The 57,671-nt window shown below is 35.7% G+C and carries 53 protein-coding genes, 1 tRNA gene and 3 rRNA genes (2 of these 57 cut by a window edge); 32 read left to right on the top strand and 25 right to left on the bottom strand.

Annotated elements, in window-relative coordinates; translation table 11 throughout:
- Positions 1-610: the 3' portion of an RluA family pseudouridine synthase gene (locus SUDEN_RS10880; RefSeq protein ID WP_011373708.1), read on the top strand. The gene continues 305 nt to the left of window position 1, outside the view; the window shows 610 of its 915 coding nt (coding positions 306-915); the start codon falls outside the window, past its left edge; its stop codon occupies positions 608-610.
- Between the two features lie 493 nt (positions 611-1,103).
- Here SUDEN_RS10880 and rlmN read toward each other — a convergent pair whose 3' ends face one another.
- The 3 genes from rlmN to hisF are packed head-to-tail and all read right to left on the bottom strand — an operon-like array spanning position 1,104 to position 3,484.
- A complete protein-coding gene (rlmN, locus tag SUDEN_RS10875) occupies positions 1,104-2,174 on the bottom strand; it encodes a 23S rRNA (adenine(2503)-C(2))-methyltransferase RlmN (RefSeq protein ID WP_011373707.1) in 1,071 nt (356 codons plus the stop codon).
- Positions 2,171-2,716 (bottom strand): purine-nucleoside phosphorylase, encoded by a 546-nt coding sequence (locus tag SUDEN_RS10870; RefSeq protein ID WP_011373706.1) that lies wholly within the window; start codon positions 2,714-2,716, stop codon positions 2,171-2,173. Before SUDEN_RS10870 ends, rlmN begins: the two co-directional genes overlap by 4 nt.
- Before the next feature lie 9 nt (positions 2,717-2,725).
- Positions 2,726-3,484: an imidazole glycerol phosphate synthase subunit HisF gene (hisF, locus tag SUDEN_RS10865; RefSeq protein ID WP_011373705.1), complete on the bottom strand. Its 759-nt coding sequence runs from the start codon at positions 3,482-3,484 to the stop codon at positions 2,726-2,728.
- Between the two features lie 199 nt (positions 3,485-3,683).
- Here hisF and rsmA point away from each other — a divergent pair, with 199 nt between their 5' ends.
- The 4 genes from rsmA to SUDEN_RS11230 all read left to right on the top strand — a co-directional run bounded on the left by rsmA (position 3,684) and on the right by SUDEN_RS11230 (position 9,043).
- The gene (rsmA, locus tag SUDEN_RS10860; protein ID WP_011373704.1) at positions 3,684-4,487 is read left to right on the top strand and encodes a 16S rRNA (adenine(1518)-N(6)/adenine(1519)-N(6))-dimethyltransferase RsmA; all 804 of its coding nucleotides are present in this window, start codon (positions 3,684-3,686) and stop codon (positions 4,485-4,487) included.
- Positions 4,459-6,402 (top strand): ribonuclease J, encoded by a 1,944-nt coding sequence (locus SUDEN_RS10855; RefSeq protein ID WP_011373703.1) that lies wholly within the window; start codon positions 4,459-4,461, stop codon positions 6,400-6,402. The genes rsmA and SUDEN_RS10855 overlap by 29 nt, the downstream gene beginning before the upstream one ends.
- 144 nt (positions 6,403-6,546) lie before the next feature.
- Entirely contained in the window at positions 6,547-8,280 is a 1,734-nt protein-coding gene (locus tag SUDEN_RS10850; RefSeq protein WP_011373702.1) for a putative bifunctional diguanylate cyclase/phosphodiesterase, read from the top strand.
- A 40-nt stretch (positions 8,281-8,320) separates the two neighbouring features.
- Positions 8,321-9,043 (top strand): PAS domain-containing protein, encoded by a 723-nt coding sequence (locus SUDEN_RS11230; protein WP_011373701.1) that lies wholly within the window; start codon positions 8,321-8,323, stop codon positions 9,041-9,043.
- Here the strand turns inward: SUDEN_RS11230 and SUDEN_RS11645 are convergent.
- Positions 9,017-9,121, bottom strand: coding sequence for a multicopper oxidase domain-containing protein (locus tag SUDEN_RS11645; protein WP_148153620.1), 105 nt, complete (start codon positions 9,119-9,121; stop codon positions 9,017-9,019). The two genes, SUDEN_RS11230 and SUDEN_RS11645, sit on opposite strands and share 27 nt — an antisense overlap.
- Positions 9,122-9,346: 225 nt before the next feature.
- On the opposite strand from SUDEN_RS11645, the gene folE reads away from it, so the two are divergent.
- Both folE and fliI read left to right on the top strand, forming a co-directional pair.
- Positions 9,347-9,931: a GTP cyclohydrolase I FolE gene (gene folE, locus SUDEN_RS10840; RefSeq protein WP_041672352.1), complete on the top strand. Its 585-nt coding sequence runs from the start codon at positions 9,347-9,349 to the stop codon at positions 9,929-9,931.
- A 27-nt stretch (positions 9,932-9,958) separates the two neighbouring features.
- Positions 9,959-11,269, top strand: a complete 1,311-nt coding sequence (gene fliI, locus SUDEN_RS10835) for a flagellar protein export ATPase FliI (RefSeq protein ID WP_011373699.1) — start codon at positions 9,959-9,961, stop codon at positions 11,267-11,269.
- Here the strand turns inward: fliI and SUDEN_RS10830 are convergent.
- The 5 genes from SUDEN_RS10830 to SUDEN_RS10810 form a co-directional block, all read right to left on the bottom strand.
- Positions 11,253-13,394, bottom strand: a complete 2,142-nt coding sequence (locus tag SUDEN_RS10830) for a WD40 repeat domain-containing protein (RefSeq protein WP_011373698.1) — start codon at positions 13,392-13,394, stop codon at positions 11,253-11,255. The genes fliI and SUDEN_RS10830 overlap by 17 nt on opposite strands.
- Positions 13,395-13,484: 90 nt before the next feature.
- Positions 13,485-14,456: an MBL fold metallo-hydrolase gene (locus SUDEN_RS10825; protein ID WP_011373697.1), complete on the bottom strand. Its 972-nt coding sequence runs from the start codon at positions 14,454-14,456 to the stop codon at positions 13,485-13,487.
- Positions 14,457-14,550: 94 nt separating this feature from the next.
- Entirely contained in the window at positions 14,551-16,026 is a 1,476-nt protein-coding gene (locus SUDEN_RS10820) for an NAD(P)/FAD-dependent oxidoreductase (RefSeq protein ID WP_011373696.1), read from the bottom strand.
- Positions 16,027-16,248: 222 nt separating this feature from the next.
- Complete coding sequence (gene recJ, locus SUDEN_RS10815; RefSeq protein WP_011373695.1) at positions 16,249-17,862, bottom strand: single-stranded-DNA-specific exonuclease RecJ; 1,614 nt, start codon at positions 17,860-17,862, stop codon at positions 16,249-16,251.
- A gap of 12 nt (positions 17,863-17,874) precedes the next feature.
- Positions 17,875-19,503: a CTP synthase gene (locus tag SUDEN_RS10810; protein ID WP_011373694.1), complete on the bottom strand. Its 1,629-nt coding sequence runs from the start codon at positions 19,501-19,503 to the stop codon at positions 17,875-17,877.
- Positions 19,504-19,658: 155 nt separating this feature from the next.
- Here SUDEN_RS10810 and SUDEN_RS10805 point away from each other — a divergent pair, with 155 nt between their 5' ends.
- The 5 genes from SUDEN_RS10805 to SUDEN_RS10785 all read left to right on the top strand — a co-directional run bounded on the left by SUDEN_RS10805 (position 19,659) and on the right by SUDEN_RS10785 (position 24,536).
- Positions 19,659-21,278, top strand: a complete 1,620-nt coding sequence (locus SUDEN_RS10805; protein ID WP_011373693.1) for a cation:proton antiporter — start codon at positions 19,659-19,661, stop codon at positions 21,276-21,278.
- 3 nt (positions 21,279-21,281) lie between these two features.
- Complete coding sequence (locus SUDEN_RS10800) at positions 21,282-22,112, top strand: HAD-IIB family hydrolase (RefSeq protein WP_011373692.1); 831 nt, start codon at positions 21,282-21,284, stop codon at positions 22,110-22,112.
- Entirely contained in the window at positions 22,102-23,382 is a 1,281-nt protein-coding gene (locus SUDEN_RS10795; protein ID WP_011373691.1) for a sugar MFS transporter, read from the top strand. Before SUDEN_RS10800 ends, SUDEN_RS10795 begins: the two co-directional genes overlap by 11 nt.
- A complete protein-coding gene (locus SUDEN_RS10790) occupies positions 23,369-24,205 on the top strand; it encodes a D-hexose-6-phosphate mutarotase (RefSeq protein ID WP_011373690.1) in 837 nt (278 codons plus the stop codon). The genes SUDEN_RS10795 and SUDEN_RS10790 overlap by 14 nt, the downstream gene beginning before the upstream one ends.
- Before the next feature lie 88 nt (positions 24,206-24,293).
- Positions 24,294-24,536, top strand: a complete 243-nt coding sequence (locus SUDEN_RS10785; protein ID WP_011373689.1) for a hypothetical protein — start codon at positions 24,294-24,296, stop codon at positions 24,534-24,536.
- Between the two features lie 13 nt (positions 24,537-24,549).
- On the opposite strand, the gene SUDEN_RS10780 is transcribed toward SUDEN_RS10785, so the two are convergent.
- Positions 24,550-25,536 carry a lytic murein transglycosylase gene (locus SUDEN_RS10780; protein ID WP_011373688.1) on the bottom strand — a complete coding sequence of 329 codons (987 nt, stop codon included), beginning with the start codon at positions 25,534-25,536 and terminating at the stop codon, positions 24,550-24,552.
- 72 nt (positions 25,537-25,608) lie between these two features.
- Here SUDEN_RS10780 and SUDEN_RS11380 point away from each other — a divergent pair, with 72 nt between their 5' ends.
- Complete coding sequence (locus SUDEN_RS11380; protein ID WP_169302055.1) at positions 25,609-25,755, top strand: hypothetical protein; 147 nt, start codon at positions 25,609-25,611, stop codon at positions 25,753-25,755.
- Here the strand turns inward: SUDEN_RS11380 and murU are convergent.
- From murU to secG, 8 genes are all read right to left on the bottom strand, one after another.
- On the bottom strand, positions 25,742-26,395 hold the full coding sequence (gene murU, locus SUDEN_RS10775; protein WP_238374813.1) for an N-acetylmuramate alpha-1-phosphate uridylyltransferase MurU: 654 nt from the start codon (positions 26,393-26,395) through the stop codon (positions 25,742-25,744). The two genes, SUDEN_RS11380 and murU, sit on opposite strands and share 14 nt — an antisense overlap.
- A 5-nt stretch (positions 26,396-26,400) precedes the next feature.
- A complete protein-coding gene (locus tag SUDEN_RS10770; protein ID WP_011373686.1) occupies positions 26,401-27,339 on the bottom strand; it encodes an aminoglycoside phosphotransferase family protein in 939 nt (312 codons plus the stop codon).
- The gene (locus tag SUDEN_RS10765) at positions 27,332-28,438 is read right to left on the bottom strand and encodes an anhydro-N-acetylmuramic acid kinase (RefSeq protein ID WP_011373685.1); all 1,107 of its coding nucleotides are present in this window, start codon (positions 28,436-28,438) and stop codon (positions 27,332-27,334) included. Before SUDEN_RS10765 ends, SUDEN_RS10770 begins: the two co-directional genes overlap by 8 nt.
- Positions 28,431-29,900, bottom strand: a complete 1,470-nt coding sequence (locus SUDEN_RS10760; protein ID WP_011373684.1) for a sodium:solute symporter — start codon at positions 29,898-29,900, stop codon at positions 28,431-28,433. Before SUDEN_RS10760 ends, SUDEN_RS10765 begins: the two co-directional genes overlap by 8 nt.
- Entirely contained in the window at positions 29,900-31,006 is a 1,107-nt protein-coding gene (locus SUDEN_RS10755) for a glycoside hydrolase family 3 N-terminal domain-containing protein (protein ID WP_041672351.1), read from the bottom strand. Before SUDEN_RS10755 ends, SUDEN_RS10760 begins: the two co-directional genes overlap by 1 nt.
- A 24-nt stretch (positions 31,007-31,030) precedes the next feature.
- On the bottom strand, positions 31,031-31,639 hold the full coding sequence (pyrE, locus tag SUDEN_RS10750; protein WP_011373682.1) for an orotate phosphoribosyltransferase: 609 nt from the start codon (positions 31,637-31,639) through the stop codon (positions 31,031-31,033).
- A 4-nt stretch (positions 31,640-31,643) separates the two neighbouring features.
- A complete protein-coding gene (gene frr, locus SUDEN_RS10745) occupies positions 31,644-32,201 on the bottom strand; it encodes a ribosome recycling factor (protein ID WP_011373681.1) in 558 nt (185 codons plus the stop codon).
- A gap of 93 nt (positions 32,202-32,294) precedes the next feature.
- On the bottom strand, positions 32,295-32,696 hold the full coding sequence (secG, locus tag SUDEN_RS10740; protein ID WP_011373680.1) for a preprotein translocase subunit SecG: 402 nt from the start codon (positions 32,694-32,696) through the stop codon (positions 32,295-32,297).
- Positions 32,697-32,804: 108 nt separating this feature from the next.
- Between secG and SUDEN_RS10735 the strand changes: the two genes are divergently transcribed.
- Genes SUDEN_RS10735 through SUDEN_RS10720 form a run of 4 tightly spaced genes read left to right on the top strand, consistent with a single transcriptional unit; the run spans position 32,805 to position 35,968 of the window.
- The gene (locus tag SUDEN_RS10735) at positions 32,805-33,719 is read left to right on the top strand and encodes a metal ABC transporter substrate-binding protein (protein ID WP_011373679.1); all 915 of its coding nucleotides are present in this window, start codon (positions 32,805-32,807) and stop codon (positions 33,717-33,719) included.
- Complete coding sequence (locus SUDEN_RS10730; RefSeq protein WP_011373678.1) at positions 33,716-34,480, top strand: metal ABC transporter ATP-binding protein; 765 nt, start codon at positions 33,716-33,718, stop codon at positions 34,478-34,480. The genes SUDEN_RS10735 and SUDEN_RS10730 overlap by 4 nt, the downstream gene beginning before the upstream one ends.
- A 1-nt stretch (position 34,481) precedes the next feature.
- Positions 34,482-35,279, top strand: coding sequence for a metal ABC transporter permease (locus SUDEN_RS10725; protein ID WP_011373677.1), 798 nt, complete (start codon positions 34,482-34,484; stop codon positions 35,277-35,279).
- Positions 35,276-35,968, top strand: coding sequence for a methyltransferase domain-containing protein (locus SUDEN_RS10720; RefSeq protein WP_011373676.1), 693 nt, complete (start codon positions 35,276-35,278; stop codon positions 35,966-35,968). Before SUDEN_RS10725 ends, SUDEN_RS10720 begins: the two co-directional genes overlap by 4 nt.
- On the opposite strand, the gene SUDEN_RS10715 is transcribed toward SUDEN_RS10720, so the two are convergent.
- Positions 35,950-36,396 (bottom strand): MOSC domain-containing protein, encoded by a 447-nt coding sequence (locus SUDEN_RS10715; protein WP_011373675.1) that lies wholly within the window; start codon positions 36,394-36,396, stop codon positions 35,950-35,952. The genes SUDEN_RS10720 and SUDEN_RS10715 overlap by 19 nt on opposite strands.
- Positions 36,397-36,677: 281 nt before the next feature.
- Between SUDEN_RS10715 and soxC the strand changes: the two genes are divergently transcribed.
- From soxC to SUDEN_RS10690, 5 genes are all read left to right on the top strand, one after another.
- Positions 36,678-38,015 carry a sulfite dehydrogenase gene (gene soxC, locus SUDEN_RS10710; RefSeq protein WP_011373674.1) on the top strand — a complete coding sequence of 446 codons (1,338 nt, stop codon included), beginning with the start codon at positions 36,678-36,680 and terminating at the stop codon, positions 38,013-38,015.
- 12 nt (positions 38,016-38,027) lie between these two features.
- Positions 38,028-39,176 carry a c-type cytochrome gene (locus tag SUDEN_RS10705; RefSeq protein WP_011373673.1) on the top strand — a complete coding sequence of 383 codons (1,149 nt, stop codon included), beginning with the start codon at positions 38,028-38,030 and terminating at the stop codon, positions 39,174-39,176.
- Between the two features lie 41 nt (positions 39,177-39,217).
- Positions 39,218-39,670 (top strand): thiosulfate oxidation carrier protein SoxY, encoded by a 453-nt coding sequence (soxY, locus tag SUDEN_RS10700; RefSeq protein WP_011373672.1) that lies wholly within the window; start codon positions 39,218-39,220, stop codon positions 39,668-39,670.
- A 53-nt stretch (positions 39,671-39,723) separates the two neighbouring features.
- Positions 39,724-40,017 (top strand): thiosulfate oxidation carrier complex protein SoxZ, encoded by a 294-nt coding sequence (soxZ, locus tag SUDEN_RS10695; RefSeq protein WP_011373671.1) that lies wholly within the window; start codon positions 39,724-39,726, stop codon positions 40,015-40,017.
- 113 nt (positions 40,018-40,130) lie between these two features.
- Positions 40,131-41,153: an MBL fold metallo-hydrolase gene (locus SUDEN_RS10690; RefSeq protein WP_011373670.1), complete on the top strand. Its 1,023-nt coding sequence runs from the start codon at positions 40,131-40,133 to the stop codon at positions 41,151-41,153.
- A 113-nt stretch (positions 41,154-41,266) separates the two neighbouring features.
- Here SUDEN_RS10690 and SUDEN_RS10685 read toward each other — a convergent pair whose 3' ends face one another.
- Together SUDEN_RS10685 and SUDEN_RS10680 are read right to left on the bottom strand one after the other, a co-directional pair.
- Positions 41,267-41,671: a hypothetical protein gene (locus SUDEN_RS10685; RefSeq protein WP_011373669.1), complete on the bottom strand. Its 405-nt coding sequence runs from the start codon at positions 41,669-41,671 to the stop codon at positions 41,267-41,269.
- Entirely contained in the window at positions 41,664-42,362 is a 699-nt protein-coding gene (locus SUDEN_RS10680) for a Bax inhibitor-1/YccA family protein (RefSeq protein WP_011373668.1), read from the bottom strand. Before SUDEN_RS10680 ends, SUDEN_RS10685 begins: the two co-directional genes overlap by 8 nt.
- A gap of 515 nt (positions 42,363-42,877) precedes the next feature.
- Here SUDEN_RS10680 and SUDEN_RS10675 point away from each other — a divergent pair.
- The 7 genes from SUDEN_RS10675 (at position 42,878) to SUDEN_RS10645 (ending at position 52,118) form a co-directional block, all read left to right on the top strand.
- Positions 42,878-44,399, top strand: a 16S ribosomal RNA gene (locus tag SUDEN_RS10675).
- A 121-nt stretch (positions 44,400-44,520) separates the two neighbouring features.
- A tRNA-Ile gene (locus tag SUDEN_RS10670) sits at positions 44,521-44,597 on the top strand.
- Between the two features lie 278 nt (positions 44,598-44,875).
- Positions 44,876-47,765, top strand: a 23S ribosomal RNA gene (locus tag SUDEN_RS10665).
- 180 nt (positions 47,766-47,945) lie between these two features.
- A 5S ribosomal RNA gene (gene rrf / locus SUDEN_RS10660) occupies positions 47,946-48,061 on the top strand.
- Together the 16S, 23S and 5S rRNA genes with 1 tRNA gene alongside form the textbook arrangement of a ribosomal RNA operon.
- An 831-nt stretch (positions 48,062-48,892) precedes the next feature.
- Positions 48,893-50,095, top strand: coding sequence for an OmpP1/FadL family transporter (locus tag SUDEN_RS10655; RefSeq protein ID WP_011373667.1), 1,203 nt, complete (start codon positions 48,893-48,895; stop codon positions 50,093-50,095).
- Between the two features lie 164 nt (positions 50,096-50,259).
- Entirely contained in the window at positions 50,260-51,273 is a 1,014-nt protein-coding gene (locus SUDEN_RS10650) for a hypothetical protein (RefSeq protein ID WP_011373666.1), read from the top strand.
- Entirely contained in the window at positions 51,270-52,118 is an 849-nt protein-coding gene (locus SUDEN_RS10645) for a hypothetical protein (protein ID WP_011373665.1), read from the top strand. Before SUDEN_RS10650 ends, SUDEN_RS10645 begins: the two co-directional genes overlap by 4 nt.
- Before the next feature lie 97 nt (positions 52,119-52,215).
- Here the strand turns inward: SUDEN_RS10645 and purM are convergent, their stop codons facing one another.
- The 3 genes from purM to SUDEN_RS10630 form a co-directional block, all read right to left on the bottom strand.
- The gene (gene purM, locus SUDEN_RS10640; protein WP_011373664.1) at positions 52,216-53,211 is read right to left on the bottom strand and encodes a phosphoribosylformylglycinamidine cyclo-ligase; all 996 of its coding nucleotides are present in this window, start codon (positions 53,209-53,211) and stop codon (positions 52,216-52,218) included.
- Between the two features lie 61 nt (positions 53,212-53,272).
- On the bottom strand, positions 53,273-53,455 hold the full coding sequence (locus tag SUDEN_RS10635) for a YgaP family membrane protein (protein WP_041672347.1): 183 nt from the start codon (positions 53,453-53,455) through the stop codon (positions 53,273-53,275).
- 116 nt (positions 53,456-53,571) lie between these two features.
- Positions 53,572-54,897 carry an FCSD flavin-binding domain-containing protein gene (locus SUDEN_RS10630; protein WP_011373663.1) on the bottom strand — a complete coding sequence of 442 codons (1,326 nt, stop codon included), beginning with the start codon at positions 54,895-54,897 and terminating at the stop codon, positions 53,572-53,574.
- 159 nt (positions 54,898-55,056) lie between these two features.
- Between SUDEN_RS10630 and SUDEN_RS10625 the strand changes: the two genes are divergently transcribed.
- The 3 genes from SUDEN_RS10625 to dapF are packed head-to-tail and all read left to right on the top strand — an operon-like array spanning position 55,057 to position 56,974.
- A complete protein-coding gene (locus SUDEN_RS10625) occupies positions 55,057-55,602 on the top strand; it encodes a spermidine synthase (RefSeq protein WP_011373662.1) in 546 nt (181 codons plus the stop codon).
- A complete protein-coding gene (coaE, locus tag SUDEN_RS10620) occupies positions 55,602-56,204 on the top strand; it encodes a dephospho-CoA kinase (RefSeq protein ID WP_011373661.1) in 603 nt (200 codons plus the stop codon). Before SUDEN_RS10625 ends, coaE begins: the two co-directional genes overlap by 1 nt.
- A complete protein-coding gene (dapF, locus tag SUDEN_RS10615) occupies positions 56,201-56,974 on the top strand; it encodes a diaminopimelate epimerase (RefSeq protein WP_011373660.1) in 774 nt (257 codons plus the stop codon). The genes coaE and dapF overlap by 4 nt, the downstream gene beginning before the upstream one ends.
- Here dapF and prfA read toward each other — a convergent pair.
- A protein-coding gene (prfA, locus tag SUDEN_RS10610) for a peptide chain release factor 1 (protein ID WP_011373659.1) crosses the window boundary here: on the bottom strand, positions 56,971-57,671 show its 3' portion. Its footprint extends 367 nt past the window's final position; only the last 701 of its 1,068 coding nucleotides appear in the window; its start codon lies beyond the right edge, outside the window; its stop codon occupies positions 56,971-56,973. The genes dapF and prfA overlap by 4 nt on opposite strands.

The raw sequence follows: 57,671 nt of genomic DNA, 5'->3' as shown, positions 1-57,671 counted from the left end.
AGATGAGCTTAAGGCTCAGTTTGGGATGAATGCAAACATTGCTCATAGAATAGATCAAGAGACTAGCGGTCTTGTTTTGTGTGCAAAAGACAAAAAGAGTGAAGTAGATATTAAGATGATGTTTCAAGAGAGAGATATGAAGAAAAAGTATCTTGCTATGGTTCATGGAGAGTTAAAAGAGGAACTGCGTATCGATGCTCCACTTTTAAGATACGATGATGAAAAGAGTGCACTTGTGAGAATGGTTGTAAAAGTTGATCCAACTGGAAAAGAGTCTTTAACATTTGTTAGACCATTGAAGTACTTCCCCATAACAGATACAACATTAGTAGAGTGCTCTCCTCATACAGGAAGACAGCATCAGATAAGAGTCCATATGTTTCACATGAAACATCCCATAGTTGGAGATCCAGTCTATGGACAGAGTGAAGAGAGTGTGGTTAGATATCTAGATAGAAAAATAGAAAGAGATGAGAGAGTAAAACTAAGTGGCGCTAAGAGACTTTTGTTACATGCTAATGAGTTAGAATTTGAACTTTATGGCAAAAAGCATATTATTAAAAGCAGTGTGAATTTCGAAAAAATATGTTTTGAAAATATGAAAGTTTAAATTTTACTTATAAAAATGTGAATAACTTTTGTATCTTTTAGAGACATTGTGATTATTAAAATAACAATATGTGAATAAACCTATAAAAAGTCTAAAAATAGGGCTTTTGATGGGGGTTTCATTTTTTATAATTCAGTATATATTTATATAAATTTATTCTTAAATAAGTGACAAATTTTAAAATTTGTCAACTACTTCTATCGCCACTGTTCACATATTAGAGCAATGTGTGAATAGTACACATTTTGTAAAAAAATAGTAATTTATTTTTGTAATGAAATTTTTTTTAAGTGGGTTTTTGAGATTTTTATTAATAATTGTAAGGTATGATTATATTCATAAACGACCTCCCTGGTGTGTTGGTCGTTTACTCTTTTTTTAAGAGCTTACACTTTCTAAAGAAGTTAACTTTTTGTAGCAGCTTTTATAAATCCTATCACTCCAACCGCAAAAACAATTACCAGAAAAACTATCTGAAAGATTTCTATATAACTCATTGTAGCTCGCTTTGTGTTTTCTCTTTTAGTTGACCACATGCAGCGCTTATGTCTATGCCTTTAGAATCTCTTATTGTGCATAAAAGCCCATGATTTATCAGATACTCTTGAAATGCTATCATATCACTCTTTTGCGGACGCTCATAAGGAGTATCTGGATATGGATTAAAATAGATAAGATTTACTTTCGCTTTGATTCCTGAGAGAAGTTTTACGAGTTTCTTTGCAGAGCCTAAATCATCATTTTTATTTTTTATGACTAGATACTCAAACATAACTCTTTTTCTTGTGTCGATTGGGAAGCGTTTAACTGCTTCTATAATTGATGAGATGTTGTGAGCTTTATTCATAGGGATAAGTTCGGTTCTAAGCTCATCATCAACAGCATGTAGAGATATAGCTATGTGAACACCCAAATCCATCTCTCCAAGTCTATCTATCTTATTACTAAGCCCACTTGTAGAAACAGTTTGCCTTTTGCCAGATATACAAAGACCATCTTCCTCTTTAAAAATCTCTATAGCACGTGAGAGATTATCAAGATTATCAAGAGGCTCTCCCATTCCCATATAGACAATATTTATCATTCTGTTATGCTTATGGTCGTTATCTTTTTTTAGAGCAACAACTTGAGCAACTATTTCGCCAGCGGTGAGGTCTCTTGTAAAACCGCCTTTAGCAGTCAAACAAAATGCACATCCAACTTTACATCCAACTTGTGTTGAGACGCAGATAGTATATTTTGCTTCTTGTGTTACACAGCCCTCTTCATCTATCTGTTCATCTTTCATCTTTAGCCAAACTGTTTCAATAGTTTTTCCGTCTTGAAGTTCAAATAGGTACTTTATAGTGCCATCATTTGAGAGCTCTTTTTTTACAATTTTTAGAAGATTTACTACATAGCTTTTCGCAAGTTCATCTTTTAACTGTTGAGGGATATTTTTCATATCATCAAAACTTTGCGCATAGTTGTGATAGAGCCAACCATAAATTTGTTTTGCTCTAAATGATGGTTTTATATTTGCTTGTAACTCTTTGAGCCTGAAATCTAGCAGAGATGGTTTCATTTTTTTGTTAACTCCTCAACTCTTCTCTTTACATGTAAATCTAAGAGTTTTTTTGCTTCTTCGTGATTTTTTAAAAAATCATTATGCGCATTTTTGTTAGTATAGTTTGTTATGCAAAAAATTCCGCCAGCAGGAATATCAAACTCTTTTGCAACACTTAAGACTGCAAAAAATTCCATATTTTCAATACCAATACCTAGTTTTAAAAACTTTTTTGTAAGCTCTTCATTTGTAGAGATATAGTTTGATGAGTTTACAATAACATCTTTTTTTGTTTGATCAATGTTAGTTGATATAACATTATCCAAAGGAGTGTAAGCATCATTAGATAAAAACGCAAGTTCGATATTAGCAGCTGTTTTTGATTCTACAATATCAAAAATATTGTATTCGCCATAACTCCCAGCACTTCCTACAAAGAGTAAAAATTCAGGTTTATCAAAAAGAGCAGCGCGTGTTAGGTTAATAGTCATCTCAAGGAGCCCTACTCCCATTGGAGTTGCAAAATCAAAAGTTTCACTATTTCCAGCACATATAATCATTCTTTACTCCTACAATCTGACAGGGATATTATTATCATGCAGATAGCGTTTTAAATCCATTATATCTATCTCTCTGTAGTGAAAAATGGTTGCAGCAAGTGCTGCATCTGCGCCATGTTCAAATGCTTCTTTTATATGTTTCATTGTTCCAGCTCCACCGCTTGCAATGACTGGAACATTTACAGCTTCACTTATCAGTTGAGTAATGCTTAACTCAAATCCAGCTTTTGTTCCATCGGCATCCATAGAAGTTAAAAGTATCTCTCCGCTTCCACGTTCTACTACTTCTTTTGCCCACTCAAGCGCATCTATTCCAGTATCTACTCTTCCGCCATTTAAATATACATTATATCTATCACCAGTTTTTTTGACATCAATAGCAGTTACAATGCACTGTGAGCCAAATCTTTTTGCACTCTCATCTATAAGTTGTGGTCTTTTTATAGCTGCAGAATTAACGCTTACTTTATCGCATCCAACATTTAGAAGTCTGTAGATATCTTCTAATTTTCTTATTCCTCCACCAACAGTAAGAGGTATGAAAATTTCGCGGGCAACTTGCGCAACTATATCAACTATAGTATCACGATTGTCACTTGAAGCAGTAATGTCTAAAAAAGTGATTTCATCAGCGCCCTCTTGGTTGTATCGCTTTGCAACTTCTACTGGATCTCCAGCGTCTCTAAGTCCTACAAAGTTTACACCTTTAACAACTCGTCCATCTTTTACATCAAGACATGGAATGATTCTTTTGGCAAAATAGTTCAAGAGCAACACCTTTTATTATATAGTGGAATTATACACTCTGTGCCTTATATTTACTTTTCAATAAAACTACATGTAAAGAGGCAGATGTTTCATGTGAAACATTTAGTAAATTGGCGTAAAATAGAAGATAATGGCAAATTAGTAAATTTTATGCCAGAATTAACTAATTGTAAGCAAAATTAGTATAAAATGCACACCAATGGAAAAAATAGTAGCTAAAAAGAAATTTGGTCAAAATTTCTTAAAAGATGAGAGTGTTTTACAAAAAATAATCGAAGCGATGCCCAATAACGATAATAAAATCGTAGAAATTGGCCCTGGCTTAGGTGATTTAACTAAATTTTTAGTAGATGTCAAAAGTGTAGATGCTTTTGAGGTCGATACCGATTTGTGTAAAGTGTTACAAAATAAGTTTGAAAGAGAGATCGCAACCAAGCAACTCCGCATACATTGTGGGGATGTACTCACTGCTTGGAAGAGTGAACTTATAGAAGAGTCGTATGATTTGGTGGCAAATTTGCCATACTATATAGCGACAAATATAATTCTAAAGGCCCTCGCAGATCCAAAATGTAAAAACATACTTGTAATGGTACAGCTCGAAGTAGCAGAAAAATTTTGTGCAAACGACGGCGATAAGGTGTTTGGTTCTTTGAGTATTATAACTCAGAGTGTTGGAGAAGCACACATAGTTGTGAATGTTCCACCAAGCGCATTTGAACCACAGCCAAAGATTAATTCTGCTGTTTTTTTGATACAAAAAAAGAGTGATAGAAGTGATAAAGATTTTGAGGATATGCTTAGAGTTGCATTTACGCAGCCTAGAAAAACTCTTATGAAAAATCTATCCTCAACGTATGATAAAGCAATGCTTCAAGAGATTTTTGAAAAACTCTCACTCGCACAAACGATACGACCCCATCAAGTCTCTACAAATGACTATCACCAACTCTATAAATTAGCAAGGAGTTTGGATGGAACAAGAGAAAGAACAGAGTGTTAAAAGCACTTCTCAAGAAAATCGTAAACAGTATAACAGTAACAAAAAATATAATAGTGATAGTAGTAGGTCAAATAACCAAAATGTCAATAAAGCAGCAGTAGCACCAGCTAGCGCAAATCCAAATAAAAACAAAAGTGCCTCAAGAGGACGCCGACGTCAAAGTTTGCCAGTAGATGAAAATCTTAGAGCATTTGTTGAACTTAATCAAGAAGCTCACAAACAGAGATTAAACCCTCACTACAAATTAGACTTAAATTCAAAAGAGAAAATTCGTATTACTCCACTTGGTGGGCTTGGTGAAATCGGTGGAAACATAACAGTATTTGAAACTCAAAATGAGGCGATACTTGTAGATGTTGGTATGAGTTTTCCAGATGAAGATATGCATGGTGTTGATATATTGGTACCAGATTTTACATATATTCGCGAGATAAAAGATAAAATCAAAGCAGTAATTATAACTCACGCACATGAAGACCACATCGGTGCAATGCCATACCTTTATAAAGAGATGCAATTTCCAATATTTGGCTCTCCACTTCCATTAGCTATGATAGCAGGTAAGTTTGATGAGCATCATATAAAAGAGTTTAAGCAATTTTTTAATCCTATAGAGAAGAGAAAGACTTATAAAATAGGAAATGATTTTGAAATAGAGTGGATGCATATGACACACTCTATCATTGATTCATCTTCTTTGGCAATTACAACAAGTGCTGGAACAGTTATTCATACTGGAGACTTTAAGATAGATCATACACCAGTTGATGGCTATACAGCAGATTTACACAGACTTGCTTACTATGGAGATAAAGGTGTTTTGTGTCTTTTAAGTGACTCTACAAACTCTTACAATACAGCTCCAACTCCTTCAGAGCTAAGTGTTGCTCCTGCTCTTGATAGAGTATTTTCAAAGGCCGAAGGAAGAGTAATACTCTCTACATTTAGTTCAAATATTCACCGTGTTTACCAAGCTATTCAGTATGGCGTTAAATACGGAAGAAAGGTTTGTGTAATTGGACGTTCAATGGAGAGAAATATTGAAGTTGCAATGCAGTATGACTACATCAAACTTCCAAAAAATATTTTTGTTGAACCAGAGCAAATTGCTTCTATGAATGACAAAGAGATTTTGATTGTTACAACAGGTTCTCAAGGAGAGCCTAGTTCTGCATTATTTAGAATGTCAATAGGCGAACACAGACATGTAAAGATTAAACCTACTGACTTGATTGTTCTTTCATCTCGTGCTATACCAGGTAATGAAGGCTCTATTTCAGGGATGCTTAACCACTTGCAACGTGCTGGTGCAAAAGTAGCAAATGATAGAGATATCCATGTATCTGGACATGCTTCTATAGAAGAGCAAAAGCTTATGTTACGTCTTGTAAATCCTAAGTTCTTTTTACCGATACATGGAGAGTATAACCATGTTATGAAGCATAAAGAGACAGGTATGATGTGTGGAGTTCCAGAGAGAAATATCTACATAATGAATGATGGTGATACGGTAGAGATTGCTCCAAAATATATGAGAAAAGTAAAAACTGTAAGAACAGGAAAAACGTATATTGACAATCAAAATAACCACAAGATAGATGATGATATTGTAATTGACCGTCAAAAGTTAGCATCTGATGGCATAGTTATGATAGTCGCTCAAATTGATGGACAACACTCTACCATGTTATCTAAGCCGCTAGTTACATCTTTTGGACTTGTAGCAGATAAGCAAGATAAAGCGTTTGCTAAAGAGATAGAGGATGTTTTAGAGCTTTTCCTAGCCAACATAAAAGAGGGACTTCTTGAGAATGCAAGAGCATTAGAGAATGACCTGCGCCAAGTAGTAAGAAAACATATCTATAGAAAAATGAAAAAATATCCACTAATAGTTCCTCATATTTTTGTGATGTAACATAAACTTTTAACATGTAGAGAGAGTTCTACATGTTATTACCCTCTTTTTTAAAAATATAATTTCAATATTTTAAATTATGTAGTAATTTCATAGACACTCTTTTGATACTATTGCTTCAATTATAACTTTGAGGTTCTTCTTTTGTCAGACAAAACATATAAACTTGTTGATATTTTAAATTTGCATCCCTCAAAAGTAGCAGTTGAAGAAAGATTAAATCTAGCGCTTAACTTTTTTGAAAGTACTAATGAGGGGATATTGATAGCAAATAGAGAAGGCTTGATAAAATTTGTAAATAGAGCCTTTTGCGAAATAACAGGTTATACTCAAGAAGAAGCTATTGGAAAAAAACCAAATATTTTAAAATCTGGAATCCATGATATAGCATTTTATAAAAGTATGCGAGAAAGTCTAGAAAAAAATGGTTATTGGAAGGGTGAGATATGGGATAAAAGAAAAAATGGCGAGATATATCCGCAGATTTTATCGATATCTAAAAATAAAAACTCCAAATTCAGTGAAAATTACTACATGTCGGTTTTTACTGATATATCAGATATTAAAAAGAGCGAGAAAAAAGTTTACTATAATGCTAACTACGACTCTTTAACCAAACTTCCAAACAGAACTTACTTCAATAAAGAACTTGAGGCTATACTAAAAGAAGCCGATAAAGAAAACTATCAAGTTGCTCTTTATTTCATAGATATAGACAAGTTTAAAGAAGTAAACGATACGCATGGACATAATGTTGGCGATAAGATGCTTATAAACGTATCAAAAAGACTTTTAAACAGCATAAGAGAGAATGATGTTATAGCTAGAATAGGTGGAGACGAGTTTGTTTTAATAGCTAAAAATATAAAAAGTGAAGAAAATGTCAAACAGCTCGCATCTAATCTTAAAAAAAAGATTAAAGAACCAATGGAGGTAGATAATCAAATCTTTCATGTTGGTCTATCTATCGGTGTTGCTATATATCCGCAACACGGCATCTCGAGTGAAGAGTTATTGAAAAATGCCGACATTGCTATGTATGAAGTTAAAAAAAGCACAAGAGACGGCTTTAAAATATATGATAAATTGATGTCAACTAAAATTGCAATGGCTATATCCATCCAAAAGGATATAAGAAAAGCATTGGAAGAGGATATGTTTATTGTTTATTATCAACCTGTTATAGATATGCACACAAACTCCATAATAGGTGCAGAAGCACTTGTAAGATGGAATCATCCACAAAAAGGGATACTAGAGCCTGAGAGTTTTTTACAATATGTTTTATCAGGAGATGTAGGAAGAGAGTTTGGTTGCATGGTTTTTTCAGAGATTTTAACAGATTTGAAGCACATAAATGAAACATTGCCAAAAAGTAAGCTGCAAATATCTGTAAATATATCAAAATATCAGCTATCAAACTCGACTTTTTGCTTCGATTTTTTAAATATATTTGAAAGAAATTTTATTAATGCAGATCAGTTAGAGTTAGAGATAATAGAAACCGAGATTATGCAAAACAGAGAAATGATAAAAAAAAATGTGGAAGAACTCTCTTTATGCGGATTTAATATAGCTTTTGACAATTTTGGAACAGGCTATTCAAGCCTCAGTTATTTGCGTGATATAAAAGTAGATAAACTAAAAATAGACAAATCATTTGTAAAAAACATGCTAGAAAATGAGAAAGATTTAAATATAGTAAAATCAATAATAGATATAGGGAAACTTTTTGATTTAAAAGTTCAAGCTCAGGGTGTAGAAACTAAAGAGCAGTATATAAAATTAAAAGAGATAGGTTGTCATTTCTCACAAGGTTTTTACCATTCACAACCACTTTGTGTTGATGACTTTATGGGTTATTATAATAAAATTTGATAATATAAAAACCAGACAATAAAATTAACTAAGAGAAAAAATGCAAAATAGCGATTTAATAAGATTGAATGACATCTGTTTTTGGAACAAAGAAACAGACTCTTTACATGTAGATGATAAAGATATAAAATTGTCAATTTCTCAAAAAAGAGCGCTTAAGCTTTTAATAGAAAATTTAGGTAAGCCTGTACTAAATGCTGATATATTTTATGAAGTACACGACTCGCTTGATAAAGAGTTTAATGAAAAGAGTGTGAGAAATCTCATAAGCGGACTTAGAAAACTAGTACTTGAATTAAATATCGTAAATATTTACGGTGGGTATTATATGCTTAAAAACGAAAATATCAGTAAAGATATTAAATTTAAAGAGCAGCTTTTTGATATAGTAGAACAGTCTGTGAATCCTATAGTTGTTACTGACCCAAATGAACAAGATAATCCTATTATATATGTAAATAATTCATTTTGTGAGCTTTTTAGATATAAATATGAAGAGGTAATCGGTAAAAACTGTCGTTTTTTACATAGTAGCGATAAAGAGCAGAAGTCTCTTGAGAATATTAGAGAAGCAATTAGCACACAAAAATCAGTAGAAGTAAAAATTCGTGACTATACAAAAGATGGCAACAAGCTTTATGAAGATATTACTATAAGTCCTGTTTTTGATAAAGAAAAAGAGAAGCTTGTCTATTTTTTAGGTATATATAAAGACCTTACATCAATTGAGCAGTTTTTAGAAAAGGTAAAAGAGGTTCTTTAAATAATTTTGTATCTCTACTAAAAAACTTGCCATCATATAGTAATCTTCATGTTCTAAAATATGACAATGTAAACAAATATTCCTAAAACTGTAAACTCTATTACCATTCTAAGAGTTTTTAAAGGTATGATAAGAAGCATGTCAATAAAAAGTTATAACACTTTTTAGTCCATCTTAATTTTATTATAAAATATATGACAGCTAAGATATGAAAAGTTGCTTAGGATAAAAATTAATTACATCATTTTCTCAGCTATTTCTTGATACTCTATCGGTTATAAAAAATATACAAAAGGCATAGTTTTGTCAGAAAAACAAGATATACAATTTGAAGATGCAGTAAAGTCTATGATGCTTCATGTCGGGGAAAATCCAGACAGAGAAGGGCTTTTAAAAACTCCTCAAAGGGTTAAGAAAGCTTACGAGTTCATTTTTGGTGGTTATAAAGAGGACCCAGAAGAGATATTAAACTCTGCTCTTTTTACAAGTTCAAATGATGAGATGGTGCTTCTAAAAGACATTGAATTTTACTCTACATGTGAGCATCATCTTCTACCAATCATTGGGCGTGTGCATGTAGCGTATATTCCAAATGGTAAGGTTGTAGGATTATCAAAAATACCTCGTGTTGTAAACGTTTTTGCTCGTCGCATGCAGATTCAAGAGCAACTTACAGAGCAGATTGCTGATGCTATTATGAATACTATTAAGCCAAAAGGTGTAGCAGTTGTGGTTCAGGCAAGACACATGTGCATGGAGATGAGAGGGGTTGAGAAAATCAATTCAACTACTACATCTTCAGCCCTTCGCGGATTATTTAAAAAAGATGAAAAAACAAGAAGTGAATTTTTCTCTTTGATAAACTCGCCTAATGGCTCACGTTATTAAACGCTTGGCAATTCGGGGAGATTTTTAATGCCTCTCTCGCTTATAAAAAATAAAATCTCAAATAAAAAATACTCTGTTGCATTTGGAGAAGTAGTTAAGATAAATGCAACAGTTATTACTGCTCGTGGACTTAGTGTGAGCATCAGTGATATAGTAAAAATTATCTCAAATGAGAGCGCCCAAGAGACAATAGGAATGGTTACAGAGATAGATGGATTGATTTTTTTTATAACGCCATTTAGTTTTGTTGAGGGATTTCGCTCAGGGGATAGAGTTTTTTTAGATCAAACAGGATTAAACATACCAGTTAGTTCATCTCTTTTAGGGCGCGTAGTGGACCCTTTTATGCGTCCAATTGATGGCAAAGGAAGTATAAACGACTCAAAACTCTCTCCTATCATAAAAGCCCCAATTGCTGCTATGAAGCGTGGTATGATTGATGAAATTTTTAGTGTTGGAGTAAAGAGTATTGATGGGCTTTTAACATGTGGAAAAGGTCAAAAACTCGGTATTTTCGCTGGAAGTGGAGTCGGAAAATCTACTCTTATGGGAATGATTGTTCGTGGCGCAAACGCTCCTATAAAAGTTGTAGCGCTAATTGGAGAGCGTGGTAGAGAAGTTCCAGAGTTTATAGAGAAGAATCTTGGCGGAAATCTTGAAAATACGGTTATAGTTGTAGCTACATCCGATGACTCTCCGCTTATGAGAAAGTACGGAGCATTTGCAGCTATGAGTGTTGCGGAGTTTTTTAAAGACCAAGGTTTAGATGTACTCTTTATTATGGATTCTGTTACTAGATTTGCTATGGCTCAAAGGGAGATAGGCTTAGCTCTTGGTGAACCCCCAACCTCAAAAGGGTATCCTCCATCATCACTGACACTTCTTCCTCAACTTATGGAACGTGCTGGAAAAGAGGAGGGCAAAGGCTCTATTACAGCATTTTTTACAGTTTTAATAGAGGGAGATGATATGGGAGACCCCATCGCAGATCAGTCACGCTCTATCTTAGATGGACACATAGTTTTATCCCGTGAGATGACAGACTTTGGAATCTATCCTCCAGTGCATATACTAAACTCTGCTTCAAGGGTTATGAACGATATAATCACGCCAGAACATCTAAGGGCAGTACAAAAATTTAGACGCTTATACACGCTTTTAAAAGAGAATGAAGTTCTCATAAGAATTGGTGCTTATACAAAAGGGAGCGATTCAGAACTTGATGAGGCTATGGCTAAAAAAAGTGAGATGGAGAAGTTCTTGATGCAAAACTCCTCAACTCAGAGCGATTTCGATGAAACTGTAGAGACGCTTTTAAAACTTATGAATCTTTCATAAAAATATCAAAATCTCTCCAGCTGTCTCTTCTTGGTCTTTGCATTTGTACCTCGCTTATTGCAAGTTTACGCTCTGAAATCTTCTCAAAGCTTTTCATTAAATTTTTCATTTCGCTATCTATGCCAAAAAAATCTATATATGAGTAAATAATTGCTTCTGAACCTTTAAAGTCTCTTCTTTGCAAAAGTTTTTGAACTCTTACATGGAAACTTACTCTTAGTAAATCACCAATTTTATGGCGTCTGCTATGCAGAGTTATTAATTCTGCGAGGCTCTTTTTGATATCTCTTATATTCCCCTCCAGAGCATACTCTTCACACTTTTTTATCAGTTTTAACCAGTGCTTTTCTAATAGAATTCCAAGTTCTACAGTTTTTAGATATTTGTGCATATCTAAAATTTCATAACACTCTAAAAAATTACTCTCCTCATAAGCTTTTTGCAATATTTGCACATATCTGCATTTTTTATGAAGTTCTTCAAGTCTATCTTCGAACTTATCTACTCCCTTAAGCACAAGAAGAAGTTTTTCTGCATCTTCAATCTCACCCTTTTTTATAGCAATTTCGGCATGCTCTAGCATCTTATCTATTTCAGAGTACATTGCTATATAGTTTGGAATCTCTTTAAAGAGTTTATTCATCTTAACTAATTGATTTATTGTACTGAAATCTTTTGTTTGAATCGCCTTTAAAAATGCTACAAACTCTTTGTTTTGTGTGAGGAGCAAATTTATAAGAGGTTTTTTTGAAAGTACAGAGTTGTATTTGCTAAGTAGTTCTTTAGCCTCTTTAACACTGTTTTTTAAAATATATCTTTGAGCATTTAAGAAAGTTATTTGGAACTCTTGCTCCATTTTTTGATATTGAGGTGTATTTTTTAGTGGTTCAAATCTTGCACACATAGCATAAGCAAGAGGGAGTTTTTTTTCTAAAAATAGCACTTTAAATCTAAGATAGTTTTTAAAAGCATCAAAGAGCTCTTTTATCTTTTGTTCTTTCTGTTTTACATTTTTATAAACATCTAGAATTTGTGAAGCTAGAACAACATTTTGACTAATGAGTGCTTTTGTTGCATTTTCATAGCTCTTCTCAAATCTCTCCTCAAGTATTTTATGCTCATTTAAGCCATGTAGCATAGGCTCTTTGGCTATGAGTTCAAACGCTTTCTCAAGTGAATTGTGAAGAATAAAAGTTTTTAGTTTCGTAACTCCACGAAGCTCTACATTTACAATAGTGTTGTTTGCAAGGGCAGCAATCAATGAAGAGTCATTAACGATATCAACGCTATTTATCTGTGCCTTAAACTCTATATATTTGGTATGTGTGATTTTATAATTTTTAGTATCAACTACCATAATAATTTTAGAGCTACTCACAACCATAAGATAATTGGGATTTGACATAATAAGTAACTGGGATATACCGCCAAGAGCCGTTCTTATAATTTTATAGTTATTTATATCATTAAGAAAAAAAATAGTAATTGTTCCATCGCTACTTCCACAAACAACCCTATTTTCATCTAAAAAGCATAAAGCATTAAGACGACTTTTATTGTGAGTTATAATCTCTTTATTTGTCTGAGTGTTTATATCAATAATATAGATTGTACCACCGTAGCCACTACATGCAAATTGATTTTTATAAAAAGCAAAAGCACTTACAAAATTTGTAAACTCTTTTGTTTTGGAATCACTCTCTTCTCTTTTATATGGGAATGAGCAGAGTCTTGAGAGTATATTTGATTGGTTTGTTTTGTATTGAAGCACTCTGCCATTTTTAGTTCCTACAATAATATAAGTAGAAGATGGATCAAAACTTATTATTTCTATCTCACCATCATTTGTTTGGATTGATTGAACTATACTTTTTGTTTCTGTGTCAATAATATAGAGTAAAGAGGAGACAGAAAAAGAGAAATATCTAGAATTTGGGCTAAAAGCATAAGCACCAGCAGTAGAATTAAGGTAAGCATTAGTTATGCTTTTTTTTAAATCACATCTATTAATGTCAAATATTTTAACGCCATGATTTTTTGTACAGTAAGCTACAAGCGAATTATCTAAGGCTTTTAATGCAACAATTTCAGATTCTGCACTTAGGCATTCATATATTTTAAGCATTAAATATTATAGATAAAAAATGTAGTATTTGAACTGAAAATTCTTAGAGTGTGTAGATTAAATTAAGCCATAAATAAATGGCTTAATTTTTTAGAAATCTCTCATCTCCACTTCTGAATAAGCTTTCATCAAGTGTTTGCCCATTTGACCTTCTATATCATCCCATTTATGATAATCTTTCAAATTATTATAAACTTCTTCTTTTATCTCGTAACTTTCCATTCCGTTTTTATAAGCTTTTTGAGCTCCTGCAATAATGATTTTCATGTAGTTTAAGAATGGGTCTAATGTTTCATGTAGCTTGCCTGAGGGACCATGACCAGGAACATAGAGTTTATAATCTTTATAACCATCTTTTTTAGCGATAACATTTTCAAGTATTTGAATATTACCGAAAATGCTTGAAGATTCATCAAATGCACCGAAACGATTTTTCATAAGATTATCTCCAAGAAAAAGAGTTTTTGAATTTACATGTTCAATCAATATATCAGTGTCAGTATGTCCAGCTGCTGGATGACGCATAATAAATGTTTGTCCATCAACAACTACAGTCTCTTTATGATCTACGCTTGAATTTGGAAATGCGAAAGGCTTAGTTCCCTCTAGGTTTCCTGTTAAAGAGCCTAATATTCCATACCAAGTCTCCGCAGCATTATCTTTTGCTTGTTCTATCATGTAAGCTAAAGCATAAATTTTGACATTAGGATATTTTTCTTGAAAATTTTTATTTGCAAACCAATGATCGCCATGCTTATGAGTGTTAAAGATAGCTATAACAGGTTTTTTACTTACTTTTTCAACTTCTGCAAGTACATTTTTGCCAACATTATAGTTTCCGCCTGGGTCAATTACAATTAACCCGTTTTTGCTCTCTATTAGAGCAGGATTATTCATAAAACCGCCGTTTTCTTTATTTGGCATCATAACGGGACCATGCATTACATATACATTGTCATTTACTTTTTCAAATTTAAAATCACCTAGTTTTCCTAGCGTCCACGCATTTAGCGATAATGAAAATACCATAGCAACTGAAGCTATAAGGGCAACTTTTTTCATTTTATCTCCTATATTTTGTTGATTTTTATAAATAAAGTGGTTGTTTAATTAAAGAAAAAATCCCTCTAAAGAGAGGGATTGAGAGTATTTTTGGTTACGCTTTACCTGAGAGCATACCGTGGATAGTCATTGGTTTAAGAAGATAAACTTTTAACAACCACATAATCCATCTCTCTTGAGTTGGGTCAAGAGGGAATGAAGGAGTTGGTTTTTTAGTCCAGTTAAACTCAGCCATCATAACAGTGCCAAGACCAGTAATTAGTGGACAAACTGTGTATCCATCATACTTAGCAGTTAACTCTTTTGAACCCATTGCTGCTATTACGTTATCTACGATAACTTTGTATTGCTTACGAGCAGAACCACCTGTTTTACCCATTGGAACACCAGCACAATCACCAACTGCCCAAATATTAGGGAAGAAAGAAGATTGAAGAGTCTCTTTATTTACAGCAATCCAGCCACCAGAGCCGAGTTTTGATTTACCAACAACATCTGGAGATTTCATTGGAGGAGCAACGTGCATGAAGTCATATTTAAACTCAACTGGTTCGCTAACTTCAACTTCCTTCATGATTTTTTCACCCATCTCATCTTCAAACTCTTTTTTCTCCATACGCCATTTATTAAACGTTGCAGTTTTAGTAGCTGTATCTACTGATACTAGATTGTGATTATAGTTAGCAATAAAGCCTCTTGTTTGAAACTGTTTAACTATTGGAACATTGTAATCTGGAATACCAAATAGAGCACCATTATTTGTGTTGAAAGTAAGTTCAACTTTATCACGAACGCCAGCTTCAACAAGACGAGCATGTGTTAAATACATGATTTTAAGCGGAGCACCACCACATTTAATAGCGCCTCTTGGATTAGTAAATAGTGCTTTTATTTTTTCAGAGCCAGTGTGAGCTTTTGCTTTTGAAATAAGTTCTTGAATACCATCCCATGTAGCTACTGCACCATCTTGAAAGTATAGTGAGTGTAGACCATTTTTAGTGATAGTCTGCTTTGTAGCTGCATTATCTTTTCCAGAAGATGTAATCTCTCCTTCAATTCCTTGAATAGCAGCATAGTTAAGGTTAGCACCAGCAGCAACGATAAGCTGATCATAAGATATGTCTTGGCTTCCATCAACAGTTACTTTGTTGTTCTCAGGATCAACATTAGTTACACTTCCTTTGATTAGCTTAACGCCACTTGGAACAAAATCATCTCTTTTGTAAACGATATCATCCAGCTTCCAAACACCAGATGCAACTAAAGTTTGTCCTGGTTGGTATGAAACAGATAGTGGATCTGGCTCAATCACAGTGATATCTGCGTTTGAGATAGAGTTGTTTAGGCGAGCAGCAGTACTCATACCAGCTAAACCACCACCAATAATTACTATTTTACCCTTAACATCCGCAGATGCAGATGCAGTTGAAGCACCAACAGTAGCACTTGCCATTAAAGAGGCAGCTAATGGAGACACTGTTAAATATTTAAGAGCGTCACGACGAGACATAATCTCTGGGTGCTTATCAACTTCGTTTAAAATCTCTTCTAAGATCTTATTATTTTTCATGCGTTTTCCTTTTTATGATAGAGTTGTCAATTCTACAAGTTTGTGGCTTAAGAAAGTTTTAAAAATGCTTTGTTTGTGTACGATTAGCTCCATAAAACCAGATTATGTATCATTTTTTTACTTAATATTTCAGATTAATAATTATTCATTTTATTTATAATAAGCTGTGCAAATATCAGAAAAATGCAATTTTTTCTAACGCAACAGCTTTAATATAATTGATTAATAGATTTTATCTATGATCAGTTGTGCAGATATTTTAGAATTAAATTCATTTTTAACAACTCTATAACTACATGTAAGCTTATCTGCAGTTGATAAGTTTAAGATTTTTTTAAATTGTATCAGTTCCAATATAGAAGATTCTTCATTACTTTGCATAATTTTGACTTTAGAATGGGAGCTATCTTTTCCAAAAGTTTTAACTTCTAGGATTGAAGCGTCTCTTATCAAGAAAAGCGGACGTTTATTTGCTTCGCCATAAGGTTCAAAACTCTCAAGGAGTGCTAGTAATTCTAGGTCTATTTGATTGCTTGGGACTACTCCTATAACCTCATCAAGTGATAAAAAATCATCAAGGCTAAGCTTTGAAGCACTCTCATTTATGGCAACTCTAAAGGCATCTATATCTTTTTCATTAAGAGTCAAACCTGCCGCCATCTTGTGTCCGCCAAACTTTCTTAAAAAATGAGAATTTTCTTCTATTAGTTTGTGGATATTTACATTTCCTACACTTCTAGCACTCCCTTTTGCCACTCCATTTTCAAGAGTTAAAACAATCGTTGGTCTTGTATAATGCTCAGCAACTCTAGCCGCTACAATTCCAACAACTCCCTCGTGCCACTCCTCTTTTGCGACAACAATAACTTTATCATTGCCATTTGCAATACTTAGAGCCTCTTTTGTTGCCTCTGCTTCAAGTTCACGCCTTGATTCATTAAGAGAGTTTAAAATCTCAAACTGCATGTAAGCTTTGTTTAGGGTTTGCGCTGTGAGAAACTCTAGGGCTATTGAAGCATCTTCTAATCTTCCTGCTGAGTTTATTCTAGGAGCTATTTGAAAAGCTATATCTTCAGAGGAGATATTTTTTTTATTTAAAAAATCTCTTATAATAACACAAGAGGCTCTATTTGAGCTCATTAAAACCTTTAGCCCATCTTTTACAAGAGGTCTGTTTATGTCAGTTAGAGGCATTATGTCTGCGATGATAGCGATGCAGAGTATGTCCAAAAAACTTCTCATGTCTATATTCAGATTCAACTCTTTTTTCAGAAGAGCTAAAAGCAGCCATGCAACTTGTGCGCCGCATATCTCCTGAAATGGGTAGCTACATGCAGAGAGTTTTGGGTTTATGATTGCATAGGCGTGAGGCAGAGTGGTAAGCGGTGTATGATGGTCTGTAATAATTAGTTCTATGCCCCTTTGCGCACAAATCTCCGCTGCTTCTAGGGCCGTTATACCATTATCTACCGTGATGATAAGGTCCGTATCTATGCGCTCTAAAAGATGAGGACTAACGCCATATCCATCACTGAAACGATTTGGTATAACAGCTTCAAGCGGATAAGGAATTTGTCTAAAAAAATCAACCATAATAGCAGTGGCACTCACACCATCTACATCATAATCTCCAACAAGAGTGATTTTTTTATTCTCTCTTATGGCGTCTGCTATTTTTTTTGCAGCCTTTGGTGCGTCATGTAAAAGAGATGGGTCTGGGATGTGAGATAGCTTCTTCTCTTGGCTCTGAAATCTTTGGCTAAGAAGTTCAAAGATAGAGCTTTTGCTAAGAGTAGGAATATCATCAAAACGAAGTTTCTTTAGAAAAAGAGACATTTTAAAAATGTACTACTCTTCTTGAGATATAGCTAATGTTGCTTCAACAAATGCAAGGATTGAAGGATTTGGAGTTTGCAGTCTTGATGTAAACTCTGGGTGAAACTGAACACCTAGAAACCATGGATGGTCTTTTATCTCAACTGCTTCAATAAGCCCGTTTGATTCGCCAGTTACAATCATTCCAGCATCTTCAAGAGCTTTGCGGTAAGTTGGGTTTGCCTCATATCTATGACGATGTCTCTCATGTATAGTCTTCTCTCCATGGTACGCTTTTCGTATGATAGAGCCCTCTAATGTATCACATGGATACTCCCCAAGACGAAGCGTTCCTCCCATTGGAGATTTGTGAGTACGGAGTTGTGTATTTCCACTTTGATCAAGAAAGTTATCTATGAGATAAATCATTGGATATGGAGTATTCTCATCAAACTCAATAGAGTTTGCACCCTCATAACCAAGCACATTTCTAGCATACTCTACAAGTGTAAGTTGCATTCCAAGGCAGATACCAAGATATGGAATTTTATTTACTCTTGCATACTCTATAGCTTTGATTTTGCCCTCAACACCACGATTTCCAAATCCGCCAGCAACTAAAACAGAGTCACAGTCGCCCAGAAGTGCTTCCGCTCCTCTCTCCTCTATCTTCTCGCTATCAACCCAGTGAATATCAACACGTGTATCAAGATGCGCTCCTGCATGAATAAGAGCTTCAGTTAGAGATTTATAAGCCTCTTTTAGTTCAAGATATTTTCCTACAAAACCAAGAACGATGCGGTTTTGTGGTTGAACAATTTTCTTCACTAAAGAGTCCCATTTTTCCATATTTGGATTTAGTTCGCCAAGAGAGAGTTCTTTTGAGATAGGTTTTAATATATTTTGTCTTAAAAAAGAGATAGGAACATCGTAGATACTAGCAGCATCAAGCGCTTCTATTACGCTATCTGAAGATACATCACAACTCATTGCCAGTTTTTTCTTAAATGTTTTAGGAAGTGCGTTTTCGCTTCTTGCAATTATCATTTGCGGAGTTATACCGATACGGCGAAGCTCTTGAACAGAGTGCTGTGTAGGCTTACTCTTTAGCTCTCCAGCTGCTTTAATGAAAGGGATAAGCGTTACATGCACAAAGAAAGTTCCCTCAACTTCATCATCATGTTTCATCTGGCGAATTGCCTCCATAAAAGGAAGTCCTTCAATATCTCCAACAGTCCCGCCAAGTTCTACTATAAGTATATCATGACCCTCTCCAGCCTCTTTTATACGCTTTACAATCTCGCCAACGATATGAGGAATAACTTGAATAGTCTGCCCCAAATATCCTCCAGCACGCTCTCTCTCAATAACTGCTGAATAGACCTGACCTGTCGTGAAGTTGCTTGATTTTAAGTATGAAGTATCTAAAAATCTCTCATAGTTTCCAATGTCTAAGTCTGTCTCCGCACCATCTTTTGTAACAAAAACTTCACCATGTTCTAATGGGCTCATAGTTCCAGGATCGACATTTATATATGGATCTATTTTTAACATACCTACTTGTATGCCTGAGTGTTTAAGCAGAGTACCAATACTTGCTGCTGTAATTCCTTTTCCAAGAGAACTTAAAACACCACCAGTTACAAAAATATATTTAGTCATAAAATAGCTCCAAAATGTCAATTAAAGTGGCAATTATAGTATAGAGTCTCTTAAAATTAAGAATATATCCATCCGAGCCAAAAGGTTATTTTGCTATAATTTTCTCCTCATTGTGGTGCAGATAAAAACCATAAAAAAATAGCTGAAAGATTTTCATGGATTCAACACTTTTATATATAGTTATGGCACTAGGTGTCTCAACAATACTCAATCTTTTTTTAAAACGCTTAGGCATCTCACAGATAATTGGATATATCTTTACTGGTACAATTATTGTATATGCATTTGATTTGCGACAAATGAGTGACTCTTCTATTCTTGAACATATTGGTGAATTTGGTATAGTGTTTTTGATGTTTACAATAGGGCTTGAGATCTCTCTTGCAAGAATGTACAGTATGAAAAAAGAGATATTTTTCAACGGTTTTATGCAGGTTACTTTTACAGCGCTTATAGTTTATGCGGTTAGTCACTATTTTTTTGCATTAGATTCAATCTCTGCACTTATCTTATCTTTAGCGTTTGCTCTCTCTTCTACCGCTGTTGTTCTTAGCTATCTAAAGAGTTCAAAAGAGATTCATAGTCCATACGGACAACAAGCAACAGGGATACTTATTTTTCAAGATATTGCCGTTATTCCTATCTTGATTCTTTTAAGTTTCTTAACAAGCAATGCAGATCAGAGTGTGCTTATAATCTTAAGAGACACTTTTATAAGTGCTGTACTAGTTATTGGGCTTATGTTTATAGTTGGTAAAAGAGCTATGACATGGCTTCTGCACTTCTCAGCTTCAAGTGAGGTAGATGAGCTTTTTATGGGTTCGGTTCTTTTTATAGTTGTAAGTGCGGCTCTTTTAGCTTCATATATGGGTTTTACATACTCTCTTGGGGCTTTTGTTGCGGGTATGATTATAGCTGAGACAAAGTACCACCACAAAGTAGAATCAGATATAGCGCCTTTTAAAGATATTTTACTTGGTACTTTTTTTATTGTTGTGGGGATGAAGATTGATATCTTTTTCTTTATAGATAATTTCTTGGTAATAGCAGGTCTGTTCGCACTTGTTATGATTTTAAAAACAACTGTTACCTATCTTATCCTTCGTCTTACATCTTCACATTCACGCTCCCTAAAAACAGCACTTGCTATCTCTCAAGTTGGAGAGTTCTCTTTTGTGATTTTTGCAGTTGCAAGTGTGGATGGACTTTTAAACAAAGAACTAGAGTCTCTTTTTATTCTTATAGTTATATTTTCAATGGTAATTACTCCATTTTTTATCTCAAAAATAAACAGATTTGTAAGCTATCTAACAAATTATGAGTATTTAGGACTTAAAACTTCTGCCTTTACATCAAGACAAAATCATGTAATAGTGTGCGGATACAGTATTACAGGAAAATTTGTAGCACACTACCTTGATAAGATAGACGCACACTATGTCATAATTGACAATAATCCAAAACATGTTCAAGAGGCTATAGCTGATAAAAAAGAGGCATATCTTGGAGATATGTCAAAATTATCTCTTCTTGAGGCACTGCATGCAGAGAGTTCCGCGGCTGTTATAGTTACGCTGGATAATATGGAGAAAAAAAGAGCTATTTGTGAGGCAGTGCTAAAGCATACAAAACATGTAAATCTAATAGTAAAAATCTCCACGCTAGAGGACAAAAACAACCTTGAAGATTTAGAGATAACCTCTATGGTAGATGATAAAGTTGAGGTTGCAAGACTGCTTGTTGAAAAAATGACTACATGTAAACTGAAATTTTAAAATATGAAAAATATATATATTACAGATTTGGACCACACTTTTTTACGAACTGATTTGTCTATAAGTGATTTTACAAAAAGTAGATGGAACGATATGGCGCAAGGCTCTATCGCAACCATAGCAACGGCTAGAACATATAAAAAAACAGTACAGTTTTTACGTGATGTAGAGATAAATGCTCCGATGATACTCCTTGATGGCGCACTAATTGCAACTGTAGATAAAAAAATAATAGATTCAAAATTTATAGCAAAAGACGCAGGAGATGCCATCATAGATGAGGGTGCAAAGTTTGGGATATACCCTTTTGTTCTCTCACTTAGAGATAAAAATTTAAATGAAGCATTTTTATACTCAAGCATTCTAAATGAGCATCAAAAGAGTGTACTATCAAGATATAAAGGCGATGATAACTTAGTAGAGTGCAGAGATATCAGAACGATGGATGATAACTTTAAAATCGTCTATTTTGGAGAAGAGGTACTTCTTAGAGAGTTAGCAAAACATTTAGAAGCAACCTTTGGCAATATGTTTAAGTACATACTGGCTCCAGAAGCCTATGTTGGGTGCTATTTTTTAACTCTCTTACATAAAGATGCAGATAAGTCTCATGGGATAAGAAGTGTGAGCCAACATCTAGGTTTTGACTTAAATAAATTAACAGTTTTTGGTGATAATTTTAACGATATAGGAATGTTTGAGATAGCTGGAACTTCTGTTGCAGTCGCAAATGCACAAGATGGTGTAAAAAAATTAGCAAAGATTGTGCTAGAACACACAAATGATGAAGACGCTGTTGCGCACTATCTTGATAGCCTAAAAAATGCCCGCTAAAAGTTCATTCATTCCTATGTTTATCATGGGCACTCTCTTCTTTATCTTTGGTTTTGTAACATGGTTAAATGGCTCTTTAATCCCATTTTTAAAAATAGTATGTGAGCTCAATGAGTTTGAAGCACTGTTTGTAACCTTTGCTTTTTATATCTCATATACTGTTATGGCTCTTCCTATGGCGTATGTTTTGGAAAAAACTGGCTACAAAGATGGTATGGCTTTAGGACTTGGAGTGATGGCTATCGGCGCACTTCTTTTTATACCAGCAGCACAAAGTGCTGAGTTTATTATCTTCTTGATTGCACTCTTTACATTAGGAACAGGACTTACAATCCTTCAAAGCGCTTCAAATCCATATATCGTTTATCTGGGTCCAGTAGAGAGTGCGGCTATGCGAATAAGCATAATGGGAATCATAAACAAAGGTGCTGGAGTTTTGGCACCTATCGTATTTAGCGCTTTGCTCTTTTTGGATGTTGGTGAACAAGATGTGATGAGCGAAGCCTCAAGGGAGATACTTGCTCAAAAACTTATAGTTCCATATATTGTTATGGCGCTTATATTGGTAGCGCTTATCGTTCTTATCAAGTTCTCATCACTAGAGAGTCTCACAATAAAAGATGATAAATCAAATAGTGAAAAAAGCTCTATATTTGAATTTCCACGCCTTATCTTAGGCGCAATTGCCCTCTTTTTTTATGTCGGCATAGAAGTCATTGCGGGAGATACAATAGCTCTTTATGCGCAAAGTATTGGAGTTGAGAGTTATAGCACTCTTACCTCTTTTACCATGTTTTTTATGGTGCTTGGATATATAGCTGGAATTGTTTTTATACCTAGATATCTCTCACAAAAAAACGCACTTATAGGCTCTGCACTCTTTGGTATTTTGTTTTTACTCGGTGTTGTATTTTCCTTATCAACCTCTCATCTCTTATCTGAGATTTTATGGGGATGGAGTGGTGTTAGAACTCTTCCAGATACTATAACATTTGTTGCACTTTTAGGTTTTGCAAATGCTCTCGTATGGCCGAGTATCTGGCCATTAGCGCTTAATGGGCTTGGCAAACATACCCCAAAAGGGAGCGCACTGCTTATTATGTCAATAGCGGGAGGAGCGCTTCTTCCGCTTCTTTTTGGCAAAATTGCTCAGCTGGTCTCAAGCATGCAAACAGCATATCTCCTTGGCATAGTCTCTTATGCCTTTATACTTTATTACGCTGTCGCAGGGCACAAAATTTCATCTTGGAAAAACAGTGATAAGAGTTAGAGAGTTCCCAAACGGGTTTGAGTACATAGAGATTCAAAACAGCTCTGCAAAAGCAAAAATAGCACTTCAAGGTGCACATATCTTTGAGTATCAAAGAGTTGGAGAAGAGGCTATTTTATGGCTTAGCGAAATTAGCGATTTTGAACAAGGTCGGGCAATTCGCGGTGGTGTTCCTGTGTGTTGGCCATGGTTTGGATTTAATGAGGATAAAAATTTACCACAACATGGTTTTGCAAGAACTAGTATGTGGGAGTTTGTAGGTGCTAATGAGGTAAATGAGAGTAAAACTACTCTTCTCTTTAGACTAACTAACAGTGAACAAACACTCAAAATTTGGAACTATAAGTTTCTCTTAGAGCTTCAAATCACAATTTCCAAAGAGTTAAAGATGGAGTTAAAAACTACAAACTTGGATGATAAGGCTTTTAAAATATCTCAAGCTCTTCACACATACTTCAGTGTTTCACATATCTCTGAAGTTACTATAAGTGGCTTAGATAAAAAACCATACCTTGATGCGCTCTCGTGGCAAAAAGAGGTTCAAGGAGGCAATATCTATTTTGAAGAAGAGGTCGATAGAGTTTATCAAGAGATTGATGAAAAGATAGTGTTAAGAGATAAAAATAGAGAGATAAATATAAAAAACAAAAACTCATCTTCTGCTGTTATCTGGAATCCATGGATAGAAAAAACCTTAAGGATGAGCGCTATGAAAGAGGACGCTTACAAATATTTTGTTTGTATAGAGTCCGCAAATGCATTTGATGATGCCAGAGTTATAGAGCCAAAACAATCTCATACACTGATTGTGCAAATCTTTTAGCATTTAGCTAAATATAAAAAATTATTATTTCTTAAGAGCAATAGGAATATTATCTTTTAGTTTTAATTGCTTTACAAAGGAGAGTGTTATGAAAGTTTCATCACGAAGAGTTTTTTTAAAGTACATGGCAATGCTGGGTTTAGTAACATGGAGTACAACCCCTCTTTATGCAAAAGTGCCAAAAGCGACATTTAAGTATCAAGATACGCCACTAGATGGAAAGAAATGTGTCGATTGTGTCTATTTCCTTGCAGAGAGTAGCGAGTGTAAGATGGTCGAGGGGGTAGTTAGCCCAGAGGGTTGGTGTAGAATTTTTCTTAAGAAAAAGTAACCACCACTAAGAGCTATTGGTTTTTACTAAGCAGTAGCTCTCGCTGTGCTTCATAAGCTAAACGCATTACCCCGATGGCATAATTTGATGAGTTGTTGTAGCTCATGATTTTTTTTGTGTAATCTCTTAAGTAGTCAAGCTCTTCATTATCACATGTAAAACATTTGTAGAGCTTATCCCCTTTCTTATTGCTTGCATATACAAATGAGGCATCACTATTTTCAAACTCAAAATCGTACCATTTAGACTCTATTGAAACTATGTCTGGAACTTTATTCCAATCTAAGAGAGACGTAAACTCTGCTTTTTGATTTAAAAAATTTGCAACAGATACGATAGAATCCTCCATTTTTGTCAAATCCCCAATCTCTGTTTTATACCCTTTTGCATAGACAAAACTATTTGGCATAAATTGTGGAATCCCAATAGCTCCAGCATAAGAGCTTGGAAGATTGCACTCTAGGGGTGCAACGCCTCTTTTATAGCAGTGAATAATAATAGATATCATGTTTGTTTTTCCCATCTCTAAGAGCCATTTTTCTCTTTGTGAATTTGGCTTTACTCTTAAAACTAAAGTGTTAAAGACGATAAAAGCGTCATGAGAGGGTTTGATTTTTCCAAGTCTTGTCTCTTTGATTAAAATAGCAGTAATTATTTCGCGGTTTACCCCATACTCTTTTTCTACAAAATCATACACTTCCTTATACTCTCTTAGATGCACAACCATTTCAGAGACATATTTTACAAGTGTATTATTTGCCTTTTTCTCATTTTTTTTATGTTGTGCAATGTATTGTGGTTGTAAGTATTTGTAGCTTACTTCATCAAATTTTTTTGTTTTAAAGTATGAGAGTAGAAAATTATTTGCATACTCATAAGACACACCGTTATTTACAGCTTTTTTGCAAATATCTTCATAATCACTGTTTTTAAATGTACAGTTATCACTCTTTGCAAGAAGAAGAAAGGGAAGTATAAGGATAAAAAATAGTTTTCTCATGAAATATAAACCTCTGTTTTTTTTACTTTTAGTATAATAGCGGACTTTAAAAAACAAAACGCAGGAGTAGAGATGGAAGTAGATAAAGCTTGTAACAACGAGATATGTCTAAAAAGCAAGGAGTGCGCTAGATTTCAATCCTATTTAGATGGTAACAAAGAATATAAAACATTCAAAGGCACTGAAGTAAAAGGGTGCGGACAGTTTATACAGAAGTAGTCTCTGCAGTATGTAATCTTTGTGGCGTACCTATATCATGCCATTTCCCCTCATACAAAGAGGCACTTACCCTGTTTTTATCAATATTTTGGCGAAGAATAGGTGCTAAAGGGAGTTTTGCTAGCTCAAGAGTGTTAAAGAGTTTCGGACTGTAATATCCTATGCCAGAGAAAGTATATTTTATATTTGCATTATTTGAGGCTCTATTTTTATCAAGCCCAAAATCTCCAAGATGGTTATGTTGCGGGTTTGGGACTAAGATAAGATGTGCTAAATCATCTCCTAAATCAAAATCGCTCTCAAATTCATAATCAGACCAAATATCACCATTTACAACTAAAAAAGTGTCATTTCCCAGCAAAGGTAGTGCTTTTATGATTCCACCAGCGCTCTCAAGTGTTCCGCTTTCTCTCTCATCAGAGTAGAGCAGACTAACTCCCCATTTAGAGCCATCTCCTAAAAATGAGATGATTTTATCTCCAAGATATGCTATGTTTATAACAATCTCACTAAACCCAAGATAGGAGAGCTTTTCTATATGCCAAACTATAAGTGCTTTAGAGTGAATTTCAATGAGTGGTTTTGGTATTTTATCTGTAAGAGGACGCATTCTCTCGCCACGTCCTGCAGCTAAAATCATCGCTTTCATTTAAGAGAGTTTAAAAATGAAGCAAACTCTTTTGTCTGCTCATACCTCTGTGCTGTATCGATGAGGTACTTTAGAGTCAGTGGTATATTTTTTAAATAGCCATTTTTCTTATCACGAATACTAAGACGTGAGAAGACTCCAAGTACTTTTATATGTCGCTGCATTCCCATAAAATCAAACCACTTTATAAAAGTCTCATCATCTACTTTAATACCTTTTTTATCACGAAACTCTAAGGCTAGCTTTTTTATCTCTTTTCTATCATAAGCAACATAACAATCTTTGAGCAGAGATGCTAAGTCATAAGTAACAGCGCCACTCATAGCGTCTTGATAATCTATGATTCCGATTTTTTTATCGCTCTTTAGCATAATGTTTCTAGAGTGAAAATCACGATGTACAAAAACTCCTTGAGGTTGCTCTAAGACAACACTGCTTATAGAGTCTAGGGTTTTTTTGAGAAGTTTTATTTGAGATTCACCTATTTTTAATTTTAGGAGTTTTTCCAAATACCACTCCTGCATCAAATCCATCTCAAAATGAAGGAAATCTTTATCATAAAGAGGAAGTGATGAGGTATCAGCTTTTTGCATCTTTAAAATTGTATTGATTGCTTTTGTGTAGAATGCTTTATAATTTTGATTATTTAAAATATCTAAGTAGTGTGTTGTTCCAAAATCTTCTAAGATTAGAAAGCCATCTTCTTGGTTTTGTTCAAAAATCTTTGGTGCACAAACATCAGCATTTATCAGTTTTGTTGTTACATGTATAAAAGATTTAAGAGAGTTTTTCTCTGAAGAAGAGTCCATCAAAATGGCTGTTTTGTCCCCATTTCTGAGCCGATAATATTTTCTAAAACTGGCATCAGCCAATGCACTCTCAATAGTGTAGTTTTTAAACGACGTTTCACCTAACCACTCTTGTAATTTATTCATAAATAGCACCTAAAATTGAGTCTCTTAACGCTCCGCTAACAGATGAAATTTTAACACATTTTTTATGGATTCTCTCATGTGCGAGCCAAGCAAATGCCATAGCCTCCATAAATTCGCTACTTACGCCATATTCGTCACTTGAAGCTATCTTTATATCTCCTAGCTCCTCTTGCAAGCGTTCCATAAGATAGCGGTTGTTTATACCTCCACCGCAGACTATTAGCAGAGTTGTATCACTTTTTTTTATCTCATTTGCAATACTTTGAACACTCAACTCAAGGAGTGTAGCTTGAATATCTCTTGCTTTTAAGTATGAGCAGTTTTGATTTTTTTTAGCAAATTCACTCAACTGTTTTTTCAGCCATTTTTCGCCAAAAAGCTCACGCCCAGTACTCTTTGGGGGACTCTTTAAAAAGTAAGGCTCCTTTAAAAACTCTCTTAAGAGTTCTCTGTTTGGAGTTCCTGATTTTGCCCACTCTCCATCTTTGTCGTATGGGGAGCCGTTATATTTAGAAATCCAGTAATCCATAAGTACATTTCCGCATCCAGTATCATAACCGCTAAGCATCTCTCTAAGAAGCGTAATGTTCGCCATTCCACCAATATTTAAAACAGCTACATTCCCACTTAATTTAGAGAATAAAAATTCATGAAAAGCGGGAGTAAATGGTGCCCCTTGACCTCCAAGAGCTATATCTTTTTGCCTAAAATCACTCACTACGCAGATGCCAAGCCTAGCTGTTAGTATGTTGGCATTTCCTAACTGCATGGAGAAAGGATTTTGGCTCTCTGGCTCATGCCAAAGTGTTTGCCCATGCAGACCGATAGCTCTTATTTTAACTCTCTTAAGGCTATTTTCTTCAATAAATTTCTCTAACGCATCAGCATACATTTTGCCTAAACGAATATCTATTTCGCCAATGTTTTTAAGCGTTGTTTGCGCATTTATAGCATTTAAAATATCGCTCTTTAACTCTGCATCAAAAGGGTAAGAAGCGCATAAAAGAAGCTCAAAAGCATCATCTTCTATCTCACAAAGAGCTAAATCGATTCCATCAAGACTAGTCCCAGACATAACACCTATATAAAACTCACTCACGACTAACTCCAAGTTGCATAATTAAAAAAGAGACAAGAGTACCTATAACCATCATAGAGGCAAAGCCTATTGTTACGCCAAAGATATATGGTTGAAGCGCTAAAACAGTTAAAAAACCGCCGATTAGAGCAAAGAGAACAGTTGTTCTGTTTCCACGTGAAGTAAAAATTGCAGAGAAATATACACCCAAAAGACCAGTGTAAGCAAATGACATAACCCCAAGTGCGAAGCTAATAAGCGAGAGGTCACTATAGCGTTGCCAAAAGTAACTAATCATCGCCATCAATGATAAAAGAAGTGCAAAAATAAGCACAGCTACTCTTGAAGCTTTTATAAAATGCTCCTCATCTACTTCACCACGCACTAATTTCCAAGGTCTGTATAAATCTTCAATACCAACAGATGCCATAGCGCCTAAAACTGAATTTGCACTTGAGAGTGCTGCGGCAATTGCTCCAACTGTAACCAAGCCTCTAAGCCCATCTGGCATCTCATTTAATATATAGTACATAAAAATTGTAATATTTTCGCCATCAAAACTCTGAGTTACACTGCTTTGCATATAAAAAAGATAAAGAAATGCGCCGATAGTTAGAAATAGAAGTACAACGGGAATGGTAAGGAGTATTGAGATGATAAGCGCCTTTGCTGCTTCATCCTTGCTCTTACATGTAAGGACCCTTTGTGTCATATCTTGATCAAGTCCAAAAGCTGCAATATTTAAAAGAAGCCATCCGCTAAGAAGTGCAACAATGTTAAAATTTCCATCAAGTGATGTATCTAAAAACTTTAATTTTCCAGCCTCGCTAAGTGTTTTAAATATTTCAATGTTTTCTAACGAGAGATAGAGATAAATTGCAACTCCAACTCCTGCACTTATGTAAACGAATGATTGAATTACATCACTTAAGATAACTGAACGGACACCTCCAAAGTAGGTATAGCTAAGCGCTCCAAGCATCAAAATGACAATCGAAATTGCTACATGTAGAAAAAGGATATCGCTAAATAAAATCATAGAGATAGCTAAAGCACCAATGTAAAGCCTTGCTCCGCTAGCAAGTATTCGCCCTATCAAAAACATAACACCAGCTTGCTGTTTTGCACTTTTACCATATCTTGACTCTAGGAGTTCGTAAACTGTGAGTGCGCGCATCTCATAATATTTTGGGATAAGAACATAAGCTATAAAAATTACTGCTAAAAGAGCTGAGAAGTAAAACCCAATAAAGGTAAAATTGCCATTATAAGAGAGCTCAGGCACGCCCAAAAATGTTGCGGCTGATTGTGAAGTAGCAAGGACAGAAAGTGCTACGGCATACATTGGAACTGCTTTTGGAGAGAGAAAAAACTCTCTTGAAGAGCTTATTTTGGTTTTGCCTAAAACAAAAGAGCTAAGAGCTAAAATTAAAAAATATAAGCCAAAAACAAACCAATCAAGGGATGAAAATGCACTTTGCATTATTTAAACTTGTAAGTTTTATAAAGTTGCTCAATTCTTGCATTTGACTCTTCTATTCTATCCATTGGGATATTGCCATTTTTTATCTCTTGAAATATAACATCAACAAGAGCGTCAATATCTTGTGTGGTTAACTGATTTGCAAAAAGCAGCATGTCAACACCAGAATTTATGGACAATGCAACAATTTCTTCTAGGCTATAGTGGGATAAAATAGCTTTCATCTGTAAATCATCACTCACTAAGATACCCTTAAATCCAAGCTCTTGTCTTAATAATTTTGTATTTACATTATATGAAAGAGTGGCAGGATATTTTTCATCGAGTTTTGAGTTATAGACATGAGCGCTCATAATCATTGGAACTTTGCTAGATTTTATCAGTTCCCTATATGGCTCAAGCTCCGCTTCGCTCCAAGTTTTGCTAATATCAACATAGCCCTCATGTGAATCACCAAGTGATGAACCATGTCCTGGAAAATGTTTTAAAACACTAACAACGCCCTCATTTTCAAGTGAATCCATAAATATCTTGGCATACTTTATAACTTCACTGCTTGCTGCTCCATAAGAGCGATTTAAACCATATATTACTTTGTTATTGGGGTTTAGCGCTAAATCTACAACAGGTGCAAAGTTACAATTTATGCCGTTTTGTCTTAATGTTTTAGCTAGAGCGTTATAGATATGCTTACTCATATACTCATCATTTTGTGAGACAGCTTTAGCTGAAGGTGTTGCTTCAAAACCATACTTTGGTTTTAGTCTTGCAACTCGTCCACCCTCTTGATCAACGCTGATTAAAAGAGGTTTTTTTGCAAAAGATTGTAGCTTAAGGGTTAATTGCTTGAGCTGTTTAGCAGAGCTGATATTTTTTATTTTTGTTTTATCATTATAAAAGCGGTCAAATAGGATAACACCGCCAAGTTCATAGCGGTTGATGAGGGAGACTATTTTACTATTTTCATCAATATATTCATCTTCAAAACCAATAATTAACATTTTGCCAATCATCTTCTTGAGCGTCTCATCATCAATGGGATTTTGTGATGCGCTTAAGTTTAAAACATTAATCACAAAAAGAAGAGAGAGTATAAATAGTTTCAAAAAATGTGCCTTTTAGAATGCTCTTTAGTTTCCTCTTGAGCCAGGTTTGATAGCTTCGCTTCCTGATTTGCACATTGGGCACTCCTCAGGAGCATACATCTCAAATGTAAAATCATCAAGTGCAAAAAATGGAATATCTTGAGGAAGTTTACAGTTGGGTTTTGTTGTAACATCACTGTTTTGACGCTTACAAAAACCACGATTTGCAAGTGCTGCCACACCTACAATCTCCCCCCCAAGACTCTTCACAACTTCAGCCGCTTCCATAGCAGAACCGCCAGTTGTGATAATGTCTTCACACATTAGAACTCTCTCGCCCTTCTTTATCTCAAAACCACGGCGAAGATTCATCACTCCATCAACTCTCTCAGCAAAAATAGAGCGGACATCAAGTGCGCTAGCTAGTGCAAAACCAGCTATTAAGCCACCAAGTGCAGGAGCACAAACCGTGTCTATCTCTAAAGCGCTCTCTTTTATCTGAAGAGCTAGAGCATCTGCTAAAAGTTTGGCTGTTTTTGGGTCTTCTAAAACTTTAGCAGATTGAAGATAAAACTGTGAATGATTTCCACTGCTTAACTTAAAATGTCCCTCTAAAAGAGCGTCTGCGTCCATGTAGATTTTTTTAACATTCATCTGATTATACCTTTAGTATTTCTGCTTCTTTTGTTTTTAAAATAGAGTCTATTTCGGAGATATATTTATCAGTTATTTTTTGTATATTATCTTGTGCAGATTTTGACTCATCCGCTGTTATCTCTTTATCTTTTTCAGATTTTTTTATTTTGTCGTTGGCATTTTTTCTATCATTCCTAACAGCAACTTTTGCATGTTCTCCCATGCCTTTCATCTGCTTAACAGACTCTTGTCTCTGCTCAACTGTCATAGCTGGAAAGAAAAGTTTGATTTGGCTTCCGTCATTGTTTGGAGTAGCTCCAATATTCGCTTTTGAGATAGCACTATCAATAATGTTTAGAAGATTTTTCTCCCAAGGATTTATAATAATTGTAGTTGCATCTGCTACTAAAATAGAGCCAACTTGATCAAGAGCAGTCAAAGTTCCATAATAGTCAATTTTAACATTATCCAAAACAGATGTTGTAACCTTTCCTGTTCTAAGTGTTTTGAAGTCTCTAAGCATATGATTTACGCTTGATTTCATTTTTGTCTCACACTCGTTGAATAATTCGTTTAGCATATTGTTCCTTTGTCATGTAAAAAATAGTGGCGTTATTGTAGCGAGAAATATTTTAAAAAAGAATTCACAAGGCTGTAGTTGCCTTGTGGGCAACTACTGTTTTGTAGAAGATGTATTGTTTTGTTCTTGAGTGCTCTGTTGTACAGGAGCAGCTTCTTGAGTTGGAGCTACAACCTTAGTCTCTACGGCAGGAACAACAGAAACAGTAGCTGAAGGAGCTGCTATGTCTGTACTTGGAGTAATATTATCAACAATAGAATCCGTAGCAGCCGATGAGTACATGTAGCCTAAAGCTATTGTATTTATCACAAATAAAAAGCCTATCGCAAAAGTTGTTTTTGCTAAAAAACTAGCAGGTCCTTTTGCTCCGAAAACGGACTCATTTGAACCGCTGTATGCGCCAAGACCGATGCTTGAGCTTTTTTGTAAAAGTACCGCAATAACTAGCATTACAACTAAAACTATTTGAACAATAAGTAAAAAACTAGTTGTCATTATATATCCTTGTAGGGGATTGTCCCTATGTTAAAAGTGGCGAATTATACCCAAAAAAATTAATTTTTGTAAAATAAGCTATAATTTCAAAAATTTTTAGGGATATTTATGAATTTAAGAGAGACAATTTTAACAACACTATTCTCAGCAGTAATCTTCTTAATGCCACTTCAAGCAGATGAAATAAATCAAAAGCCAACTATTGCAGCTAGTACATTTTCGCTCTATGATATAGCAAAAAATATTGCAGCAGATAGTGCCGAAGTCTTTATGATTATGCCTTTTGGAGTAGATGCACATAGTTATGAGCCATCTCCAAAACAGATGGCAAAAATATCAAAAAGTGCTCTTGTTTTATATAGTGGTGCTGGGTTGGAACCGTGGATAAAAGGTTTTGAGTTTAAAAACAGAGCGCTTGACATCAGCAATTTTGTAGAGCTAAGAGAGCTTTTGCATGATGAGCATGATAAACATGGACATAACCACTCAGAACATGGAGCTGATCCGCACTACTGGCAAGACCCACAAAATATGATATTAGCAACACAGCAGATAGTAAAAGAGCTAATTTCTCTTTTCCCAAAAAACAGAGATTTATATATAAAAAATGGAGACACTTATGTAGCAATGCTTCAAAACTTAGATGCTTCATATAGAGCTAATTTAAAAGAGTGTAAACTAGATACTATTATTGTAAATCATAACGCTTTTTCATACCTTGCAAATAGATATAATTTTTACACGCAAGCCCTAAGCGGGCTCTCACCAGAAGCAGAACCGAGCGCAAAAGATATGATAAAGCTGATAAAATTTATAAAAGAGCATAAAGTAAAAGTTATCTTTTTTGAGAAATTTGCAAGCCAAAAAGCTATAAAAGCTATTGCAAAAGAGGCAAATGTAAATGCAGATGTTCTTCAACCTCTTGGCAATATAACAGCTGATGAAGCGAAACAAAATCTTGGATATGAAGATATTATGAGAATAAACTTAGAGAAGATATCTACCGCTCTTGAGTGCAAATGAAATTTAGCGTTCCAATTTTTGATATAAAAAATTTGAGTTTTGTTGTAAAAGAGCAGACAATCCTATCAAATATCTCTTTTGAAATTTTCTCCTCAGAGTATATAGCCATAATTGGACCAAATGGAGGAGGCAAAACAACTCTAATAAGAATGCTCTTAGGACTTGAAACTCCTACAAGTGGCGAAGTAAAAATTTATGGGAAAAAACTAACAGACTTTAAAGAGTGGCATAAAATAGGCTATGTTCCACAACGTGCTTCACATGTAGATAGCTCTTTTCCTGCAAGTGTATTAGATATTGTAAATATGGGCAGAACTTCTCAAAGAAAACTCTTCTCACCACTTAGCAAAGAGGATAAAGAGTTAGTTCACGATGCAATGGCGAAGATGGATATTTTAGATTTGGCTGAAAAAATGGTAGGAACTCTCTCTGGTGGGCAGAGACAGCGAGTAATGATTGCACGTGCTCTTGCTTCAAAACCAGAGATATTGATTTTAGATGAGCCAAACACAGGTGTTGATGTAGCTTCACAAAAAAGATTCTATGCGCTTTTGAGTAAGTTAAACAAAGAAGATGGGATTACCATAGTTTTTATAACACATGATATAGGTGTAATAGCAGATGATATAGCAAGGCTCTTTACTATAAACCAAAAAGCTATTATCTGCAATAACCCAAAACAGACGCTTAGCTGTGAAGAGATGAGTTCTCTTTATGGAATTGATGCACATCTGCTTCATAATCATAAGCATGAGCACTAAGATGTTTGAGATGTTTGAGTATGATTTTATGCAAAGAGCTTTTATAGCGGGGATTATTATTGCTATCTTAGCTTCGATTAGTGGTACTTTTATAGTGTTGAGACGCTACTCGTTAATTGGTGAAACATTAGCTCATTCAGCTCTTTTGGGAGTTGCTATTGGGCTTGTAGCGGAGTACAATCCTCTTTGGATGGCTGTGCTTTTTGCACTCTTTTCAGCTTGGCTCATTGAGTACTTAAGAAGTGCATTTTCTATTTACAGTGATGCAATTCTTGCTATTTTACTCTCTGGCTCACTCTCCCTTGCCATAATAATTGTCTCGCTTGGAGGAGCTTTTAATAACTCTCTGTTTTCATACTTATTTGGCTCGATTCTCTCGGTTAGCAGTGAAGATATAGTTGTAATATCCATCTTTGGAGCTATCTCCTTGGTCACTCTTTTGCTTTTCTCAAAAGAATTCTATTTTATCGCTTATGATGAAGAGGTTGCAAAAACAAGTGGTGTAAAAGTGAATTTTCTAAATTTTTTACTTGTTAGTGTTGTAGCAATTATTATTGCACTCTCAATTAGGATTGTTGGAAGTCTTCTTATCAGTGCGCTGATGATTATTCCGACTATCGCCGCTCTTCAATTTAGAGTAGGATTTTTAAAGACAGTTCTGCTCTCTCTTGTAATTGCTCTCTTTAGCGTAGTCGCTGGAATGACTCTGTCGTTTTATTTCTCACTTCCCTCAGGTGCAACAATAGTTGTGTGCGTGCTTTTTATATTTATACTCTCTTTAATTATAAACAGAAAATGAATATAAGCTCCGAATTTTCCAAACATGCTCTAGAGTATGGAAGTTATAACATTATTCAAAATATAGTTATAGAGAAACTTCTCTTACATGTAGAGTCAAAACCCAAAAAGATTTTAGACATCGGATGTGGAAGCGGAGCACTTCTTAGCGCAATAGATTGGGATTATGAGTTTTTTTGTGGAGTTGATTTTGCAAAAGGGATGCTAGAGTTGCATCCAAAATCTCCAAAAATAGAGCTTCTATATACGGACTTTAACAAAGATGAACTCTTTGATAATATGCTTACATGTAGTTTTGATTTTGTTTTCTCAGCATCAGCTCTGCAGTGGGCAGATGATTTAGAGAGGATTTTTAGTAAGATAAAAGGGCTAAAGGCACCTATAGCCTTAGCTATTTTTACAGCTGGAACTTTTAAGAGCATAAATGAAACAGCCTCAATTAGCTCAATACTTAAGAGCGCTAATGAGATTAAAGAGCTTCAAGAAAAATATTTTGATGCAAATTTTGAAGTACAAAACTATAAACTAGAATTTGAATCAACAAGAGATATTTTTAAGTATATTAAAAAAAGTGGTGTAAGTGGGTCTAGAAAAGTATTAAACTATAAAGAGAGCAAAAAACTCTTAAGAGATTATCCACTAAATTATCTAGAGTTTGAAGTAGCTTTTATCTATACATCTAAGAGATAAACTTCATCTGCCATTTCTATATCTCCATCTTCAACAACTCTTGCAAAAATTCCTCTATCATTTTTTAAGAGAGTAGGAATTTTTACATCTATAACAGCGAGATGATTACAGATGGTGCAGTGCTGAGTAATCTCTAAAGTAGAGCCTCCGATTTTTAGCAGAGTTCCTACCTCAAGAGCATAAGGATTGTAATCAAGCAAGATATTTTCGCCTAAATAGCCAAAAGGGATTTCTATATTATAGTTTTTAAGAAGAGTGTAACTGTCTATTGAAGAGATTAAAACTGATCTTTGAGGGTTTTTGGTATAAAATTTATCTTCATTTACGCCAAGCTTATCTAAGGTTATCTTCTCTTGCTCAAATCTTTGAGATATTCCCGATTTTGATATAAAAAGATGTAATACTTTCCCAACTTTTTTGCTTAACATTCAAAGTACCCTCAGTTATTTGTTCGAAATGGTATCATATTTTTTGTTATATAAAATAGCGCTGTAAATAGTGCTAAAAATCTCATAAAAGTAACTAATTGTGTATAAATATAAAAATGTAATAAAATTATTACATTTTTAGTATGATGCCTTGACAATTCAATTTAATTTCATATATAATCTCCGTCTTGCATTTTGTAATATGCATATGAATTTGTACCATGTGTGCTTTGCATACTATCAAAATCTACAAGATTAAAGAGAGAGGGAGGTAGATATAAATGAGTAATATTTCTGAAAACAATTTAGAAACTACTACAAATATAGAGCAGTCTGGCAGAAGAGATTTCTTCAAAAAAACTGCTGCGTATTCTGTGAGTGCAATTGCCGCTGCTAATATTTTAGCACCAGTAAAATTGTCAGCAGACGATGAAAATATAGTTCATCATGTGGAGTGGGGGACATCATTAGGTGATGAGCTTAATAAGCATCCATATGGTATACCATCAAAGTATGAGCATAACGTTGTAAGAAGAACTTCAAGTCTTCTTTCTTCAGCTGGAGATATGCATGCTGCGGTGTCAATGACTCCTATTCATGAATCAGAGGGAATAATTACTCCAAATGGTTTGCACTTTACAAGAACACACAATGGTGTGGCTCATGTAGATCCAAATAAATTTAGATTAATGATTCATGGACTGGTTGATAAGCCAATCGTTTTAACTCTAGAACAGTTGAAAAAATATCCAGCTGAGAGTAGAATTCTTTTTCTAGAGTGCCCTGCCAATGGTGCTGCTGAGTGGAAAGGTCCTCAATTTAACTCTTTACAATTTGTAAAAGGTATGATGAGTAATGCTGAGTGGACGGGAGTTCGTCTTAAAACTATTCTTGATGAAATCGGTCTAAAACCTACTGCAAAGTGGATGCTAGCTGAAGGATCTGACGGTTCAGAGATGAGCAGAACAGTTCCTGTTGAAAAAGTTTTAGATGATGCAATGGTTGTTTGGGCTCAAAATGGTGAGGCACTTAGACCAGAGCAAGGTTATCCTGTTCGTCTAATGCTACCAGGTTGGGAAGCAAACTTATGTGTTAAGTGGCTAAAGCGTTTAGAATTTGGAGCAGAACCTTGGTACTGTAAAGAAGAGACTTCTAAATATACAGTACTTACTGCAAGCGGTAAAGCGATACAACATTTCTATCCGTTAGAAGTAAACTCAATTATTACAAAACCATGTCCTGAAAAACCATGGACAGAACTTAAAAAAGGTGATGTGGTAGAGATTGAAGGTATTGCGTGGAGTGGACATGGAACTATTACTGCAGTAGATATCTCTTTTGATGGCGGAGACAACTATGTTGAAGCAAAACTAAAAGGATTAGTTCTTCCAAAATCATGGACAAGATTCTCTTACATGTACAAATATGAAGGAAAACCTCTATTGCTCCAATCTCGTGCAATGGATGATGCTGGATATGTTCAGCCATCAGTAACTCAAGAGAAAGAGATTATCGGGGTAGAGGGTGTTTATCATAGAAACTCAATTTGTACTTGGGAAGTTAGACAAGATGGTTCAGTTCATAATGTTCAAGTTAGAACAGACAATTGTCCAAAGTAAGGGGAGTAGATTATGATTAAATTAAATAATAAATTAATTATTTTAGGGGTTTCTGTGGTTGCAAGCAGTGCTCTGTTTTTCACAGGTTGTTTAGGTTCAAATGCTTCTGCTGGAAACTCATCAGCAAAAGTAAGCTCAGCAGCAAATGGTATGTATAATCCAACAAAAGACGCTCTTGATGGTGGTGTTACATACAAAAGAGAAAATGGTATGTATGCTGCGTATGCTGTTAATGACCAAGCTACAACTGGTGTAAACTTTGGTAGAACACCAACTCCAAATGAGCTAAAAGCATGGGATACAGATATTATGCCAGATGGTACGGGCTTACCAGTTGGTAGCGGTACTGTTGATGATGGTGAAGCACTTTATGATAAAGATTGTGCTGTTTGTCATGGTGAGTTTGGTGCAGGCGGTAAAGGTTACCCAACTCTAACGGGTGGTTCTTTAAAATCATTATCAAACCAAAGAACTTGCCCTGGCAAAGATGCTCCAAATAGAACAATTGGTTCATATTGGCCACAAGCTAGTACGTTGATTTGGTATATTCGTGATGCAATGCCATATGCAAACCCAAAAAGTTATACACCAGATCAGATGTATGCTATGACGGCTTACTTGCTAAAAGAAAATGGTGTTAAAATAGATGGTGAAGATATTGAAGAGTTAAATCAAGATAACTTCAAAAAGATAGTTATGCCAAATCGTGATGGATTTTATCCAAATATTGATGGACCAAATGGTGTAGAAAATGTTAAAGCATTCTACAAAGATCCTAAGAACTTTGGTGCAGTTGGAGTACGTTGTATGACTAACTGTGGAAAAGAGAGTGTAGCAACAATAGGAAACGAGATAACTGCGGTAGTACCTGCTTACTCTACTCTAAGAGATCTTCCACCAGAAAGCGCAAGTGGACCAGTGTCAGAGGCTCAAAAGATATATGAAAAATCATGTGCAGTTTGCCACAAAACTGACACTATGGGTGCACCTGCGCTTGGAGACAAGAATGCTTGGGCAACCGTATTAGAGCAAGGTATAAACATGGTAAATAACAATGCAATCAATGGTATTGGCGGTATGCCTCCAAAGGGTGGCGCTATGGATTTAAGTGACGACCAAGTCAAAGATGTTGTTAAATTTATGGTAGAATCTAGTAAGTAGTACTTGCTAGGCTCTACTAACATTAATATAAAGGACAAGAAATGAAAAGAAGAAAATTTTTAAGTTTGGGTGCAGTAGCTGCTGCTGCCTCAGTTTTACCTGCTAGCTTAAGTGCTACAGATTTTAGAGCAACTGCTCCAAAAGCATGGGAAGCTGCTACAAGTAAAGAGGCTATTGAAGCTCTATTTGGTACATCAGCAACAGTTGAAGGTGATATCGAAATTAAAGCACCAAAGCTTGCTGAAAACGGTGGCGCTGTGCCAATTGGTATCATTTCAAAACTAGAGCTTACAACTATAGCTCTTTTTCAAGATGCAAACCCAAGAAGTGCTGTTGTTGTTTTTGAATTAGGCGAAGGTGGTGTTGTAGATCTTCAAACCAAAATTAAAATGAGAAAAACTGCTAATGTTACTATCGTTGCAAAAGGCAAAGATGGCAAATTATATTCAGCTATGCAAAAAGTAGAAGTTTCAATTGGTGGATGTGGAGGTTGATTCAACCACACAAATAATATATCTATAAAAAAATTAAATAAAAAAGGACTATTATGAAAATTAAAGCAAAATTGAAAAAAGACGTTACAGAAGTTAAACTTTTACTTTCTAGCCCAATGGTTGGTAAAGAAGAAGCTGCAACAAAAAAAATAGCAGAAAGCTACATTACACATGTAACTGCTAAAGTAGGTGGAAAAGTTGTATGGGAAGCTTCAACTGGTCCATTCTTGTCAAAAGACCCATACTTTATGTTCAACTTTAAAGGTGCAAAAGATGGTGATGAGCTTGTTATTGATACAATCGATGACAAAGGCGCTACTGAAACTGATAAAGTAGTTATCAAGTAATTTTAATTCTCCTCTTTATAGGGGGAGAAAATTAATTATATAGAGTATAGCTGGTTTGTTTTTTTACAAACGAGCTATATTCTTCCAAGAATAAACTAAAACAAGGAATTCTTATGTTAAAAAAGATGATAAATCCACTAATGATATCAGCTGTTGTCTTAATGCCATTTATAAGTGCATGCTCTTCAGATACAACTAAATCTGAGACAACTACGACTAAAACTACAACCGAAACAGCGGCCCCTGTTGCAACACTGAGCGCTGAACATCAATACAATCTAGAACCAAAACAAGTAAGTGAAAATGTATGGTGTTTCTTTGGAGCTCTTGAAATTCCAACAAAAGAGAATGCTGGAGATATGTCTAACTCTTGCTATATTAAATCCAATACAGGCTATGTATTGTGGGATACTGGTCCATCATATATATATGCAAAACAAGCATATGAAGCTATGAGTAAAATAGCTGGAAAACTTCCAGTTACAAAAGTTATTTTAAGTCATGAGCACGATGATCATTGGTTAGGAAATAATTATTATAAAGAAGTTCATGGTGCAGAAATTGTAGGACCTGAATCTATAAATAAGAATTATAAAGCTGGTGATAAAACGAGAATGTTTATGACTTTAGCAGAAAATGCAATCAGAGGCACAAAGATTATTCCTGTTGATAAGTGGTATGAAGAGAAAGAGCCTATAAAGTTTACAGTGGATGGTGTGAATTTTGAGTATGTTTCAGTAGGTAACGGACATTCAGAAGAGGATTACTTCCTTTATATGCCAGACAATAAGCTTATCCTTGCAGGTGACCTTGTTATGAATGGAAGAATTACATCAAATAGAGATGGTTCAGTTGAAGGGCAACTTGCTGCACTTGAAACTATAAATTCAAAAGATTGGACAACTTTAGTTCCTGGTCATGGATTTATTATTGATAAAACTGCAACTGATGAAGCTGTACAATATTTTACTTTAACTAAAGAGAGAATATTAGCAGCAATAGATGATGGTGTAGATAGTACAGAGATAGTTGAAAAAGTGCCTCTCGAAGAGTTTAAAGATAAAGAGTTGTACGATCTTTTAAATGCAGTGAATGTTTCTAGAGCATACTTAGAGTATGACATGGGACTTGAGTAATATTTGTAATGACTAGCTTTAACTAGCTAGTCACATCTTCTTTATATAGTATAATCTGAACGTACGTTTATCAAAATCAACTCTAAACATTTAAATCAATTATAAAATTACTTCTAATTAGAGAGAAGAATATCTTTTTCTAAAGTATATAATTCATACCGTATATGTTTAAAATTTTCACTATATTGAGAGCTATGGAGTTTATATATTTCTTCTAAGACTCTTGCAGACTCTTGAGCTCTTTTAAAGTTAGCAATGATTATATCATTTAAGCTAGAACGATTCATCTCGCTTTTGATTGTTTGACGAAGTACATCATTGATGCTATCACGATTCTTTAAGAGTTCTATGCTCTCTTGTATAGTTGCCATATGACGCAGATTCTTTAGTTTATGTGAGAGTTCTTTGTTGTTATCTTTATATCTCATAATATCTTCAACAACTCTAATGCCTTCTTTTAGGCGATTTATATTTGCATCAATCACCCGATAAAGCTCGGGTGAGAGTTGATTATTCATCTTTTCCAAATATACCAAAGAGATGTAATAGAGAAGTAAATATGTTTAAAAAGTCTAGGTAAAGAGCAATTGCTCCATCAATTGGAGTTTCATAAGCACCTTTAATTATATTTTGAGTGTCATATGTAACTAGGATACTAAAAAGAACAACAGCTGCCCCAGAGATAAGAATAGCAATTAAAGGGCTTCCCATAAATAAGTTAACTATTGAAAAAAGTACGATAACAACAAGAGCAATCATTAATGGTTTACCATATCCTGAAAAATCTTTTGTTGTTTTAATAGCGTAAAAGCTCATAGCACCAAATATTAAAGATGTCATAGCAAAAGCATTCCCCACAATTGTTCCACCACCACTCATTCCTAGTGTATGTGAAAGAAGAGGAGCCAACATTAAACCAGTCATGAAAACAAACCCAAACATAACCATAAGATTAATACCTTGTTTATGTTTTACAAAGTGTAACCCTATTAAAAGCCCAATTTCTAAAATTAGTAAAGGGAAAAAATTAGCTGCGATTGTTCCAGCCATAGGTACACCAACATAAGCACCAACAGCACCAGCCATCATTGAAGCAGCAAAAAGCTTGTAAGTCTCTTTTACAAAAGATACAATTTGTGCGTCACTTTTAGTATGAGAGCTGTAAGTAGATGCATTTTCTCTTGCGTAGTCACGATTATAAAGTCCCATATTTATTCCTTTTATATATGCAATACAAAATAAATTTATATTATTTGTATTTATAAGAATTTTATATATAAAGAGTTAATAGACAGCAACATACTTTTTTTATGGTCAAAAAATCAAAATAATTCAAAAAAATAAACAACTCAAAAAACTTTTTAAATTCGTTGCAAAAAGTATTGACAACTAAGATTGATTTGTCTATAATTCCCATCCACAAACACAGAGACCTAAAGTTTAGGTATCTAGGCTTCAAGTAGAGGCTTATAACGGTAGTTTGAGATCATTGAAAACTAAGCAAGTAAATAGACTTTAATAACTAAAACTAGTTATTATTTAAGTCGAGTAAGTTTACTTATAAAAACTAAATAACAACAACCGTCTATTCTATTTGGTCTCTATTAATTTAGAGATACCCAATAGTATAGATACTATACAATAAAGTCCATCAAGTATTAAATTACATGATGGCAACATAAAGCCAATGATTTTTAAATCTTGGGCAAAGATTAAACAAACCAATTATGGAGAGTTTGATCCTGGCTCAGAGTGAACGCTGGCGGCGTGCTTAACACATGCAAGTCGAACGGTAACAGGAAGTAGCTTGCTACTTTGCTGACGAGTGGCGCACGGGTGAGTAATATATAGTTAATGTACCTCAAAGACTGGGATAGCCACTGGAAACGGTGATTAATACTAGATATACCTTTATAACAAAAGTTGTAAAGGGAAATGTTTTTTCGCTTTGAGATCAGACTATATCCCATCAGTTAGTTGGTAGTGTAAGAGACTACCAAGGCAATGACGGGTAGCGGGTTTGAGAGGATGATCCGCCACACTGGTACTGAGACACGGACCAGACTCCTACGGGAGGCAGCAGTGAGGAATATTGCACAATGGAGGAAACTCTGATGCAGCAACGCCGCGTGGAGGATGACGCATTTCGGTGTGTAAACTCCTTTTATGAGTCAAGAAAATGACGGTAGCTCATGAATAAGCACCGGCTAACTCCGTGCCAGCAGCCGCGGTAATACGGAGGGTGCAAGCGTTACTCGGAATCACTGGGCGTAAAGGACGCGTAGGCGGGTTGTCAAGTCAGGTGTGAAATCCTACAGCTTAACTGTAGAACTGCACTTGAAACTGGCAACCTAGAGTATGGGAGGGGAAGATGGAATTAGTGGTGTAGGGGTAAAATCCGTAGATATCACTAGGAATACCTAAAGCGAAGGCGATCTTCTGGAACATAACTGACGCTAAGGCGTGAAAGCGTGGGGAGCAAACAGGATTAGATACCCTGGTAGTCCACGCCCTAAACGATGAACACTAGTCGTCGTGATGCTTGTCATTGCGGTGATGCACTTAACAGATTAAGTGTTCCGCCTGGGGAGTACGGTCGCAAGATTAAAACTCAAAGGAATAGACGGGGACCCGCACAAGTGGTGGAGCATGTGGTTTAATTCGAAGATACGCGAAAAACCTTACCTGGCCTTGACATTGATAGAATCTGCTAGAGATAGCGGAGTGCCCTTCGGGGAGCTTGAAAACAGGTGCTGCACGGCTGTCGTCAGCTCGTGTCGTGAGATGTTGGGTTAAGTCCCGCAACGAGCGCAACCCTCGTCCTTAGTTGCCAGCAGGTTAAGCTGGGCACTCTAAGGAGACTGCCTTCGCAAGGAGGAGGAAGGTGAGGACGACGTCAAGTCATCATGGCCCTTACGGCCAGGGCTACACACGTGCTACAATGGGGCGTACAGAGTGTTGCAATACCGCGAGGTGGAGCCAATCACTTAAAGCGTCTCTCAGTTCGGATTGTTCTCTGCAACTCGAGAGCATGAAGCTGGAATCACTAGTAATCGTAGATCAGCATTGCTACGGTGAATACGTTCCCGGGTCTTGTACTCACCGCCCGTCACACCATGGGAGTTGATTTCACCCGAAATTGGGAAGCTAACCTTCGGGGGGCTACCACTTACGGTGGAATTAGCGACTGGGGTGAAGTCGTAACAAGGTAACCGTAGGAGAACCTGCGGTTGGATCACCTCCTTTCTAGAGTAGAGTCAATCATTCATTTGAATTGACATACAAGAAAATCTCACAAGAGAAACAGTTATTTTAGTCTTTTACTTGCTTAGTTTTCAGTGATCATTGTTCATTTGAAATTGAAAATGGGTCTATAGCTCAGTTGGTTAGAGTGCACCCCTGATAAGGGTGAGGTCAGAGGTTCAAATCCTCTTAGACCCACCATTCACATTTTAATAAAACTAAATCCAAGTACTCAATAGAGTATTTAGATTTGGTTTTACACCAAAAAGTTCATTAAATTATTATTGTTAAAGTCAACATATAGTTATAAAAAGATAGCTAGATATATGTAAATATATTTAGAGATTAGTTTATAAATTATATCAACTAAAATAACTACAATTAAACAGGATACTGCCCTACATTAAGTAAGGTAGTGAACGCAAAACTAATGAAGTGATTTTAGCGTAAGCTAAAAAGTTTCTTTAGTAAATTAGAATAAAAAAGATATTAAGGGCCATAGGTGGATGCCTTGGCTAGTAGAGGCGATGAAAGACGTACTAGGCTGCGATAAGCCTCGGGGAGCTGCCAAGAAGCTTTGATCCGGGGATTTCTGAATGGGGCAACCCAGCATGGTGCGAATCATGTTACTCCTACGGGAGGGCGAACTCAGGGAAGTGAAACATCTCAGTACCTGAAGGAAAAGAAATCAAACGAGATTCCCATAGTAGCGGCGAGCGAAACGGGATTAGGGCACTTAGTGATAATATATTTGTTAGCCAAACACTTTGGAAAGAGTGAACAAAGAGGGTGATATTCCCGTAAGCGAAAACATTTATATGGTACTAGACTAAGGAATGAGTAGGTCGGGACACGTGTTATCTTGACTGAATATGGGGGGACCACCCTCCAACCCTAAATACTACTACTAGACCGATAGCGAACAAGTACCGTGAGGGAAAGGTGAAAAGAACTGCGGTGAGCAGAGTGAAATAGAACCTGAAACCTATGGCTTACAATCATTCGGAGCACTATTATTTATAAGTGTGACGGACTGCCTTTTGCATAATGAGCCTGCGAGTTGTGGTATCTGGCAAGGTTAATCGAACGAGAAGCCGTAGCGAAAGCGAGTCTTAATAGGGCGAATTAGTCAGATGCTGCAGACCCGAAACTGAGTGATCTATCCATGAGCAGGTTGAAGCTGGTGTAAGAGCCAGTGGAGGACCGAACCCATTGACGTTGAAAAGTCTCGGGATGACTTGTGGATAGGGGTGAAAGGCCAATCAAACTCAGTGATAGCTGGTTCTCTCCGAAATATATTTAGGTATAGCCTCGAGCAGTAGCATGAAGGGGTAGAGCACTGACAGGGCTAGGGCTGCTTACCGCGGTACCAAACCCTATCAAACTCCGAATACTTCATGTGTAACCTCGGGAGTCAGGCGGTGGGTGATAAAATCCGTCGTCAAGAGGGGAACAACCCAGACTAGCAGCTAAGGTCCCAAAGTCTTGTCTAAGTGGAAAAGGATGTGGAGTTGCTGTGACAACCAGGAGGTTGGCTTAGAAGCAGCCATCTTTTAAAGAAAGCGTAACAGCTCACTGGTCTAGCGATTCTGCGCCGAAAATATAACGGGGCTAAGACAAGCACCGAAGCTCTAGATTCACATTTATGTGAGTGGTAGGAGAGCGTTCCAGTCAGCGTAGAAGCCATACCGGCAAGGAGTGGTGGAGCGGCTGGAAGTGAGCATGCAGGCATGAGTAGCGATAAAAGGGATGAGAATTCCCTTCGCCGTAAACCCAAGGTTTCCTACGCGATGCTCGTCATCGTAGGGTTAGTCGGGACCTAAGTCGAGTCCGAGAGGGGTAGACGATGGCAAATTGGTTAATATTCCAATACCGACTGTTGTTCGCTTGAGTGATGGGGGGACGCATAGAGTTAATTGAGCTCACTGATGGAATAGTGGGTCGAAGGACGTAGGTTGTAAGGTAGGCAAATCCGCCTTACATTAGACCGAGATCTTACAGGCAGAGCAATCTCTTCGGAGAGCGCTTTGAATCAATGATACTGTCGTGCCGAGAAAAGCCTCTAAACGAGAACAGCAGTTGCCCGTACCGTAAACCGACACAGGTGGGTGAGATGAGTATTCTAAGGCGCGTGGATGAACCCTGGTTAAGGAACTCTGCAAACTAGCACCGTATCTTCGGTATAAGGTGTGCCCTAAGCGTTAATGGACTTGCTCCATGAAGCGCCGACGGGTCGCAGCAAAGTGTCCCTCCCGACTGTTTACCAAAAACACAGCACTCTGCTAACTCGTAAGAGGATGTATAGGGTGTGACGCCTGCCCGGTGCTTGAATGTTAAATGGATTTGTTAGCTCTGCGAAGCATTGAAATGAAGCACAAGTAAACGGCGGCCGTAACTATAACGGTCCTAAGGTAGCGAAATTCCTTGTCGGTTAAATACCGACCTGCATGAATGGCGTAACGAGATGGGAGCTGTCTCAACCAGGGATCCAGTGAAATTGTAGTGGAGGTGAAAATTCCTCCTACCCGCGGAAAGACGGAAAGACCCCGTGCACCTTTACTATAGCTTGACATTGCTATTGGGATATTCATGTGCAGGATAGGTGGGAGCCATTGATGATATGACGCTAGTTGTATCGGAGGCATCCTTGAGATACCACCCCTGAATATTCTGATAGCTAACTCCGTACGATTATCTCGTGCGAGGACAATGTCTGGTGGGTAGTTTGACTGGGGCGGTCGCCTCCTAAAAAGTAACGGAGGCTTACAAAGTTCGGCTCAGAAGGGTTGGAAATCCTTCGTAGAGTATAATGGCATAAGCCGGACTGACTGTAAGAGATACAACTCAAACAGAGTCGAAAGACGGTCATAGTGATCCGGTGGTTCTGTGTGGAAGGGCCATCGCTCAAAGGATAAAAGGTACGCCGGGGATAACAGGCTGATCTCCCCCAAGAGCTCACATCGACGGGGAGGTTTGGCACCTCGATGTCGGCTCATCGCATCCTGGGGCTGAAGCAGGTCCCAAGGGTATGGCTGTTCGCCATTTAAAGCGGTACGCGAGCTGGGTTCAGAACGTCGTGAGACAGTTCGGTCCCTATCTTCCGTGGGCGTAGGAGAGTTGAGGAGAGCTGACCCTAGTACGAGAGGACCGGGTTGGACATGCCACTGGTGCACCAGTTGTTCTGCCAAGAGCATCGCTGGGTAGCTACGCATGGATGAGATAACCGCTGAAAGCATCTAAGCGGGAAGCCAACTCCAAGATGAACTCTCCCTGAAGTACGCTTGAAGACTACAAGCTTGATAGGCTGGGTGTGTACGCAGAGTAATCTGTTTAGCTGACCAGTACTAATAGTACGTTTGTCTTTTTTACCATTCTATTTATAGAATAACAATTCGTTCACTACCTTACTTAGTGTATAGGTACCTGATGTAGTTATTTAGTTATGTTGACTTTAACAATGATATTTTATGCATTAATTGCATAAAACTCACTCTAACTTAAGAACAATTACTTTTAAGTACACAAAACAGTGTATTTAAATGTGATTGTCTAGGTGGCTATAGAGAGAGGGAAACGCCTGGTCCCATTCCGAACCCAGAAGCTAAGCCTCTCATCGCTGATAATACTGATCCTTGCAGGATTGGAAATGTAGGTCGCTGCCTAGTTGATCATTTCTACTACTTACCAACACTTCTTTAACTTCAATCAAATCCACTTTTTAATTCTAGTCTAACTCTTTTATAAACTTTATTCATTTACTGTTTTAATTCTTTAATTCTTTAATTCTTTAATTCTTTAATTCTTTAATTCTTTAATTCTTTTTGCTAAAGCACTTCGTTGATTTTAATTTTATTAGGTATTTACATGTAGTAATTCCCATTTATCAATTTTATATCAATAATTAAGTGTATCAATCTAGCTTAATAATATTTTTTTACTCATCAATCCGCTCTGTAATTTTTACCTATAATAGTTCTAGTCTTATGCCTGAGATATGAATTTTATCTAATAATAGGAGTTGCTTAAATACAAATAGTGGTGTTATTGAAGCAAAAGAGGTAAAAATATTTTTGTAAAAAACCGATGGATATTTATGTAGATTTTTATGTTAAGACTTAGAATATATTATAAATAAGAAATAAAACGTTTAATAAAGTTGTTCAAAAAGATATTATTATTTATATAGTTATATTTTAGAACTTCTAAAATTATTAAAAACGTTACTTAGCTACACATTATGATAATTTTATCACAAATTTTGATAAAGAGTATTTATTAGCTCATTAACTTTTAAGTATATGAAAAAGTTATATTAATGCTGAAAAAAGCTTTTTTATAGAAGATATTGATTATAGTTATATATAAAACTTATATTGTTGCTATTTTAAATTATTTTATTAAGATAAATTTATGCTTGTTTACTTTCTGTTTAAGAAACGGTTAAAAAATAGTCGCCTATAATGCTTGCATTCTAAAAAATACTCGTAGGAGAGAAAATGAAAAGAACAATTAAACTCGCAGTAGTAGCTGCATTAGCTTTGGGTACAACTTCTGCATTCGCAACAAATGGTGACACTATGATAGGTGTTGGTGCAAAAGCTATCGGTATGGGTGGTGTTGGTATTGGTGTAAGCCATGGTGCAGAATCAGCATTAACAAACCCTGCGATGATTACTAATGTAGAGGGAACTGAAATTTCTTTCGGTGGTACTATATTTATGCCAGATGTAAAAACTAATATGGGAGATGGATCAGGTTTTCATAATAGTGATGCTGATCTTTCAGTAATTCCTTCAGTTGCAATTGCCCAAAAAGTATCTAATAATTTTTACTGGGGTATTGGTATGTACGGGGTAGCTGGTATGGGAACGGATTATCGTGATGCTACTGGCGGTATGGCTAATATGAATATGGTAACAAATTTACAGTTAATGCAATTTGTGGTTCCATTAGCATATAAAGCAAACGGATTTAGTCTTGGTATAGCTCCAATACTTCAATACGGTTCATTAGACATTAATTATGATATGAGTGCAATGTATATGGCTGCGCCTGGTACGAATATGTCAACTACAAGAGGCGTTGCACAAGATTTTGGTCTTGGTTATAATGTTGGTGTAGCATACGAAACAGCAGGCTTAACAGTTGGTGCTTCGTATAAATCAAAAATTGATATGGAATACAAAGGACAAATTAGTAGAGCAATGAAAGATTTCACTGGATTTTTAGGTTCTGATAGTTTAGAACAACCAGCAGAAATTGGAGTTGGTGCATCATATAAGGTAAGCGGTAACACTTTTGCAATAGATTATAAACAAATTAAATGGTCTGATGCAAAAGGGTATAAAGATTTTGCATGGGATAATCAAAATGTAATTATGGTTGGTTATCAATATGCTCAAGATAATTGGGCACTACGTGCAGGTTATAATCATGCAAAAAGCCCAATAAAAGATCAAGGAATGGCAGGTTCATTATCAAATGTATTTAACCTTCTTGGTTTCCCAGCAATAGTTGAGAGTCATTATACTGTTGGTGCAAGCTATGGTTTCAGCAAAATGACATCACTTGATTTAGCGTATGTTTACTCACCAGAGGCAAGTGAGAATTATGCATATAGCTTAGGTGGTCCAGCAACTACTATTGAAACAAAACATAGTCAATCAGCTGTTACTGCACAGCTTGACTTTAAATTCTAAGAACACTACTCCCTTCATTTAAAGTGCCCACCAACTCGGTGGCACTTTATTTTTACACAAAAATCAAAAACATATTTCAGAAAAATCACAGATTTGTATGATATAATATTTTATATTTTGTGATAAAAGTATCACAAAAAAACTTAAGCAAAAAAAGGAATCAAATGTTTAACACATTAATAAAAGCGACACTTTTATTGGCACTGACTTCAAGTGTGGCGTTTAGTTATCAGGCTATTAGGCTAAATGTTTCAGAGGGTGATGCTAAAGAGAGAAATGATGCGTTCAACGCAATTTTAGAAGTTGATTTAGAAGATGCTGGATTTACTCCAAAAGATGTCCATCCTGGGATTGAGTACTACTATAGACTTTTTTATGGTACAAAATTGTTGAAAGATGGTAAACCAAATCCTCAATTTAAAGAAGACTATGTTGAAAATTTAGATAATCTTGGATTTATTACGATTTCAAATGAAGAAACTATGCGAGAATTGCTTATGAAAGAGCCTTCTCTTGGTGGTTTTGCTCCGCTGAACTATCTTATTTACAAGAAAAAAAGTGAAACAAAAACTTATGTAGGCACATTAACCCCAGAAGCTATGCTAGATATTACTAAGGTGAAAGATCCTGAAGTAAGAAAGCAGTTTACATCTTACATAGATGCTTTAAGTAAAGCAACTGATGCGGGTATGGGCGGAGAAGTTAAGTATGTCGAGATAGATAAACTTAACGACAAAACAATGATGGAGTTTGAAGTTCCTTTTGATAGAGGCAGTGACATCTTAGATGCTAAATTTGACTTTATGGAAAAGTTTGAAAAGGCATTTGAGAAAGAAGAGTATATCATAGCAGGAAAGAGAGATTTTGCTGAATATTGGGCTGACAATAGTTTAGAAAATGACAGATATGATGCTTATTGGGTTTACTCACTTTGTCATTTTACTTTTTCATATACAGTGTTTAATGTTTGGCAACATACAGATTTAGGTGCATCTGCTCCATGTTCAATGTACATGTACGTTGAAAAAGGTAAAAATGTATTACATGTCGGTATGCCAAGTGTTGAAAACTGGATTACTTTTGGTCATATTAAAGATCCTGCAAAAATTAAGTATATCAAAGAGATGGATGAAAAAATCAGAAGTATAATGATTAGTTTAGGAGCAAAAGAGATATGAAAAAGTTACTAAATTTTTTAGCAGGTCTTGCAATTCTTACTTTTGTAGGTTGTGGCCATAAAGGTGCTGAATTAAAAGCAAAAGGTGACGAGCCTAAAGGCGATGTTAGTACTTATCTTCAGGGCGCTCACATGAGTGTTGATGATGCTAAAGCAAAATTGAGCAGTGGTGGATTTGAAGTATTAAATACTTTCGAGAGTGTAAAAGATGGCAACACAATTATTTTTACGTGTCCTTCTCTTAAAAAAGAAGCAGCAAAGCCAGGACGTGCAAATATAGCCGTTATGAGACTTTATATTGATGATGAGACAAAAACTATCTCTCTGACAAATCCAGTCTATTTTGGAAGAGCATATATGCAAGGCGATTATAATCATGCAACTTTTAGTGCAATAAGCGAGAAACTTGTAAAAATATTTCCAAATTTGACTCCATCAAAAGATAAGATGAAATTTGAAGATCTCGCAGGCTACCACTTCACTATAGGAATGCCTTACTATGAGGATACAGAGATTTTAGGTGAGGGAACAAATGCTGATTTGCTTGCAAAGTTAAAAGAGTATCAAAAAGGTAAAGCTATTGCTTATGAGTTAAAGATTTCTGATGATACAACTTTGGTTGGTTATGATATAGGTCGTGGTACAAAAAGATTTGTTTCAAAAATTGGTCGAGAAAATGCAGGGCTACTGCCTTGGCCGATTGTTGTTAGTGGTGGAAAAGCTACAATGCTTAAGGCTGAATATTATATAGCAATGAATTATCCTCTTTTGGGTATGGGACAATTTGCTGGAATTGCATCAATCCCTGGTGATATTATAAAAGATTTAAACAAGCCATTTAAATAGCGTTTAGCACTCTCTGGCGGCAAAGCTTCAGAGAGTGTCCTAAAATTCTCTAGCGATTATGCGTGAGAGATAAAAATAGAAAAGGTAGTTCAGCTTACTATATAAGTTTAGCTTCTCTTTTCCCCTCTTTGATTTCTCCGATTAGATAACCATCAGTTTTAGAAAGAACAACAGCAACGTCTTCTTCTTTTACAACTAAAATCATTCCAACTCCCATATTAAATGCTCTGTACATCTCTTCTGACTCTACATGTTGAGCGATTAATTCAAAAATAGGAAGTACTCTAATAGACTCTTTTTTTATCTCTGCCATTAAACCCTCAGGCAGAACTCGTGGAAGGTTTTCTACTATACCGCCTCCTGTGATATGTGCTAAGGCTACAATATGCTCTTTTAAGGCTTTGAATGTTTTTACATAGATTTTTGTAGGTTCAAGAAGTGTTTGTATAAGAGGTTCTCCGTTAAAATCATCATTGAAATTTAAGTTCATCTTTTCAAATAAAACTTTTCTAGCCAAAGAAAATCCATTTGAGTGAAGCCCAGAGCTTGGGAGCGCTATAAGTTTGTATCCTGCTTTAACCATTGAGACTCTGTCCATTTCACACTTCTCAGCAACACCAACGGCAAAACCAGCCAAATCATAATCATCATGAGAATACATTCCTGGCATCTCTGCAGTCTCTCCGCCAATGAGAGCGCACTCTGCACGAATACAGCCCTCAGCAATACCAGCTACAACGCTTGTCGCAGTTTTAACATCCAATTTGCCAGTTGCGTAGTAATCCAAGAAGAAAGAGGGAGTTCCAAAGTTACAAAGAAGATCGTTTACACACATAGCAACAAGGTCTATTCCTACTGTGTTGTGTATGCCTGAATCAATCGCTAGCTTTAGTTTAGTTCCAACACCATCAGTAGCAGCAAGCATTACAGGCTCTTTGAAACCTTGTGGGAGTTCAAATGCCCCAGCAAAAGAGCCTATGCCACCCAAAACGCCTAGAATTTTTGTTGATTTTACTAAAGGTTTGATGTTTTCTACGAAACTATTACCAGCGTCAATGTCGACGCCAGCATCTTTGTAGCTGATTTGGCTCATGTATGGCTCCCATATTTAAAGTGCGAAATTATATCTAATGAGAGTTAAAGCGAGAGTTAATTTATTCTATAGAACACTTTTTAGTGATAATACAAAGAGGACAAAAGTTCGCTATCCCAGCTACTAAAGGAAGAACGCCAAGGTAAAACCAAGCATTACCCGTAATAAAACCAGTAGCAATAAGTGCAAGACCAAGGACTATTCTTATAACTCTGCAGTTTTTTCTAATTTTGTCAAAATTCATTTTAACTCCATTTTATATATTTTTATTTTAGAGCGAGGATTATATCAGAGATTGGTTTATCAAAAGAGAATAGACAAAGAGATGAAAAAACATCTCTTTTATAAGAGCTACAAGTGTTAGTTAAACATATCATCATACATTGCGTCTGCCCAGTTATAGAGGGAGTCAGCATTTTGTTTGCCATGTTCTTTCCAATCTTCACCACTTATGGTATCTGTAAAACTAAATACTCTGTTTTTATCGTAAGCGTATTGTGTATAGATATAGATTGCTTTTTCTGGAGCTATTGAGACAGCAGAAAAACATGTGGTAGTTGGTGATTCCCATTTTATTTTTGCTGTTTTGTTAATCTTTTGTGCTATTAAAGAGGCTACATATTTTCCCTCTGAATTTGCAGTGTTTCCAGACTTTGAAAAGCCCATGGGGCGAGAATCGCCTGCAATATAGACATTTTTAGCATCAAGTGCTTCATAAGTTAGTTGGTTTATATGCGCTTCTTGTTTGTTCTTAGCGTCTTTAGCAAGCCCGACTCTCTCTAAAATCTTAGCACCTCTAACTTGAGGATAAAATGCAGCATCTTCAAACGCATACTCATCAAACTCAGTGTAAACAACTTTTTTATCTAAATCTATTTTTGTAATTATGCCATTTGGCACATACTCAATATAATCAGCATAAAGCTCTTTAAATGCTGACTGGAAACCTTTTTCTTTTATTGTTATGGCATTATTTGCATCAAGAATCACTACTTTTGCATCAAGCTTTTTTTGTTTAAAGTAGTCCGCTATAACGCATGCTCTTTCATATGGAGCTGGAAGGCATCTGTAGTTTCCAGCAGGAACTGTTAGTATAAAGTTGCCACCCTTAAAGTTTAGAACTTTACTCTTAAGTGTCATATGCTCTGAGCCTGGAATAAATCCAGCTGGGTACTCTTGTCTTAATCTATTTTCAAAAGCTATGTCTTTTGTCCAACGAGAGTAGTCATACTCAATACCTGGTGCAAATACCAAATAGTCATATTTGATATCTCCTTCACTTGTTTTTAGTATCTGATTTTCTTTATCTAAATCAATCGCTGTTGCATGGAAATAGGTATAGTTATTTTTTCGTGCTGCTTTGAGATAATCGTGAGTTAAATATTCAAGTTTTACTTTATCAACAACCCATAAATTACTAACAGGACAAGAGATAAATTCATGTCTCTGTTCAACTAATATAACATCAGCATTTGGTGCGAAAACTTTTGTATATTTTGCTATACAAAGACCAGACCATCCACCACCAACTACTACAACTCTTGAGTTTTTTGTCTCAGGCAGAGCCGCTTTATACTCTGTTTTAGAGCTATTTTTTTTATCTGTTTTTTGCGTACTCGCATTAAGAGCCGTAGATGCAACCGCTAAGCTTGATAGTGCTAGAACATCTCTTCTTGATATAGCCATGAGAATCCCTTTGATTTGAAAATTGTGATTATATTATCATTTTTAGACTTACCTATAGCTTATTTTTAGCATAGAGAAAAAATGTGATAGCAAAGTTAAATTAGAGATTTTAATTCTAATATGTTAGAATCGCATAAAACAACTTAGGAAATTATAAGAATGAAAGATTTTATTTACAATGAAATGATGGTACATGTACCTTTGTGTACCTCTAAAGAGGCGAAAGATATTTTAATTATAAGCGATAAGCCAGAGTCGCTTAGTGCTGAAGTTGCAAGACATAAAGAGGCAAACTTAAAAGTAATAAACTGTTCACTTGGTGAAATAAGCTCTTTAAATGATGCTAGTTTTGATGTAGTTATCTCAGAAATGAGTCCCGATGAAGCATTTTTTTCACATGTAAACAGAGTTTTAAGAAAAGATGCTCAGTTTGTGACTACTCATCCATCTTTAGATAACGTTGAGGCAAACAAGAGCTTAATGAAAATACTCGGGAAATATTTTAAAATCATAATGCCATACAGTATAGGAGGCTCAAATACAGCACTTTTGGCTTCTAAAGAGTACCATCCAACAGCAGATTTGATTTTGCAACGTGCAGATATGATTGATGGACTTAAGTACTATAACTGTGATGTTCATGTAGCCTCTTTTGCTATGGGGAATTACATTCGCAAAGAGTACTTGGGAATCATTAAAAACTAATGGCATTTAAATATGCTATAGCTCTTAGTGGAGGAATTGCTACTGGAAAGAGCACAGTTGCTTCACTTTTGTCACTAAATGGCATGAGAGTTATAGACGCAGACGCAATTTCGCATGATATACTTGATGCTTCATCTCTGTGGGTTAGGGAAAATTTTGGCGATGAGTTTGTTGATGGTGTGAGTGTAAACCGCTCTAAACTTGGAACTTTGATTTTCTCAGATAATATTGCAAAAAAAAAGTTAGAGAGTTTTTTACACCCTAAAATAAGGGCAGAGATAGAGCAAAGAAGTATAAAGCAGGATAGTTTTATGTTTCCATATCTCATAGATATTCCGCTTTTTTTTGAGAGTGGTGCTTATGATATAAAAGAGAGTGTTGTTGTATATGTTCCAAAAGAGCTTCAGCTAGAGAGATTTATAAAAAGAAATGGTTTCTCAAGAGAAGAATCACTCAGACGTATAGAGTCCCAAATGGATATAGAAGAGAAGAAAAAAAGAGCAACTTGGGTGATTGACAACTCTGGGGACTTGAAACATCTTCAACGTGAGTGCGAAGAGTTTGTAGAGAAGATAAAAGCTAAATATTTGGAGAAAAAATGAGAGTAACAAAATATAGTGCAAACGGAAATGATTTTGTAATTTTTCATACATTTGTTAAAAAAGATAGAAGCCTTCTTGCAAAAAAACTATGTCATAGACAAAATGGCATAGGAGCAGATGGACTTATCGTGCTTCTTCCTAAGAGTAAAAATGAGATTGGAGGAGATAAATCAAAGATTGATTTTGAGTGGCAATTTTACAACTCTGATGGAAGTGAAGCCAATATGTGTGGAAATGGTTCAAGAGCTTGTGCACACTATGCTTATGTAAATGAGTTGGCACAAAATGTAATGAAATTTTTAACAGGTGCTGGGATTATAGGAGCTGTGGTTGATGGAGATATGGTTTTGAGTGAACTAACTCCTCCAAAGATTATAGATAAAGAGATTTTAGAAAATGGCAAATCATGGTGGCTTCTTGATACTGGAGTTCCTCATTTAGTTTATTTTACAAAAGATATAACAAAGTTCGATATTGCTGAAGCAAGAGAGCTTAGAGATAAATATAATGCGAATGTAAATATAGCTTTTATAGAAGGTAAAAACTTAAGAGTTAGAACTTATGAGCGTGGCGTTGAAGATGAGACTTTGGCTTGTGGAACTGGTATGGCTGCGTGTTTTTACAGAGCGTATAGCGAAAAAGTGGTTGGTAATGATATAGAAGTCTATCCAACTAGCGGCGAGACCCTATATCTTGGAGTAAACGATAGAACGATTACTTTTAGAGGTAGAGTAAGAAGCATCTTTAGCGCAGAGATAGACTCCCTTTAGAGTCCAGCTGCTTCAACTATTTTTGATTGGTGGTCAGCTATTAACGGCTCAATAATCTCATCCATGAGTCCGCCTTGCATAATTTCTGCCAATCTATATAGTGTTAGTGTAATTCTATGATCACTCATGCGGTTTTGCGGATAGTTATATGTTCTAATACGTCCACTTCTATCGCCAGTTCCGACTTGAGCTGAGCGGTTTGCGCTATCTTTTGCGATAGCTTCTTGCATCTCTAAATCATAAAGTCTTGCTTTTAAGACTTTCATAGCTTTTTCTTTATTTTTGTGTTGTGATTTTTGGTCTTGATTTGTCACTACCAAACCTGTTGGCAAGTGGGTAATCCTAACGGCAGAGTCTGTAGTGTTGACACTTTGCCCACCACAACCAGATGAACGCATAACGTCAATCTTTAAATCATTTTCATTTATCTGTATCTCAACGTCATCAACTTCAGGCATAACTGCAACAGTAATTGCTGAGGTGTGTACACGTCCTTGTGATTCAGTTGCTGGAACACGCTGAACTCTATGAGTTCCACCTTCATATTTCAATCTGCTATAAACTTGTTCCCCTCGAATAAGAGCAATAATCTCTTTGTATCCACCTGCATCAGAAGGTGAAGAACTCAAAATCTCAACTTTCCAATCTTTTAAATCAGCATAACGAGTGTACGCTTCAAAAAGATTTCCAACAAATA

Source organism: Sulfurimonas denitrificans DSM 1251, assembly GCF_000012965.1.
Lineage (GTDB): Bacteria > Campylobacterota > Campylobacteria > Campylobacterales > Sulfurimonadaceae > Sulfurimonas > Sulfurimonas denitrificans.
Note: the sequence above shows the minus strand (reverse complement) of the source record. Positions and strands in the feature narration are given on the sequence as shown.

What these genes read in the sequence shown, in the direction of transcription:
- rlmN (WP_011373707.1), bottom strand. Translation starts at nt 2,174, where the DNA reads ATGAAACCATCTCTGCTAGATTTCAGGCTCAAAGAGTTACAAGCAAAT.
- SUDEN_RS10870 (WP_011373706.1), bottom strand. Translation starts at nt 2,716, where the DNA reads ATGATTATATGTGCTGGAAATAGTGAAACTTTTGATTTTGCAACTCCA.
- rsmA (WP_011373704.1), top strand. Translation starts at nt 3,684, where the DNA reads ATGGAAAAAATAGTAGCTAAAAAGAAATTTGGTCAAAATTTCTTAAAA.
- SUDEN_RS10855 (WP_011373703.1), top strand. Translation starts at nt 4,459, where the DNA reads ATGGAACAAGAGAAAGAACAGAGTGTTAAAAGCACTTCTCAAGAAAAT.
- SUDEN_RS11230 (WP_011373701.1), top strand. Translation starts at nt 8,321, where the DNA reads ATGCAAAATAGCGATTTAATAAGATTGAATGACATCTGTTTTTGGAAC.
- fliI (WP_011373699.1), top strand. Translation starts at nt 9,959, where the DNA reads ATGCCTCTCTCGCTTATAAAAAATAAAATCTCAAATAAAAAATACTCT.
- SUDEN_RS10830 (WP_011373698.1), bottom strand. Translation starts at nt 13,394, where the DNA reads ATGCTTAAAATATATGAATGCCTAAGTGCAGAATCTGAAATTGTTGCA.
- SUDEN_RS10825 (WP_011373697.1), bottom strand. Translation starts at nt 14,456, where the DNA reads ATGAAAAAAGTTGCCCTTATAGCTTCAGTTGCTATGGTATTTTCATTA.
- SUDEN_RS10820 (WP_011373696.1), bottom strand. Translation starts at nt 16,026, where the DNA reads ATGAAAAATAATAAGATCTTAGAAGAGATTTTAAACGAAGTTGATAAG.
- recJ (WP_011373695.1), bottom strand. Translation starts at nt 17,862, where the DNA reads ATGTCTCTTTTTCTAAAGAAACTTCGTTTTGATGATATTCCTACTCTT.
- SUDEN_RS10810 (WP_011373694.1), bottom strand. Translation starts at nt 19,503, where the DNA reads ATGACTAAATATATTTTTGTAACTGGTGGTGTTTTAAGTTCTCTTGGA.
- SUDEN_RS10805 (WP_011373693.1), top strand. Translation starts at nt 19,659, where the DNA reads ATGGATTCAACACTTTTATATATAGTTATGGCACTAGGTGTCTCAACA.
- SUDEN_RS10800 (WP_011373692.1), top strand. Translation starts at nt 21,282, where the DNA reads ATGAAAAATATATATATTACAGATTTGGACCACACTTTTTTACGAACT.
- SUDEN_RS10795 (WP_011373691.1), top strand. Translation starts at nt 22,102, where the DNA reads ATGCCCGCTAAAAGTTCATTCATTCCTATGTTTATCATGGGCACTCTC.
- SUDEN_RS10785 (WP_011373689.1), top strand. Translation starts at nt 24,294, where the DNA reads ATGAAAGTTTCATCACGAAGAGTTTTTTTAAAGTACATGGCAATGCTG.
- SUDEN_RS10780 (WP_011373688.1), bottom strand. Translation starts at nt 25,536, where the DNA reads ATGAGAAAACTATTTTTTATCCTTATACTTCCCTTTCTTCTTCTTGCA.
- SUDEN_RS11380 (WP_169302055.1), top strand. Translation starts at nt 25,609, where the DNA reads ATGGAAGTAGATAAAGCTTGTAACAACGAGATATGTCTAAAAAGCAAG.
- murU (WP_238374813.1), bottom strand. Translation starts at nt 26,395, where the DNA reads ATGATTTTAGCTGCAGGACGTGGCGAGAGAATGCGTCCTCTTACAGAT.
- SUDEN_RS10770 (WP_011373686.1), bottom strand. Translation starts at nt 27,339, where the DNA reads ATGAATAAATTACAAGAGTGGTTAGGTGAAACGTCGTTTAAAAACTAC.
- SUDEN_RS10760 (WP_011373684.1), bottom strand. Translation starts at nt 29,900, where the DNA reads ATGCAAAGTGCATTTTCATCCCTTGATTGGTTTGTTTTTGGCTTATAT.
- pyrE (WP_011373682.1), bottom strand. Translation starts at nt 31,639, where the DNA reads ATGAATGTTAAAAAAATCTACATGGACGCAGACGCTCTTTTAGAGGGA.
- frr (WP_011373681.1), bottom strand. Translation starts at nt 32,201, where the DNA reads ATGCTAAACGAATTATTCAACGAGTGTGAGACAAAAATGAAATCAAGC.
- secG (WP_011373680.1), bottom strand. Translation starts at nt 32,696, where the DNA reads ATGACAACTAGTTTTTTACTTATTGTTCAAATAGTTTTAGTTGTAATG.
- SUDEN_RS10735 (WP_011373679.1), top strand. Translation starts at nt 32,805, where the DNA reads ATGAATTTAAGAGAGACAATTTTAACAACACTATTCTCAGCAGTAATC.
- SUDEN_RS10730 (WP_011373678.1), top strand. Translation starts at nt 33,716, where the DNA reads ATGAAATTTAGCGTTCCAATTTTTGATATAAAAAATTTGAGTTTTGTT.
- SUDEN_RS10725 (WP_011373677.1), top strand. Translation starts at nt 34,482, where the DNA reads ATGTTTGAGATGTTTGAGTATGATTTTATGCAAAGAGCTTTTATAGCG.
- SUDEN_RS10720 (WP_011373676.1), top strand. Translation starts at nt 35,276, where the DNA reads ATGAATATAAGCTCCGAATTTTCCAAACATGCTCTAGAGTATGGAAGT.
- SUDEN_RS10715 (WP_011373675.1), bottom strand. Translation starts at nt 36,396, where the DNA reads ATGTTAAGCAAAAAAGTTGGGAAAGTATTACATCTTTTTATATCAAAA.
- soxC (WP_011373674.1), top strand. Translation starts at nt 36,678, where the DNA reads ATGAGTAATATTTCTGAAAACAATTTAGAAACTACTACAAATATAGAG.
- SUDEN_RS10705 (WP_011373673.1), top strand. Translation starts at nt 38,028, where the DNA reads ATGATTAAATTAAATAATAAATTAATTATTTTAGGGGTTTCTGTGGTT.
- soxY (WP_011373672.1), top strand. Translation starts at nt 39,218, where the DNA reads ATGAAAAGAAGAAAATTTTTAAGTTTGGGTGCAGTAGCTGCTGCTGCC.
- soxZ (WP_011373671.1), top strand. Translation starts at nt 39,724, where the DNA reads ATGAAAATTAAAGCAAAATTGAAAAAAGACGTTACAGAAGTTAAACTT.
- SUDEN_RS10690 (WP_011373670.1), top strand. Translation starts at nt 40,131, where the DNA reads ATGTTAAAAAAGATGATAAATCCACTAATGATATCAGCTGTTGTCTTA.
- SUDEN_RS10685 (WP_011373669.1), bottom strand. Translation starts at nt 41,671, where the DNA reads ATGAATAATCAACTCTCACCCGAGCTTTATCGGGTGATTGATGCAAAT.
- SUDEN_RS10680 (WP_011373668.1), bottom strand. Translation starts at nt 42,362, where the DNA reads ATGGGACTTTATAATCGTGACTACGCAAGAGAAAATGCATCTACTTAC.
- SUDEN_RS10655 (WP_011373667.1), top strand. Translation starts at nt 48,893, where the DNA reads ATGAAAAGAACAATTAAACTCGCAGTAGTAGCTGCATTAGCTTTGGGT.
- SUDEN_RS10650 (WP_011373666.1), top strand. Translation starts at nt 50,260, where the DNA reads ATGTTTAACACATTAATAAAAGCGACACTTTTATTGGCACTGACTTCA.
- SUDEN_RS10645 (WP_011373665.1), top strand. Translation starts at nt 51,270, where the DNA reads ATGAAAAAGTTACTAAATTTTTTAGCAGGTCTTGCAATTCTTACTTTT.
- purM (WP_011373664.1), bottom strand. Translation starts at nt 53,211, where the DNA reads ATGAGCCAAATCAGCTACAAAGATGCTGGCGTCGACATTGACGCTGGT.
- SUDEN_RS10635 (WP_041672347.1), bottom strand. Translation starts at nt 53,455, where the DNA reads ATGAATTTTGACAAAATTAGAAAAAACTGCAGAGTTATAAGAATAGTC.
- SUDEN_RS10630 (WP_011373663.1), bottom strand. Translation starts at nt 54,897, where the DNA reads ATGGCTATATCAAGAAGAGATGTTCTAGCACTATCAAGCTTAGCGGTT.
- SUDEN_RS10625 (WP_011373662.1), top strand. Translation starts at nt 55,057, where the DNA reads ATGAAAGATTTTATTTACAATGAAATGATGGTACATGTACCTTTGTGT.
- coaE (WP_011373661.1), top strand. Translation starts at nt 55,602, where the DNA reads ATGGCATTTAAATATGCTATAGCTCTTAGTGGAGGAATTGCTACTGGA.
- dapF (WP_011373660.1), top strand. Translation starts at nt 56,201, where the DNA reads ATGAGAGTAACAAAATATAGTGCAAACGGAAATGATTTTGTAATTTTT.